General features: G+C 65.0%; 53 protein-coding genes (1 of these 53 only partly in view). 27 read left to right on the top strand and 26 right to left on the bottom strand.

Going from position 1 to position 55338, the window contains the following annotated elements; all coding sequences use genetic code 11:
• Nucleotides 1–395 carry the start of an alpha/beta hydrolase gene (locus UNPA324_RS16570; RefSeq protein WP_141935156.1) on the bottom strand. 541 nt of this gene lie to the left of the window's left edge, so only the first 395 of its 936 coding nucleotides appear in the window; it begins with the start codon at nucleotides 393–395; its stop codon lies off the left edge, out of view.
• A gap of 135 nt (nucleotides 396–530) precedes the next feature.
• On the opposite strand from UNPA324_RS16570, the gene UNPA324_RS16565 reads away from it, so the two are divergent.
• Entirely contained in the window at nucleotides 531–1418 is an 888-nt protein-coding gene (locus UNPA324_RS16565) for a branched-chain amino acid aminotransferase (RefSeq protein WP_128919085.1), read from the top strand.
• Between the two features lie 136 nt (nucleotides 1419–1554).
• On the opposite strand, the gene UNPA324_RS16560 is transcribed toward UNPA324_RS16565, so the two are convergent.
• Together UNPA324_RS16560 and phaR are read right to left on the bottom strand one after the other, a co-directional pair.
• A complete protein-coding gene (locus tag UNPA324_RS16560; RefSeq protein WP_141935155.1) occupies nucleotides 1555–2172 on the bottom strand; it encodes a class I SAM-dependent methyltransferase in 618 nt (205 codons plus the stop codon).
• Nucleotides 2173–2214: 42 nt separating this feature from the next.
• Complete coding sequence (gene phaR / locus UNPA324_RS16555) at nucleotides 2215–2805, bottom strand: polyhydroxyalkanoate synthesis repressor PhaR (RefSeq protein WP_141935154.1); 591 nt, start codon at nucleotides 2803–2805, stop codon at nucleotides 2215–2217.
• A gap of 316 nt (nucleotides 2806–3121) precedes the next feature.
• On the opposite strand from phaR, the gene UNPA324_RS16550 reads away from it, so the two are divergent.
• The 4 genes from UNPA324_RS16550 (at nucleotide 3122) to UNPA324_RS16535 (ending at nucleotide 6559) form a co-directional block, all read left to right on the top strand.
• Nucleotides 3122–4300: an acetyl-CoA C-acetyltransferase gene (locus UNPA324_RS16550; protein WP_128919088.1), complete on the top strand. Its 1179-nt coding sequence runs from the start codon at nucleotides 3122–3124 to the stop codon at nucleotides 4298–4300.
• A gap of 250 nt (nucleotides 4301–4550) precedes the next feature.
• Nucleotides 4551–5276 (top strand): acetoacetyl-CoA reductase, encoded by a 726-nt coding sequence (phbB, locus tag UNPA324_RS16545; protein ID WP_128919089.1) that lies wholly within the window; start codon nucleotides 4551–4553, stop codon nucleotides 5274–5276.
• Between the two features lie 141 nt (nucleotides 5277–5417).
• Nucleotides 5418–6287 carry an aromatic amino acid exporter YddG gene (yddG, locus tag UNPA324_RS16540; protein ID WP_128919091.1) on the top strand — a complete coding sequence of 290 codons (870 nt, stop codon included), beginning with the start codon at nucleotides 5418–5420 and terminating at the stop codon, nucleotides 6285–6287.
• Nucleotides 6284–6559 (top strand): hypothetical protein, encoded by a 276-nt coding sequence (locus tag UNPA324_RS16535; protein WP_128919092.1) that lies wholly within the window; start codon nucleotides 6284–6286, stop codon nucleotides 6557–6559. The genes yddG and UNPA324_RS16535 overlap by 4 nt, the downstream gene beginning before the upstream one ends.
• A 44-nt stretch (nucleotides 6560–6603) precedes the next feature.
• Here the strand turns inward: UNPA324_RS16535 and UNPA324_RS16530 are convergent, their stop codons facing one another.
• Both UNPA324_RS16530 and gloB read right to left on the bottom strand, forming a co-directional pair.
• Nucleotides 6604–7026, bottom strand: coding sequence for a cupin domain-containing protein (locus UNPA324_RS16530; protein WP_128919093.1), 423 nt, complete (start codon nucleotides 7024–7026; stop codon nucleotides 6604–6606).
• A 23-nt stretch (nucleotides 7027–7049) separates the two neighbouring features.
• A complete protein-coding gene (gene gloB / locus UNPA324_RS16525; protein ID WP_128919094.1) occupies nucleotides 7050–7817 on the bottom strand; it encodes a hydroxyacylglutathione hydrolase in 768 nt (255 codons plus the stop codon).
• Between the two features lie 108 nt (nucleotides 7818–7925).
• Here gloB and UNPA324_RS16520 point away from each other — a divergent pair, with 108 nt between their 5' ends.
• The gene (locus tag UNPA324_RS16520) at nucleotides 7926–8669 is read left to right on the top strand and encodes a methyltransferase domain-containing protein (protein WP_128919095.1); all 744 of its coding nucleotides are present in this window, start codon (nucleotides 7926–7928) and stop codon (nucleotides 8667–8669) included.
• Between the two features lie 56 nt (nucleotides 8670–8725).
• Here UNPA324_RS16520 and UNPA324_RS16515 read toward each other — a convergent pair whose 3' ends face one another.
• The 5 genes from UNPA324_RS16515 to UNPA324_RS16495 all read right to left on the bottom strand — a co-directional run bounded on the left by UNPA324_RS16515 (nucleotide 8726) and on the right by UNPA324_RS16495 (nucleotide 15801).
• Nucleotides 8726–9517: a DUF4167 domain-containing protein gene (locus UNPA324_RS16515; RefSeq protein ID WP_141935153.1), complete on the bottom strand. Its 792-nt coding sequence runs from the start codon at nucleotides 9515–9517 to the stop codon at nucleotides 8726–8728.
• Between the two features lie 463 nt (nucleotides 9518–9980).
• Complete coding sequence (prmC, locus tag UNPA324_RS16510; protein WP_141935152.1) at nucleotides 9981–10862, bottom strand: peptide chain release factor N(5)-glutamine methyltransferase; 882 nt, start codon at nucleotides 10860–10862, stop codon at nucleotides 9981–9983.
• 3 nt (nucleotides 10863–10865) lie between these two features.
• Nucleotides 10866–11951 (bottom strand): peptide chain release factor 1, encoded by a 1086-nt coding sequence (gene prfA / locus UNPA324_RS16505; RefSeq protein ID WP_141935151.1) that lies wholly within the window; start codon nucleotides 11949–11951, stop codon nucleotides 10866–10868.
• 57 nt (nucleotides 11952–12008) lie between these two features.
• Nucleotides 12009–14276: a phosphoenolpyruvate--protein phosphotransferase gene (gene ptsP, locus UNPA324_RS16500; RefSeq protein ID WP_128919099.1), complete on the bottom strand. Its 2268-nt coding sequence runs from the start codon at nucleotides 14274–14276 to the stop codon at nucleotides 12009–12011.
• Between the two features lie 268 nt (nucleotides 14277–14544).
• A complete protein-coding gene (locus UNPA324_RS16495) occupies nucleotides 14545–15801 on the bottom strand; it encodes an aspartate kinase (RefSeq protein ID WP_128919100.1) in 1257 nt (418 codons plus the stop codon).
• 163 nt (nucleotides 15802–15964) lie between these two features.
• Between UNPA324_RS16495 and UNPA324_RS16490 the strand changes: the two genes are divergently transcribed.
• The 3 genes from UNPA324_RS16490 to UNPA324_RS16480 all read left to right on the top strand — a co-directional run bounded on the left by UNPA324_RS16490 (nucleotide 15965) and on the right by UNPA324_RS16480 (nucleotide 18408).
• Nucleotides 15965–16432 (top strand): PH domain-containing protein, encoded by a 468-nt coding sequence (locus tag UNPA324_RS16490; protein WP_128919101.1) that lies wholly within the window; start codon nucleotides 15965–15967, stop codon nucleotides 16430–16432.
• 14 nt (nucleotides 16433–16446) lie between these two features.
• On the top strand, nucleotides 16447–17214 hold the full coding sequence (gene ubiG / locus UNPA324_RS16485) for a bifunctional 2-polyprenyl-6-hydroxyphenol methylase/3-demethylubiquinol 3-O-methyltransferase UbiG (RefSeq protein WP_181769416.1): 768 nt from the start codon (nucleotides 16447–16449) through the stop codon (nucleotides 17212–17214).
• Between the two features lie 294 nt (nucleotides 17215–17508).
• Entirely contained in the window at nucleotides 17509–18408 is a 900-nt protein-coding gene (locus tag UNPA324_RS16480) for an EamA family transporter (RefSeq protein ID WP_141935150.1), read from the top strand.
• Nucleotides 18409–18518: 110 nt separating this feature from the next.
• Here UNPA324_RS16480 and UNPA324_RS16475 read toward each other — a convergent pair whose 3' ends face one another.
• Genes UNPA324_RS16475 through UNPA324_RS16460 form a run of 4 tightly spaced genes read right to left on the bottom strand, consistent with a single transcriptional unit; the run spans nucleotide 18519 to nucleotide 20993 of the window.
• Nucleotides 18519–19001 carry a DUF1178 family protein gene (locus tag UNPA324_RS16475; RefSeq protein ID WP_141935149.1) on the bottom strand — a complete coding sequence of 161 codons (483 nt, stop codon included), beginning with the start codon at nucleotides 18999–19001 and terminating at the stop codon, nucleotides 18519–18521.
• The gene (locus UNPA324_RS16470) at nucleotides 18998–19876 is read right to left on the bottom strand and encodes a carbon-nitrogen hydrolase family protein (protein ID WP_128919104.1); all 879 of its coding nucleotides are present in this window, start codon (nucleotides 19874–19876) and stop codon (nucleotides 18998–19000) included. Before UNPA324_RS16470 ends, UNPA324_RS16475 begins: the two co-directional genes overlap by 4 nt.
• A complete protein-coding gene (gene grxC / locus UNPA324_RS16465; RefSeq protein WP_128919105.1) occupies nucleotides 19873–20148 on the bottom strand; it encodes a glutaredoxin 3 in 276 nt (91 codons plus the stop codon). The genes UNPA324_RS16470 and grxC overlap by 4 nt, the downstream gene beginning before the upstream one ends.
• A gap of 47 nt (nucleotides 20149–20195) precedes the next feature.
• Entirely contained in the window at nucleotides 20196–20993 is a 798-nt protein-coding gene (locus UNPA324_RS16460) for a ComF family protein (RefSeq protein WP_141935148.1), read from the bottom strand.
• 191 nt (nucleotides 20994–21184) lie between these two features.
• Here UNPA324_RS16460 and UNPA324_RS16455 point away from each other — a divergent pair, with 191 nt between their 5' ends.
• Nucleotides 21185–22063, top strand: a complete 879-nt coding sequence (locus UNPA324_RS16455; protein WP_141935147.1) for a methyltransferase domain-containing protein — start codon at nucleotides 21185–21187, stop codon at nucleotides 22061–22063.
• Nucleotides 22064–22192: 129 nt separating this feature from the next.
• Here the strand turns inward: UNPA324_RS16455 and UNPA324_RS16450 are convergent, their stop codons facing one another.
• The 3 genes from UNPA324_RS16450 to UNPA324_RS16440 all read right to left on the bottom strand — a co-directional run bounded on the left by UNPA324_RS16450 (nucleotide 22193) and on the right by UNPA324_RS16440 (nucleotide 24904).
• Nucleotides 22193–22603 carry a (deoxy)nucleoside triphosphate pyrophosphohydrolase gene (locus UNPA324_RS16450; protein WP_128919108.1) on the bottom strand — a complete coding sequence of 137 codons (411 nt, stop codon included), beginning with the start codon at nucleotides 22601–22603 and terminating at the stop codon, nucleotides 22193–22195.
• Nucleotides 22604–22611: 8 nt separating this feature from the next.
• Nucleotides 22612–23853 carry a bifunctional glutamate N-acetyltransferase/amino-acid acetyltransferase ArgJ gene (argJ, locus tag UNPA324_RS16445; RefSeq protein ID WP_141935146.1) on the bottom strand — a complete coding sequence of 414 codons (1242 nt, stop codon included), beginning with the start codon at nucleotides 23851–23853 and terminating at the stop codon, nucleotides 22612–22614.
• Between the two features lie 130 nt (nucleotides 23854–23983).
• Complete coding sequence (locus UNPA324_RS16440; protein ID WP_128919110.1) at nucleotides 23984–24904, bottom strand: peptidylprolyl isomerase; 921 nt, start codon at nucleotides 24902–24904, stop codon at nucleotides 23984–23986.
• A gap of 353 nt (nucleotides 24905–25257) precedes the next feature.
• On the opposite strand from UNPA324_RS16440, the gene secA reads away from it, so the two are divergent.
• Nucleotides 25258–28098, top strand: coding sequence for a preprotein translocase subunit SecA (secA, locus tag UNPA324_RS16435; protein ID WP_128919111.1), 2841 nt, complete (start codon nucleotides 25258–25260; stop codon nucleotides 28096–28098).
• 388 nt (nucleotides 28099–28486) lie between these two features.
• On the opposite strand, the gene UNPA324_RS16430 is transcribed toward secA, so the two are convergent.
• Nucleotides 28487–28930 (bottom strand): MarR family winged helix-turn-helix transcriptional regulator, encoded by a 444-nt coding sequence (locus UNPA324_RS16430; protein WP_141935145.1) that lies wholly within the window; start codon nucleotides 28928–28930, stop codon nucleotides 28487–28489.
• Nucleotides 28931–29109: 179 nt separating this feature from the next.
• Here UNPA324_RS16430 and UNPA324_RS16425 point away from each other — a divergent pair, with 179 nt between their 5' ends.
• The 8 genes from UNPA324_RS16425 to UNPA324_RS16390 all read left to right on the top strand — a co-directional run bounded on the left by UNPA324_RS16425 (nucleotide 29110) and on the right by UNPA324_RS16390 (nucleotide 37112).
• Nucleotides 29110–30294, top strand: a complete 1185-nt coding sequence (locus UNPA324_RS16425; RefSeq protein ID WP_181769415.1) for a substrate-binding domain-containing protein — start codon at nucleotides 29110–29112, stop codon at nucleotides 30292–30294.
• Between the two features lie 152 nt (nucleotides 30295–30446).
• On the top strand, nucleotides 30447–31961 hold the full coding sequence (locus UNPA324_RS16420; protein ID WP_141935143.1) for an amidase: 1515 nt from the start codon (nucleotides 30447–30449) through the stop codon (nucleotides 31959–31961).
• Between the two features lie 27 nt (nucleotides 31962–31988).
• Nucleotides 31989–32846: a branched-chain amino acid ABC transporter permease gene (locus UNPA324_RS16415; RefSeq protein ID WP_128919114.1), complete on the top strand. Its 858-nt coding sequence runs from the start codon at nucleotides 31989–31991 to the stop codon at nucleotides 32844–32846.
• Between the two features lie 2 nt (nucleotides 32847–32848).
• Nucleotides 32849–34066 carry a substrate-binding protein gene (locus tag UNPA324_RS16410; protein WP_128919115.1) on the top strand — a complete coding sequence of 406 codons (1218 nt, stop codon included), beginning with the start codon at nucleotides 32849–32851 and terminating at the stop codon, nucleotides 34064–34066.
• 19 nt (nucleotides 34067–34085) lie between these two features.
• Nucleotides 34086–35189, top strand: coding sequence for a branched-chain amino acid ABC transporter permease (locus tag UNPA324_RS16405; protein WP_128919116.1), 1104 nt, complete (start codon nucleotides 34086–34088; stop codon nucleotides 35187–35189).
• Complete coding sequence (locus tag UNPA324_RS16400) at nucleotides 35179–35910, top strand: ABC transporter ATP-binding protein (protein WP_128919117.1); 732 nt, start codon at nucleotides 35179–35181, stop codon at nucleotides 35908–35910. The genes UNPA324_RS16405 and UNPA324_RS16400 overlap by 11 nt, the downstream gene beginning before the upstream one ends.
• The gene (locus UNPA324_RS16395; protein ID WP_128919118.1) at nucleotides 35903–36604 is read left to right on the top strand and encodes an ABC transporter ATP-binding protein; all 702 of its coding nucleotides are present in this window, start codon (nucleotides 35903–35905) and stop codon (nucleotides 36602–36604) included. Before UNPA324_RS16400 ends, UNPA324_RS16395 begins: the two co-directional genes overlap by 8 nt.
• Nucleotides 36605–36917: 313 nt before the next feature.
• On the top strand, nucleotides 36918–37112 hold the full coding sequence (locus tag UNPA324_RS16390; RefSeq protein ID WP_128919119.1) for a hypothetical protein: 195 nt from the start codon (nucleotides 36918–36920) through the stop codon (nucleotides 37110–37112).
• A gap of 452 nt (nucleotides 37113–37564) precedes the next feature.
• Here the strand turns inward: UNPA324_RS16390 and UNPA324_RS16385 are convergent, their stop codons facing one another.
• From UNPA324_RS16385 to UNPA324_RS16370, 4 genes are all read right to left on the bottom strand, one after another.
• Nucleotides 37565–39067, bottom strand: coding sequence for a L,D-transpeptidase family protein (locus UNPA324_RS16385; RefSeq protein ID WP_181769414.1), 1503 nt, complete (start codon nucleotides 39065–39067; stop codon nucleotides 37565–37567).
• 529 nt (nucleotides 39068–39596) lie between these two features.
• Nucleotides 39597–40559 carry an acetyl-CoA carboxylase carboxyltransferase subunit alpha gene (locus UNPA324_RS16380; RefSeq protein WP_128919121.1) on the bottom strand — a complete coding sequence of 321 codons (963 nt, stop codon included), beginning with the start codon at nucleotides 40557–40559 and terminating at the stop codon, nucleotides 39597–39599.
• 318 nt (nucleotides 40560–40877) lie between these two features.
• Nucleotides 40878–41834: a site-specific tyrosine recombinase XerD gene (gene xerD / locus UNPA324_RS16375; RefSeq protein ID WP_141935142.1), complete on the bottom strand. Its 957-nt coding sequence runs from the start codon at nucleotides 41832–41834 to the stop codon at nucleotides 40878–40880.
• Nucleotides 41835–41851: 17 nt separating this feature from the next.
• Nucleotides 41852–41998 (bottom strand): hypothetical protein, encoded by a 147-nt coding sequence (locus UNPA324_RS16370; RefSeq protein WP_014439243.1) that lies wholly within the window; start codon nucleotides 41996–41998, stop codon nucleotides 41852–41854.
• Nucleotides 41999–42170: 172 nt separating this feature from the next.
• On the opposite strand from UNPA324_RS16370, the gene UNPA324_RS16365 reads away from it, so the two are divergent.
• From UNPA324_RS16365 to UNPA324_RS16355, 3 genes are all read left to right on the top strand, one after another.
• On the top strand, nucleotides 42171–42794 hold the full coding sequence (locus tag UNPA324_RS16365; RefSeq protein WP_141935141.1) for a shikimate kinase: 624 nt from the start codon (nucleotides 42171–42173) through the stop codon (nucleotides 42792–42794).
• The gene (gene aroB / locus UNPA324_RS16360) at nucleotides 42791–43939 is read left to right on the top strand and encodes a 3-dehydroquinate synthase (protein ID WP_141935140.1); all 1149 of its coding nucleotides are present in this window, start codon (nucleotides 42791–42793) and stop codon (nucleotides 43937–43939) included. The genes UNPA324_RS16365 and aroB overlap by 4 nt, the downstream gene beginning before the upstream one ends.
• Nucleotides 43940–44027: 88 nt before the next feature.
• Nucleotides 44028–45332 (top strand): HlyC/CorC family transporter, encoded by a 1305-nt coding sequence (locus UNPA324_RS16355; RefSeq protein ID WP_128919125.1) that lies wholly within the window; start codon nucleotides 44028–44030, stop codon nucleotides 45330–45332.
• Between the two features lie 165 nt (nucleotides 45333–45497).
• On the opposite strand, the gene UNPA324_RS16350 is transcribed toward UNPA324_RS16355, so the two are convergent.
• Nucleotides 45498–45767: a BolA family protein gene (locus UNPA324_RS16350; protein ID WP_128919126.1), complete on the bottom strand. Its 270-nt coding sequence runs from the start codon at nucleotides 45765–45767 to the stop codon at nucleotides 45498–45500.
• Nucleotides 45768–45874: 107 nt separating this feature from the next.
• Here UNPA324_RS16350 and UNPA324_RS16345 point away from each other — a divergent pair, with 107 nt between their 5' ends.
• The gene (locus UNPA324_RS16345) at nucleotides 45875–46507 is read left to right on the top strand and encodes a J domain-containing protein (RefSeq protein ID WP_128919127.1); all 633 of its coding nucleotides are present in this window, start codon (nucleotides 45875–45877) and stop codon (nucleotides 46505–46507) included.
• Nucleotides 46508–46509: 2 nt separating this feature from the next.
• Here the strand turns inward: UNPA324_RS16345 and UNPA324_RS16340 are convergent, their stop codons facing one another.
• Together UNPA324_RS16340 and UNPA324_RS16335 are read right to left on the bottom strand one after the other, a co-directional pair.
• Nucleotides 46510–47544, bottom strand: coding sequence for a sensor histidine kinase (locus UNPA324_RS16340; protein WP_128919128.1), 1035 nt, complete (start codon nucleotides 47542–47544; stop codon nucleotides 46510–46512).
• Between the two features lie 195 nt (nucleotides 47545–47739).
• Complete coding sequence (locus UNPA324_RS16335; protein WP_128919129.1) at nucleotides 47740–48834, bottom strand: citrate synthase/methylcitrate synthase; 1095 nt, start codon at nucleotides 48832–48834, stop codon at nucleotides 47740–47742.
• Between the two features lie 78 nt (nucleotides 48835–48912).
• Between UNPA324_RS16335 and UNPA324_RS16330 the strand changes: the two genes are divergently transcribed.
• Nucleotides 48913–50124 (top strand): citrate/2-methylcitrate synthase, encoded by a 1212-nt coding sequence (locus UNPA324_RS16330; RefSeq protein WP_141935139.1) that lies wholly within the window; start codon nucleotides 48913–48915, stop codon nucleotides 50122–50124.
• 174 nt (nucleotides 50125–50298) lie between these two features.
• Here the strand turns inward: UNPA324_RS16330 and UNPA324_RS16325 are convergent, their stop codons facing one another.
• Entirely contained in the window at nucleotides 50299–50958 is a 660-nt protein-coding gene (locus UNPA324_RS16325; RefSeq protein WP_141935138.1) for a DedA family protein, read from the bottom strand.
• A 293-nt stretch (nucleotides 50959–51251) separates the two neighbouring features.
• Between UNPA324_RS16325 and cobS the strand changes: the two genes are divergently transcribed.
• From cobS to UNPA324_RS16310, 3 genes are all read left to right on the top strand, one after another.
• The gene (cobS, locus tag UNPA324_RS16320) at nucleotides 51252–52250 is read left to right on the top strand and encodes a cobaltochelatase subunit CobS (RefSeq protein ID WP_128919133.1); all 999 of its coding nucleotides are present in this window, start codon (nucleotides 51252–51254) and stop codon (nucleotides 52248–52250) included.
• Between the two features lie 186 nt (nucleotides 52251–52436).
• Nucleotides 52437–54341, top strand: a complete 1905-nt coding sequence (gene cobT, locus UNPA324_RS16315) for a cobaltochelatase subunit CobT (protein ID WP_128919134.1) — start codon at nucleotides 52437–52439, stop codon at nucleotides 54339–54341.
• A partial coding sequence (locus tag UNPA324_RS16310) for an esterase-like activity of phytase family protein (protein ID WP_141938892.1) occupies nucleotides 54338–55338 on the top strand: 1001 nt, incomplete at its 3' end. The genes cobT and UNPA324_RS16310, both read left to right, overlap by 4 nt.

The following is a 55338-nucleotide window of genomic DNA, read 5'->3' as shown; positions in this document are numbered from 1 at the left end:
GCGATGGCGTCGTCGACGGCGGCCGGAAATCTGTGCTCCGGCGCGAGCCGGTAGTCGACCGAGATCAGGCGGCAACCAGTGGCATGCGCCAGCGCCGCCGCGATGCGATCATGCGTGGCGATGCCGCCGGCGACGAGGCCGCCGCCATGAAAGAACACGAAGCCCGGTGCAAGCTCATCGTCATTTGCAGGCGTGTAGAGGCGATAGGGCACCTCGCCGGCACGGCCGGGCAGCATGCCGTCGCGCGTCGTCACATCCGGCGCATCCGCGCGCGCGAACTGCATCAGCTTGGCCAGCGATTGCCGCCGCGCCTCTACGCTCGGCCGGCCTCTCGCCTGCGGCGCAGCCGCGGCCATCATGGTCAACAAGCGCTTTGCGAGTGGATCGAGCGGCATGGCAAACTCCCTATCATTTGCCCTCATTATAGCCTGTTTGGCCTGTTTTACCCTCCGGGGGAGGGTGCTAGTCCGGCAGCAAATCGTTTAGAAATTGGGACAATAGTGCCCGGATATTTCCAAGGGAGGCCTGATATGGCCGAGATCAAGAAGCCGATCGAATATTCGCCGAGCTGGACCTTCTTCGAAGGCAAATGGCACGACGGCAACGTGCCGATCATGGGCCCGCGCACGCACGCGGCCTGGCTCGGCTCGGTGGTGTTCGACGGTGCGCGCGCGTTCGAGGGCGTCGCGCCCGATCTCGATCGTCACGTCGCGCGCGCCAATCAATCCGCGATCAATTTCGGCTTGAAGCCGGTGGTCGATACCGGCACCTGGCTCGGGCTCGCAACCGAAGGCATTGCACGCTTTGCGGCCAATGCCGAGCTCTACGTCCGTCCGATGTATTGGGCGCAGAACGGCTCGGGCGGCGGCGTGCTGTTCGACCCTGAAACCACCAATTGGTGCCTGTGCATCTACGAGGCGCCGATGCCAAAGCCAGTCGGCAACGCCATCACCCTGTCGCCGTTCCGCCGGCCCACCGCCGAATGCGCACCGGTCGAGGCAAAGGCGGCCTGCCTCTATCCGAACAATTCGCGCGCCCTCGCAGAAGCCGCTTCGCGCGGCTTCCAGAACGCGCTGATGCTCGACATGCTCGGCAATGTCGCCGAGTTCGGCAATTCCAACGTATTCATGGCCAAGGACAGCGTGGTCTATACGCCGGCTCCCAACGGGACGTTCCTCAACGGGATCACGCGCCAGCGCGTCATCAACCTGCTTCGCGGCGACGGCATCAATGTGGTCGAGAAGACGTTGCGCTATGCCGATTTCCTTGCCGCCGACGAGATCTTTTCCACCGGCAATTTCGCCAAGGTCGCTCCGGTGATCCGCATCGACGAGCGCGAGCTGAAGCCGGGTCCGCTCTACACCAAGGCGCGAAAGCTCTATTGGGACTTTGCGCATGCGGTGAAGCTGGCGGCGTAGGCTCGCATACGCGCCAGGGACTCCGCTGTCATCGTCCGCGAAGGCGGACGATCCAGTATTCCAGAGGCAGCAGTGATTGACCCGATGGGCCGCGGCGTACTGGATGCCCGCCTGCGCGGGGCATGACACCGACTTTTTAGCCGCGCTTCCGAAACCGGCCGAACTGAAACGCCTGAGTCGAATCCCACGGCGTGTGGTGAACCTCGCTGCGCGTCTCGATCAGTTCGAACTCCGGCCCGAGCTCTGCCGCAAGGCTGGCGCTGTCATGGCGCTGCACCGGCAGGCCGCTGCATTTCTCCGGACCGTCGGGCGCAAACGTCGCGATGATGACGTGGCCGCCGGGCGCAACCGCAGACCGCAGGCGTGCGACGTAAGCCGCCCTGTCGCGCGGGTCAGTCAGGAAGTGAAACGCGGCGCGGTCGTGCCAGACCTCGTAGGTCTTCGCCGGCTGCCATGTGGTGGCGTCGGCAACGATCCAGTCGACCATCGAAGCGGCTCCGCCGAGTCGCTGCTTCGCCGCATCAAGCGCATTGGCAGAAAGATCCAGCACGGCGACGTCGCGATATCCCTGCTGCAAGAGAGCGTCGACCAGCCGTGACGCGCCGCCGCCGATATCGATGATGGCGGCGGCATGATCCCCCGTGGCCGCGCGGATCATCTCGAGCGAGATCGCCGGGCTGTCCTGAAACCAGCTGACTTCCGCCTCGCCCTTGGTGGCGTAGACATGCTCCCAATGGGTGCTTCGGTCGGACATCGCGTATCCTCCGGCGCCTGACGCCAGGGGCAAAAGGAGGACCTATTCGTCCTTCTTCGACATCCGCTCCAGGCGTTCCTGCATTTCCTTCATCTGCTGGCGCAGATCGTCGATGTTGCTGTCCTTCGGCGTCTCCGTGGTCGCGTCGGACTCGGGCTCAGCTGACGTCGCCGAGCGCGGCGGGACGAAGGGCTTGAACATCGAGAAGGTCTGCTGGAACAGCTCCATGTTCCGGCGGACTTGTTCTTCCAAAGGAGCAAAAGGAGTGCCGGACAGCGTGTTGGCGATCTGCTTGCGGAACTTCTCTTGCTCCTGGGTCAGGGTCGCGATCGACTGCTCCAGATATTTCGGCACCACCATCTGCATGCTGTCGCCGTAGAAGCGGATCAGCTGGCGCAGGAAGGTGGTCGGGAGCAGGTTCTGGCCGGCCTTGTTCTCCTGCTCGAAGATGATCTGGGCGAGCACCGAGCGGGTGATGTCGTCGCCGGACTTGGCGTCATAGACCAGGAAATCCTCGCCTTCCTTGACCATCGCGGCGAGGTCTTCCAGCGTCACATAGGTGCTCGTTCCGGTGTTATAGAGCCGGCGGTTCGCGTATTTCTTGATGGTGGTGGGTTGGTCTGATTTCGCCATGGGCTCTCACTTGCAAGCGCGGAGAACGGGAACCCGACGGGCAATGCCGCAGGGCGGGAAGAGTACGCAACGCAACAAAATAAGCATTTTCAAAGGGGTCACGCTACCGTTTTGTGCGGCACGGTTAATCGCGGAGCAAAATCTTGCTTGCGAAAGCGCCAAGAACGCTATTTTGAATGCGTTGCGGTATGAATTCGGTCGCCGGCCGATTGACATGCCTCAACGACGTTAACAGGATGGCTCACGAGACTGGCGAGCCTTTTCGTAAAGCCCCGCCCTGCCCCCTTTAAAGAACCTCAAGCCTCAGGAGATGCCCATGTCAGACGATGTCGTCATCGTCAGCGCCGCCCGCACCCCGGTCGGAAGCTTCAACGGAGCGTTCGCGACCCTTCCCGCCCACGATCTTGGCGCGATCGCCATCAAGGCCGCGCTGGAGCGCGGTGGCATCGAGCCTGGCCGGGTCTCGGAAGTCATCATGGGCCAGATCCTGACCGCTGCCCAGGGCCAGAACCCGGCTCGTCAGGCCTCGATCGCCGCCGGCATCCCGGTGGAGAGCCCGGCTTGGGGCGTGAACCAGCTTTGCGGCTCGGGCCTGCGCACGGTTGCACTCGGCTACCAGGCGCTACTCAACGGCGATTCCGAGATCGTGGTCGCCGGCGGCCAGGAATCCATGAGCATGGCCCCGCACGCCCAGTATCTGCGTGGCGGCGTCAAGATGGGGCCCGTCGAGTTCATCGACACCATGATCAAGGACGGTCTGTGGGATGCCTTCAACGGCTACCACATGGGCAACACCGCCGAGAACGTCGCGCGGCAGTGGCAGATCACCCGCGCCCAGCAGGACGAGTTCGCGGTCGCCTCGCAGCAGAAGGCCGAGGCGGCGCAGAAGGCCGGCAAGTTCAACGACGAGATCGTCCCCGTCACCATCAAGACCCGCAAGGGCGATGTCGTCGTCAGCGCCGACGAATATCCGCGTCATGGCGCTACCCTCGACGCGATGGCCAAGCTCCGACCCGCCTTCGAGAAGGAAGGCACGGTCACCGCAGGCTCTGCGTCCGGCATCAATGACGGCGCTGCCGCCGTGGTGCTGATGACCGCCAAGCAGGCGGCCAAGGAAGGCAAGAAGCCGCTCGCGCGAATCGTCTCCTGGGCGCAGGCCGGTGTCGATCCCAAGATCATGGGTTCCGGCCCGATCCCGGCTTCGCGCGCCGCGCTCAAGAAGGCCGGCTGGAATGTCGGCGATCTCGATCTGATCGAGGCCAACGAGGCCTTCGCGGCCCAGGCCTGTGCCGTCAACAAGGACCTCGGCTGGGACACCTCCAAAGTCAACGTCAATGGCGGCGCGATCGCGATCGGCCATCCGGTTGGTGCGTCCGGCGCACGCGTGCTGGTGACGCTGCTGCACGAAATGCAGAAGCGCGATTCGAAGAAGGGCCTCGCCACGCTGTGCATCGGTGGCGGCATGGGCATCGCGATGTGCATTGCGCGTGACTGACGATAGCTGACGTGTAGCTTACGCGCAGTTTGCGCGTGCGCTGCACACGTCAGTGAGTGCGTTGCACGCGACTAAAAAGGCAGCGGTTGCGAATCAAATATTCTTCGCAATCGCGCAGGCCTCGACTAAATACAAACGCCCGGCTCAACGCCGGGCGTTTTGTTCTTGATGTCCGTCAAACCAACCGCATAATCCAACGTTAAAAACGATCGCTTCAGAAACGTCCGAGAGTCCAAGGGAAGGATACGATATGGCACGTGTTGCATTGGTCACGGGTGGTACGCGGGGCATTGGTGCTGCGATCAGCAAGGCACTGAAGGCGGCCGGGTATAAGGTTGCGGCGAGCTATGCCGGCAACGACGCGGCGGCGGAGAAGTTCAAGACCGAGACCGGCATTGCCGTCTACAAATGGGACGTCAGCAGTTTCGACGCCTGCGCCGAAGGCGTGAAGAAGGTCGAGGCTGATCTCGGGCCGATCGAGGTGCTCGTCAACAATGCCGGCATCACCCGCGACACCGCCTTCCACAAGATGACGCTCGAGCAGTGGAACGCCGTCATCAACACCAATCTCGGTTCGCTGTTCAACATGACGCGCCAGGTCATCGAGGGCATGCGTGCGCGCAAGTTCGGCCGCATCATCTCGATCTCGTCGATCAACGGACAGAAGGGGCAGTTCGGTCAGGTCAACTATTCCGCGGCCAAAGCCGGCGATATCGGCTTCACCAAGGCGCTCGCGCTGGAGAATGCCAAGGGCGGCATCACCGTGAATGCGATCTGCCCCGGCTACATCAACACCGAAATGGTGCAGGCGGTGCCGAAAGACGTTCTGGAGAAAAACGTGATCCCGCAGATCCCGGCCAACCGGCTCGGCGAGCCCGAAGAGATCGCGCGTGCGGTCGTGTTCCTCGCCGCCGACGAATCCGGTTTCATCACCGGCTCGACGCTGACGGTCAACGGCGGCCAGTACATGGTGTGATGCGATCGCATCACGCGGGCTGATATTTCCCACATCGTCATGCCCGGGCTTGTCCCGGGCATCCACGGCCTTACAACAGCCGTCGCCACGAAGAACGTGGATGGCCGGGACAAGCCCGGCCATGACGGAAACATTGGGCCGATGACTCCCCGTACCGCCACACTGATCGGATTGACCGCGATCCTGATGTGGTCGCTGCTTTCGGTCATGACGGTGGCAACCGGAAAGATCCCGGCGTTTCAGCTCGCCGCAATGACGTTCGCGATCGGCGGCTTGGTCGGCCTGCTCACCTGGATCGGCCGCGGCGATGCGGCGAAAAGCCTGCGTCAGCCGCTCGTCGTCTGGGTCGTGGGCGTCGGCGGCCTGTTCGGCTATCACGCGCTGTATTTCCTCGCACTCCGCTTCGCGCCGCCGGCCGAGGCCGGCCTTCTGAACTACATGTGGCCGCTCTTGATCGTGCTGTTCTCGTCGTTCCTGCCCGGCGAGCGCCTCGCCTTGCATCACATCGTCGGCGCCGTGCTCGGCCTCGTCGGCACTGTGCTGCTGTTCGCCGGCAACACGAGCGGGTTTGCGCCGGGGGCGGTACCGGGATTGATCGCAGCCTTCATCGCCGCGTTCGTCTGGGCAACCTATTCGGTGCTGTCGCGCCGGCTGAAGGCGGTGCCGACGGATGCCGTTGCGGGCTTCTGCCTTGCCACCGCCGTGCTGGCCGCGCTGATGCATGGCCTTCTTGAAATCACGGTGTGGCCGGAGACCACGCTGCAATGGCTCTCCGTGACCGCGCTCGGCATCGGCCCCGTCGGTGCCGCATTCTACGCCTGGGACATCGGCATGAAGCGCGGCGACATCCGCGTGCTCGGCGCCGCCTCCTATGCCACGCCGCTGCTCTCGACCGGCTTCCTCATCGCCGCCGGCTTTGCCAAGGCCAGCGCCAACATCGCGATTGCCGCGATCCTGATTGCCGGCGGTGGCCTGATCGCGGCCAAGGACATGGTGCTGAGGAAGCGATGATGCGCTCGATCGCGGTCCCGCTGACGGTGTTGGTCGGACTCGTCTGCGCGAGCGCTTCGGCGCAAGTCGGCGCATCCCCTGAGATCTTTACGGGCATGCATCGGAACGAGAGCATCGTTGGCCGTCCCGAGACGGCGACGATAACCGACGGAAAATCCTTCATCCAACTGACGGAAGAGCAGTATCGAGCCGGTAATTATCGGCCGGCTTACGAAACGCTTCCGACCAGGATTGTTCGTCGACTGCCCGTGCGGAAAGACAGCAAGGAATAGGTTGCCGATGGCGCGAGAGTGGCGGTCGATGGGTCTGGTTTGAGCTACGGCTCCCAGCCCTGCGGTGCGAGCTCGAAGCCTGCGAACTCGAACGCGGGCGCGACGGTGCAACCGACCAGCGTCCACTCGCCCGTGGTTTGCGCCATCTGCCATGCATGGGCCGGCACGATGGCCTGCGGCCGCTCGCCGCCGGCGAGGTCGGTGCCGAGCCGCACCTCGTGCTGGGAGCAGCCGTCATGGGCGATGCGCAGCATCAAGGGGCTGCCGGCATAATAATGCCAGGTCTCGACCGCATCGACGCGATGCCAGTGCGAGCGTTCGCCGCGTGCGAGCAGGAAGTAGATCAGGGTCGAGCGCGAACGGCCGTTGGCGTCCGTCATCTGGTCGCGAAACGTCTCGCGATAATGGCCGCCCTCGGGATGCGGCCGCAGTTCAAGGCGAGCGATGATCTCGGCTGCGGTCGGCATCGAACCCCGTCAGGACTTGTGTGTCAGGATTTATTCTTGCGCTCGCGCAGCTCGCCGAACACGGCAGCGGCATCCGCGCCCTTCATGTGCAGCCTGGCTGCGATCTGTGGCTCGTCGGCCCGCAGGAACACGTTGGCCCGCTTCTCGTCGCCAAGCAGGGTGGGGATGGTCGCCTTGTTCTCGGCCCGGAGCTTCGCCACCTCCGCCGCGCGCGCTTGGAGCGCCGCATTGTCGGGATCGACGGTCAGCGCGAACTTGACGTTGGAGGCCGTGTATTCGTGGCCGCAATAGAGCTTGAAGTCGTCGGGCAGGGCGCGCAGCTTCAGGAGAGAATCCCACATCATCGGGTAGGTGCCCTCGAACACGCGCCCGCAACCGATCGAGAACAGCGTGTCGGCCGCGAACACCGTCTTCTCGGTGTCGAACACGTAGGAGACATGGTCGAGCGTGTGGCCGGGCGTCTCCAGGACGCGCGCCAGCAGATTGCCGATCTTGACCACGTCGGCGTTGGCGACGCGCAGGTCGACGTTCGCGATCCCGGTGGTCTTGTCGTGCGGCGCGACGACGCGGCAATTGTATTTCCGCTTGAGTTCAGCGACCCCGCCGACATGATCGCCGTGATGATGGGTGATCAGGATGTCGGTGAGCTGCCAACCCTCGCGCTCCAGCGCCTTCATAATGGGGCCGGCCTCGGGCGCGTCGACCGACGCCGTCGCCTTGGTTTCCACATCGTGGATCAGATAACCGAAATTGTCGTTTAAACAGGTGAAAGTACGAATTTCGGCGGCCATGTCATCTCCATCGGGCTCAGCCCCGCCAGACAAATATGGCGTTAACGTTGCGCAGGCAATGCAATATTCCGCGCGCAGGCCAAGCCTTACGCATGTTACATTCCGGTCATGACCATCGACGTCGTCGACCTCCGCGAGTTCTATTCCCGTCGCCTCGGGATTGTGGCGCGACAAATGATCAATCGCGGCATCAGGGAGCGCTGGCCGGGCGCGCAGGGCCAGCGCGTGCTCGGCCTCGGCTATCCAACGCCCTATCTGGGGTTGTTCCGCGAAGATGCCGAGCGATGCATCGCCTTCATGCCGGCGGCCCAGGGCGTCCTGAAATGGCCGACGGGGCGACCGGCGCTGGCCTCGCTGGTCGACGAATTCTCGCTGCCGCTTCCCGACGCCGCGGTCGACCGCATCCTGCTGGTCCACGCGCTGGAGATGTCGGACGATCCGGCCGCGCTGCTGCGCGAGGTGTGGCGCGTGCTGTCGCCCTCGGGCCGCGTGATCGCGGTGATCCCGAACCGGCGTGGGGTGTGGACCCGCACCGACAGCACGCCGTTCGGTCACGGCCGGCCCTATTCGCGCTCGCAGATCACCGATCTCTTGCGCCAGACCTGGTTCACGCCGACCGCATGGGGCGAGGCGTTGTTCATGCCGCCCTATGCCGGTGGCTGGGTGCTGAAATCGGCACAGATGTGGGAGCGCGCCGGTGCGGCGCTGTCGCTGCCTTTTGCCGGCGTGCACATCGTCGAGGCCACCAAGCAGGTCTATCGTGCGATTCCCGCCAAGCGCGAACGGGCGCGGCTCATTCCCTCGCTGGCCAAGCCCGTGCTGGTGCCGTCCTCGACGGTGACGCGCGGCTGAAAACGAATCGTCCCGGCGAGACCGGGACGATTGCAGTTCACAAAGTCAGAAAAAGCCTATTCGCCGGGGGTGACTTCATCGCTGGAGGCGGCCGGAGCTGCCTCGCGCTCGGGGCGCGGACCATGCGGCCGGCGCCGCCGGCGCGGAAACCGTTCGCCACCGCCGCCGCCGCCACCTTCGAAGCCGGGCTGGCCGCCACTTGCGCCGACATTCACTTGCGGCTGCGGGCCGGTGATGAAGGACGGCAGGCGATCGACGCTGCCGGTATCGGCGATGACGGGCTGCGGCTGGTTCGCCGGCAGCGGCTGCGGCTGATATTGCGGCTGCGGACGATGATCGCGTTCGCGGTGCTCGCGCGGCTGCTGGTCGCGCTGATAGGGCTGCTGCTGGTTGTCGCGTTGCTGATGATCACGCTGGTGATGATCGCGCTGGCCGTCGCGGTCGCGCACGAAAGGCTGCTGCGGCGGCTGCGGGACGAAGCCCGGCTCCTGGCCGAAATTCGAGAAATTCTCGCCGTCGTCTTCGCCGTCGTCGCCATGGCTGCTGATAGGCTCGTCGCCGCGCGGCTGCTGGTTCTGGCGGAATTGCTCCTGGGCCGCCGCGATCAGGCGGAAATAATGCTCGGCATGCTGGTAGTAGTTCTCCGCCGCAACGGGGTCGCCGGAGGAGCGCGCGTCGCGCGCAAGTTGAAGATACTTTTCGGCGATGTGCGAGGCGGTGCCGCGGATCTTGATATCGGGTCCGTTGGACTCGTAGACCCGGGTCATCGGGTTCTGGCTGCGCCGGTTGTTGTTGTTGTTATTATTGTTGCGGTTGCGCATCCGCTGCTTGTTCTGACCGTTTCTCATGTCCTGCCTTTAATTCCAGCCCTAAAGGTTGCACGCATTACTGATTGCTAGGAGTGACCTGGTGACAGCGGTTTCACGTCGCACGCGCGCACCGCGCGCAAGAGCGGATCAAACCCTGCCGATGTTCGTCGACCGTCGCGCTCAACAAGGACGCGTTCCCCACCCGCCAGCATTGATCGCCAGCGAATCCATTCATTTTGCTTGCCGAAACAAGCCCAGCGGTGTTGCGTAAGTCTTCAAGCGCAATATCAGGCTTTCGTTCACGTTGCGGTCGGAGAGCAGCGCAGCTCCACTGGCTATCGCGCTTCACAGGACCTGCGGCTTGGAACCTGTAATCAGTAAAGCCCTCGCCCGAGAGCCCGGCTTTCACCCGCAAGTCTGCGGGGCCGGCACCGATGTGTTGATCGGAACGTAGTCGTTCCCAAGGGATATTCCAAGAGCTTTTTGCAAGCCAATCCGGCTTTTATGGGGGCATTTTTCGGGCCGAAACGGCCCGCGGAATGCCCGCCAGGTCGGCCTTGGGTGGCCTGTCCATCGTTAACGCCGCTGTCGCCATAAGGGTTTCAATATTTCTCGCCTGGCCCTGTCCGGCCTCGACGATCAGCGCGCCGCCGGGAGCGAGGCGCTCGCTCGCCTGCGGGATCAGGGCGCGGTAGGCGTCGTATCCGTCATTGCCGCCATCGAGCGCCAGATGCGGATCGTGCTCGCGCACCTCGACGCTCAGTGTCGGAATTTCGGCCGAGGGGATATAGGGCGGGTTCGACACGATGAGGTCGAACGGGCCGCGCAGCGCTGACGCATAGGAGCAAGCGACGAAAGCCGCGCGGCCGCCGAGGCCGAGAGCGGCGGCATTGTCACGCGCCGTGTTGAGCGCAGTCAGGCTGACATCGGTGCCGATGCCGAACGCATCGGGAATTTCGTGCAGCAGCGCGAGCAGGATCGCGCCCGATCCGGTGCCGATGTCGGCGATGCGCGGAGGCTGTGCCGCTTTCCGCTCGCGGAGGATCTCGAGCGCAAGCTCGACCACGGTCTCGGTATCGGGGCGGGGGACCAGGGTTGCTTCCGACAGACGAAACGGCAGGCCCCAGAATTCACGTGTGCCGAGAATGCGCGCCACCGGCTCGCCGGCGATGCGGCGCTGTGCATGCTGGGTGAGCCGCGACGCCTCGGCTTCCGTGAGCGGCCGGGCGGCTTGCGCAATCAGGCCGGTCAGATCGAGGCCGAGGACCGCGCCGAGCAGGATGCGGGCGTCAAGCTCGGCCTCTTCGACGTGTGCCGATCTCAATTGCGCGGCCAGCGCGCGCCGCGCGCTTTCGATGGATTGTCCGGAGAAGGAGTTGCCCACGCGCTACGCCGCCGCGCCTTGTGCGGCGAGCTGCGCGGCCTGGTGCTCGGTGGTCAGCGCGTCGATCAATTCGCCGAGCGCTTCGCCCGCGATCACCTGCGGCAGCTTGTAGAGCGTCAGATTGATGCGGTGGTCGGTGACGCGGCCTTGCGGAAAATTGTAGGTGCGGATGCGCTCGGAGCGGTCGCCGGAGCCGACCTTCTCCTTGCGTTCGGCCGACCGCGCGGCGTCGACGCGCTGCCGCTCGGCGTCGTAGATGCGTGAGCGCAGGATGTTCATGGCCGAGGCGCGGTTCTTGTGCTGCGAGCGGCTGTCCTGCATCATCACCACGATGCCGGTCGGGATGTGGGTGATGCGGATCGCCGATTCGGTCTTGTTGACGTGCTGGCCGCCCGCGCCTTGCGCGCGCATGGTCTCGATGCGCAGATCGTCGTTCTTGATGTCGACGTCGACGTCCTCGACCTCCGGCAGCACCGCGACCGTCGCCGCAGACGTGTGGATGCGTCCCTGCGTCTCGGTGTCGGGCACGCGCTGGACGCGATGCACGCCGGATTCGAACTTCAGCTTGGAGAACGCGCCGCGGCCCTGCACCTCAGCGATGATTTCCTTGTAGCCGCCGACGGTGCCTTCGCTGGCCGAGATCACCTCGACCTTCCAGCCCTGCAAGCTGGCGAAGCGTTCGTACATCCGGAACAGGTCACCGGCAAACAGCGAGGCCTCGTCGCCGCCGGTGCCGGCACGGATTTCCAGCACCACGTTGCGATCGTCCATGGCGTCCTTGGGCAGGAGCGCGACGCGGATCTTCTGGACCAGCTCCTCGATCTTCGGTGCGAGCTCGTCGCGTTCGGCTTCCGCCATGCCGCGCATCTCGGCGTCGGTTGCGGGATCGGCGATCAGCGCCTCGGTGTCGGCGAGCTCCTTGACGGCGGAACGATAGGCCTTCACCGCTTCGATCAGCGGCGTGATCTCGGCGAGCTCGCGCGTGATCTGCACGTAGCGTTCGGAGGCGAGCTGCCCCAGCGATTCGGCCTCGAGCGAGGCATGATGTGCGAGCAGCACGTCCAGTTTGGCTTCGGGGAGTGACGACATCGGTTCAGTCTCAAATGGCGGAAGGAGGCGAGGCGGCAGGAAGCGGCGACAGGCCCGCTACAAGGCCAGGCCTTCGGCCTCGGCGAATTCCGTCAGCTTCTGCCGGATCGAGACGCTGCCTGCCGGGGCGTCCAGCAGGGGACCGAGCATGGCTTCGGCCTTCTTCGCGTCGAGATCGATCACCATGGCCTTGACCGGGCCGAGTGCGGTCGCCGACAGCGACAGCGAGCGGTAGCCCAGCGCAATCAGCGCCAGCGCCCCGATCGGCTTGGATGCCATCTCGCCGCAGAGCGAGAGCGACTTCTTCGCCGCATGGCATTTTTGCGAGATCTGGCGCAGCGCGCGCAGGATCGGCGCCGACATGGTGTCGAAGCGCTCGGAGACCTTGGCATTGCCGCGATCGACCGCGAACAGGAACTGGAACAGATCGTTGGAGCCGACCGAGATGAAGTCGACTTTCCGCAAGAGCTCGTCGAGCTGATAGAGCAGGGCTGGCACCTCGACCATGGTGCCGATGTCGATTCGTTCAGGCAGCGTGTGGCCGTGCTGGCGCAGATAGGTGAGCTCGCGCTCGACCAGTGCCTTGGCCGCATCGAATTCGGCGACCTCCGAGATCATCGGGAACATGATGCGTAGCGCGCGGCCGCCGCCGGCGCGCAGCAGCGCGCGAATCTGGCCGCGCAACAGGCCTGGGCGATCGAGCCCGAGCCTGATCGCGCGCCAGCCGAGCGCGGGATTTTCCTCGATCACGGCTTCCATATAGGGCAGCGCCTTGTCGCCGCCGATGTCGAGGGTGCGGAAGGTGACGGGCTTGGTGCCGGCGGCATCCAGCACAGTGCGATAGAGCGCCAGCTGGTCGCTGGTGCGCGGCAGGCTCTGGCCCACCATGAATTGCAGCTCAGTGCGGAACAGGCCGATGCCGGCGCTGCCGGTGTCCTCGATATGCGGCAGGTCGATGGCGAGGCCAGCGTTGATCATCAGCTCGACCTTCTGGCCGTCCTTGGTGACGCAGGGCAGGTCGCGCAGCGCCAGATATTGCGCCTGGCGGCGGGCGCGGAAGCGCACGCGCTCGGCGAAGGCCGCCTCGACCTCCTGAGAGGGCCGCACATAGATCGAGCCGGAGGTGCCGTCGACGATGATGGCGTCGCCGGGATCGGCGATGCCGGGCGCGTTTGGCACCTCGCCGACCGCGGGAATGCCGAGCGCGCGCGCCACGATCGAGACGTGGGAGTTGGCGGTGCCTTCCTCCAGCACGATGCCGCGCAGGCGCTTGCGGTCGTAGTCGAGCAGCGCCGCCGGGCCCATTGCGCGCGCGATGACGATCGCGTTATCGGGCAGCTGCTCGCGCGAGGGGGCGTGGTCCTGGCCGACCAGCTGCCGCATCAGGCGGTAGCCGAGATCCTCGAGATCGTGCAGCCGGTCGCGCAAGTAAGGGTCGGTCGAGCGCAGCATGCGCGCGCGGGTGTCGGACTGCACGCGCTCGACCGCGGCTTCCGCGGTGAGGCCGGTGGCGACCGCCTCGTGCAGCTTGTGCGACCAGCCCTGGTCGTTGGCGAACATGCGGTAGGCTTCCAGCACCTCGCGATGCTCGCCGCCCTCGGCGACGTCGCCGCGCTCCAGCATGCGGTCGAGATCGGCGCGCAGCTTGGCGAGCGCGGTGTCGAGCCGCTTGATCTCCTTCGGCAGGTCCTCGGCGATGTAGTCCTTGATGACGACGCGCGGCTCGTGCAGCACGACATGGCCGAGTGCGATACCCTCCGACAGGATGGCGCCGACCTTCTGCGCGGAATGGCGCGCCGCCGGTTCCTGGCCCGGCTGGGCCAGCGCCGAGAGCTCGCCGGAGGCGATCAGCTCCGCCAGCACCATCGCGGTGGTCTGCAGCGCCTCGAGCTCTTCCTCGACGTAATTGCGCTTGGCGCGGTTCTGCACCACCAGCACGCCGAGCGTGTTGCCGGCGCGCAGGATCGGCACGCCGAGGAACGAGTGGTAGATTTCCTCGCCGGTCTCGGGGCGGAACGAGAAGGCCGGATGGCTCTGCGCATCGTTCAAATTGAGCGGCGTCGCCTCGCTGGCGACGAGACCGACCAGGCCCTCATGGGCGCTCAGCACGGTGTGGTGCACTGCCTCGCGGTTGAGACCTTCGGTGGCGTAGAGCTCCAGGGTGTTGTCGATGCGTAGCACATAGACCGAGCACACCTCGGCCACCATGTTGGCGGCGATCAGCACCACGATCTTGTCCAGCCGCTCCTGGGCCGAGACCTGCTCCGCCATGGTCTCGCGGAGCCGTCTCAACAAGACGCGGGGACCTCCCGACGCGCTCCGCATGTACCGTCAATCTCCTCCGTCTGCCGGGGCCGAAAGGGGCCGCGGCTGCTCGCCCAGTATCCAGAAAAACAACAAGTTTGCTCGTCCGGCGCCGGCTCAGGCGGTTGCCTGAGCCGAATCAGCACCGCCTGAACTGGGGCACAGTTTCTGGCAGCCCACCCTGTTCGCCGTATAGCGAATTGGGGCTTGTTTTGCCAAGCAAAACGCCTGCCAAACGCGAAAGTGTGGACACCTCAGCGTTTGCTGCGGCCGCTAAGAGAAAATTCGTCTAGGCCTGATCGAGACCGTAGAGCGTGTGTAGCGTGCGCACCGCAAGCTCGGTATAGGCGGTGTCGATCAAAACCGAGAATTTGATCTCGGAGGTTGTAATGGCCCGGATGTTGATATTCCGTCCCGCGAGGGCCGAGAACGCCTGGGCAGCGACGCCGGCGTGGCTGCGCATGCCGCTGCCGATCACCGAGATCTTGGCGACGTCGGTGGCGGTATCGAGCCGCGCATAACCGATTTTGCCCTTGGCGGCGGTAATCGTGTCCTTGGCGCGGGTATAATCGGCCGCCGGCACCGTGAAGGTGAGGTCGGTGGTCTTGCCGTCCTCGGAGACGTTCTGCACGATCATGTCGACGTTGATGTTGGCATCCGCCAGCGGGCCGAAGATCGACGCCGCAACGCCCGGCTTGTCCTCGATCTGGCGCACCGAGATCTGGGCCTCGTCCTTGGAGAAAGCGATACCGGTGACGACGTGGCTTTCCATGATCTCCTCCTCGCTGCAGATCAGCGTGCCGGGCGGCTGGTTGGCATGCGGGTCGATATCCTCGGGCTTGTCGAAGCTCGAACGGACGAAGATCGGCATGTTGTGGACCATGCCGAGTTCCACGGAGCGGACCTGGAGCACCTTGGCGCCCTGGGAGGCCAGTTCCAGCATGTCTTCGAACGCGATCTTGTCGAGCCTCTTGGCCTTCGGCACGATTCGCGGGTCGGTCGTGTAGACGCCGTCGACGTCGGTATAGATATCGCAGCGATCGGCCTTGACGGCGGCGGCAATTGCCACGGCCGAGGTATCGGAGCCGCCGCGGCCGAGCGTGGTGATGCGGTTGGTCTTGGGCTCGATGCCCTGGAAGCCGGCGATGACCGCGACCTCCTTGCGCTCCCTGAAGCGCTTGATGATCTCGCTGCCGTCGATGTCCTCGATCCGGGCCGAGGCGTGGGCGTCGCTGGTCTTGATCGGGATTTGCCAGCCCTGCCAGGAGCGGGCCTGGATGCCCATGCCCTGGAGCACGATGGCAAGCAGGCCGGACGTCACCTGCTCGCCTGAGGCGACCACGGCGTCGTATTCGCGCGCGTCGTGCATCGGCGAGGCCTCGGTGCACCAGGCCACCAGCTCGTTGGTCTTGCCGGACATCGCCGAGACCACCACGGCCACTTCATGGCCGGCGTCGACCTCACGTTTCACATGGCGTGCGACGTTGCGGATACGTTCGATGTTGGCGACGGATGTGCCGCCGAATTTCATCACGAGGCGGCTCATGACGACGCGTGCATTCCCTCATAAGGATCAGTATGGTGAGCCGCATCGGACTGGGCCTCGCGACACCGACCGCGCGTATACAGAGCGGCGGGGCCGGGGGCAAGCGGGTTCCTGCGGGGGCGGGCTCGATGTCTGGCTTGGGGGTAATGGGTTAACCGGGATCATGGCGCGTTATATCGACGAGATTCTTCAGCCCGGCGAGAAGGTGCTGTATTCGACCAATGCGCACTGGATCTTCTATTTTCCGGCCATTGTGGCCTGGATCGTGGCTCTGGCTCTGTTCGTCCTGTCCCGGCAAACCGTGGTCGAAGGGCTCGTCCTGCTCTGCCTTGTCGGCTCCGGCCTCGTGGCTTTGGCGGCCCTCTATTGGACCGTGAAGGGCTGGTTCCATCGCTTCACCACCGAGACCGACGTCACCAACCTCAGGGTCGTGCACAAGACCGGCTTCATCAAGCGCCGCACCTTCGAGATGGCGCTGGACAAGGTCGAGAGCGTCGACGTCGATCAGACGATTCTTGGACGTATTCTCAACTACGGCGACGTGACGATTCGCGGCGTCGGGGAGGGGATCGAGACGATCAAGACGATCGCCTCGCCGCTCGCTTTCCGTAGTTCGATCACCACGCGGTAGGACCGCGCGTAACCATGAGCATGCAGCAAGATACTTCCCCAACCGCCCAGCCGGGCTCGACCGTCGACGCCGCCGAGATCGCGAAATTCTCAAAACTCTCGGCGGAGTGGTGGGACCCCAACGGCAAGATGGCGCCGCTGCACCGGATCAACCCGCTGCGGCTCGGCTATATCCGCGATGCCGCCTGCCGCAAGTTCGAGCGCAACGTGCGCAGCCTCAACTGTCTCGCCGGCTTGCGCGTGCTCGACATCGGCTGCGGCGCCGGCCTCTTGTGCGAGCCGCTGTCGCGTCTCGGCGCGCAGGTTATCGGCGTCGACCCTTCCGCGAGCAACATCGCCGCGGCGAAGCTGCACGCCGACAAGGGCCATCTCGCCATCGACTACCGCTGCACCACGGTGGAGGAGATCGATCCGCGCGAGCGTTTCGACATCGTGCTGGCGATGGAAGTGGTCGAGCACGTCGTCGATGTCGGCGTCTTCCTGAAACGCTGCGCCGCGATGCTGAAGCCGAACGGCCTCATGGTGGTCTCGACGCTGAACCGCAACTGGAAGAGCTTTGCGCTCGCCATCGTCGGCGCCGAATACGTCCTGCGCTGGCTGCCGCGCGGCACCCACGAGTGGAACAAGTTCGTCACCCCCGACGAACTGACGAAATACCTGCTCGACAACCGCCTCGTCATCACCGAGCAGACCGGTGTCGTCTACAGCCCCTTCGCCGACAAATGGACCCTCTCGTCGGACATGGACGTCAACTACATGGTGGTGGCCGAAGCGATGGTGTGAGCGCGGCGTGACTGAGCGAGTTCTCACTTCCCGGGCGGTGTCGTCCCTGCGAAAGCAGGGACCCATACCGCGGAAGCTATCGGTGAATAGACGGTGTGAGATGCTCGGGGCGGCAGTGTCCGCAAAACTGCTCCCTGGGGTAATGGGTCCCTGCGTTCGTGCGCAATTGCGCACTAGGCAGGGACGACAGCGGAGTTTGTTGCGAGAGCATCGCACCCATGACATCCGCGTGATTGACCTGCTTGAGCGCTAGCGGCACGTTGGCCCAAGATCCCTTCCTAATCCACATTTCCCATGTTCACTGTCGCCAGCCTCTGGATTCCCTTCACCATCATCGCTGCGCTCGGGCAGGTCGCGCGCAATGCGATGCAGCGGTCGTTGACGAAGCCGCTGGGGACGTGGGGTGCGACCAATATCCGCTTCCTGTTCGGCTTCCCGTTTTCGGTGCTGTTTCTCGGCGTGGTGCTGATCGCGACCGGCGACCGTCTCGGCATGCCGCCGGCCGTGTTCTGGCCGTGGCTGCTGCTGGGGGCGCTCAGCCAGATCGTCGCGACGGGTCTGATGCTGCTCGCCATGAACGACCGCTCCTTCGTGGTGACGACGGCGTACCTCAAAACCGAAGCGATCCAGACCGCGATCTTTGGTTTCGTCTTCCTCGGCGATCACCTCACCTGGCTGAAGGTGCTGGCGATCGTGATTGCGACGATCGGCGTCGTCATCACCGCGCTCCGCCCTGGCGGCGAGAAGAGCTTTGCGGAGCTGAAGCCCACCATCACCGGCCTCGTTGCGGCGGCGGCCTTCGCGCTCTCCGCGGTCGGTTTTCGCGGCGCCATCATCAATGTGCCAGGCGTGTCCTTCGTGACCGCGGCGTCGGTCACGCTGGTGCTCGGCCTGTTCGTGCAGACGCTGGTGCTGACGGTCTATCTGCTCTGGCACGCGCCGAAGGTGCTGCAGGGTATCCTCGCGATGTGGCGGCCGTCGATGCTGGCCGGCTTCACGGGCGCCTTCGCCTCGCAATTCTGGTTTCTGGCCTTCGCGCTGACGGCTGCCGCCAATGTCCGGACGCTTGCGCTGATCGAGGTGCTGTTCGCGCAAGGCGTCGCCTACTACTCGTTCAAGCAGCCGATCGCGCCGCGCGAGATTTTTGGTATCGCGCTGATCGTGGTCGGGGTGGCGGTGCTGGTGGGAGTCTAGTCGTCATTCCGGGGCGATGCGAAGCATCGAACCCGGAATCTCGAGGTTCTCAGGTGCGCAATTGCGCATCAGAGTTCGCGCTAACGCGCGCCCCGGAACGACAGCAATCGTTAATTCCGGTCTTCCGGCAATGTCGGCAGCGGCGACACCTCGATGCCTTCGTCGATCAGCGACTTCGCCTCCTCGGGCGAGGCCTCGCCGTAGATCGGGCGGTGCTCCTTGTCGCCGTAATGCATCGCGCGGGCTTCGTTGGCGAAGCGCTCGCCGACATTGTCGGCGTTCTTGACGATATGATCGCGCAGCTCCTTCAGCTTGGCGCGCAGCTCTTTCTCCTGCGCCATCAGCAGCGAGGTCGGACCTGACGGCGCGGCTTCGGGCGTCGGAGCAGTCGTCGCTTCCGGCGGTGGCGTCGCACGCCCGCGGCCCTTCTTGCCGACGATGCGCGGGGCCATGATCGCCTTCTCGACCTTGGCCGAGCCGCAGATCGGGCAGGTCACGAGCTTGCGCTTGACCTGGGAATCGTAGGCCGACGAGCTCTGAAACCAGCTCTCGAAATCGTGGTCCCGGTCGCAGCGCAGTGCGTAGCGGATCATGCCGATCCCCGTACGAGGTGCAGATGATCCGGCCCCGCCTTGGGGTCGGACACGCCGAAACGGCGGCCGTGCTGGAGCGAGGGAATCGCGCGGCGCGCGGTCTCGACCTTGGACGGATCGATTTTTGCCATGATGATGCCGGGCTCGACGTCGCCCTCGGCGAGGATCTCGCCCCAGGGATCGATGATCAGCGAATGGCCGTAGGTCTCGCGTTTGTTCTCGTGCAGTCCGGCCTGGGCCGCCGCGAAGATGAAGCAGCCGGTCTCGATCGCACGCGCACGCAGCAGCACATGCCAATGCGCTTCGCCGGTCTTGCGGGTGAAGGCGGAGGGCACGGTGATGAAATAGGCGCCGCTCTCGGCGAGGGCACGGTAAAGCGCGGGGAAGCGCACGTCGTAGCAGATCGTCAAGCCCACGCGGCCCCAGGGCAGGTCGGAGATCACCGCGGTCTCGCCCGGCTGGTAATTGGCGGATTCGCGATAGCTCTCGCCGTCCGGCAGCTCGATGTCGAACATGTGGATCTTGTCGTAGCTCGCGAGCACGTTGCCCTCGGGCCCGATCAGGAAAGAGCGGTTGACCGCCTTCTCCGGTGAAAAGCGCAGCGCCAACGAGCCGACATGGAGATGGATCTTCAGCTCCGCCGCGAGCGCCTGGTAGGCCTTCAGCGAGGTGTCGTCTTCCTCGCTCTGCAGATGCTCGAACAGCGCCTTGCGGTTCAGCTGCATCATGTTGCTGACCTCGGGCGTCTGCACGTAGTCGGCGCCATTGGCTGCCGCCTGCCGGATCAGCTTCGTGGCCTGCTCGAGGCTCGGTCCCGGCATCAGGCCGGTGCGCATCTGCACCATCGCGGCGGTGAACGTGCGGTTCTCGCTCATGAGTTGGCCTTCACGCTTTCGAGCATGCCGTCGAGCTTGCCTTCGCGATCGAGTGCATAGAGGTCGTCGCAACCGCCGACATGAGTTCCGCCGATCCAGATCTGCGGGAAGGTCGAGCCTTGGCCGGCGCGATCATACATCTCGGCCCGCCAGGACGAGTTCTTGGCGACGTCGAATTCCGTGAAGGCCGCCTTCTTGCGGGTCAGCAGCGACTTGGCGGCGGAACAATAGCCGCAGCCGGGCCGGGTGTAGATCTCGACAGCAGCGTTCATCTCGTCTGGCGCTCTCATGTCATGAATTCATTGAATTATATGGGACTTTACCTGACCTCCACAACCCGGGCGAAGACCAGCACGTCGACCTGGGCGGCCTTGGCACGCAGCAGGGCCCTCGCGCAAGCATCCAGCGTTGCGCCCGAGGTCAGGACATCGTCGATCAGGACAATGCACCGGCCGTGGACCTCGGCCTGACGGTCGGGGGATACCTGGAATGCGCCCTGCACATTGGTGGCGCGCTGGGCCCGCGACAGGCCGATCTGCTGCTCGGTGGCGCGCACTCGGCGCAGCACTTCGCCCCGCACCTTCACCCCGCTCTGCCGCTCGATGATTCGCGCCAGCGCCCCGGACTGATTGTAGCGGCGGCGCCAGGCCCGCCGCCAGTGCAGGGGCACCGGCACCAGCATGTCGGCGCCGGTCAGCAGCTCGCCGCCCGCCCGTGCCATCCAGCGTCCCATGGCGGGCGCCAGATCGGTGCGGTCCTGGTATTTCAGCGCATGCACCAGCGTGCGGGCGACGTCGTCATAGCGCACCGCCGCGCGGGCGCGCTGGTAGGCCGGCGGGCTCGCGATCGCCTCCATCGACAGCATGTCGGGGCCGGGGTCGTAGACGAAGGGAATGCCCAGCCGCGGGCAATAGGGCCGCTCGATGAACGACAGCCGGGCCCAGCACGAGGCGCAAACGCCCTCGCCATCGACCGGCTCGCGGCAGGACACGCACAGCGTCGGCAGCGCGATGTCGAGCGCGAGCCGTGCCGCGCGCGACAGCACGTGGCGGCCAGCGGTCCATGCGGCGCGCAGCGGTGCGGCGATGGAGCGGGTAGGGGCGGTGTCGGCTTCCATGCGGGGAGGCTAGCGTTCCGCGTCTGTTGGCTCAAGCCGCTCTCGTGCCCGGGACGCAGCGCAGCGCGGAGCGGTGCGCTGCTGAGCCGGGGCCCATCTCTCGGCATCTTGCGGTGTTGCTTTCTGGGTCCCGGCTCTGCGCAGCAGCGCCATAAGCGCTGCAGCGCGTCCGGGACACGAGAGAGATTGCAATGACCCGCACGATCAGCGTAACCAGCGGCATGGCTCAGCCTCCGCAAACTCCTCCCGCCCTGTTTGATCGTGCCTTGCTGCATGCGCGGCAGCGGCGCGCACAGGCGCAGGGCGCCGTGAGCTTCCTGCTCGATCGTGTTGCCGAGGACATGTCCGACCGGCTGGCCGCGGTGATGCGCGAGTTTCACGCGCCGATCGATCTTTGGACGCCAGGCGAAGGTCTCGCGACCCTGCGTGCGCGGCTTCCGTCCAGCGCGCACATCGCGCTCGATGCGGCGGGTGCAGAAGAGCTGCCCTTTGCGCCGGAAAGCCTCGATCTCGTTGTCTCGGCGCTGGCGCTGCAATTCGTCAACGACCTGCCGGGCGTGCTGGCGCAAATCCGTCGCGCGCTGAAGCCGGACGGGCTGCTGCTCGCCGCGATGATCGGCGGCGACAGTCTGACCGAACTGCGGCAAGCTTTCGCCGCGGCCGAGGCCGAATGCGAGGGCGGCGTCTCGCCGCGCGTGGCGCCGTTTGCGGACTTGCGTGACATCGGAGCGCTGTTGCAGCGGACGGGCTTTGCGCTGCCGGTCACCGATGTCGATCGCGTCGTGGTGCGTTACGCCAATGCGTTCGCCTTGATGCAGGATCTTCGTCGCATGGGCGCCGCCAACGTGCTGATCGAACGGCGGCGCTCACCGTCGCGGCGCGCAACGCTGCTGCGGATGGCAGAAATCTACACTGAGCGCTTTGCCGATGCCGATGGCCGCATCCCTGCGACGTTCGACATCATCTGGCTCTCCGGCTGGGCCCCGCATGCGAGCCAGCAGCAGCCGCTGAAGCCGGGATCGGCGAAAGCGAGTCTCGCGGAAGCGGTGAAGAAGGCGGGAGAGAAGTGACGTGTGACCCGGACGCGCTGCAGCGTTCTTACGCTGCTGCGCAGAACCGGGATCCAGTCTGCGGTGAGCATGGGCCCCGGCTCAGCAGCGCACCGCAAGGGCGCTGCGCTGCGTCCGGGGCACGGCAACTCACATCAGCAAATCGATCAGATGCGGGATCAGCGGAATGTCCGCAGGCGGCATCGGGTAGTCGCGCAGCTTGTTGGCGCGGACCCAGGCCAGGGTCTGGCCCTCGCGCGCGGCCACCATCCCTTCCCAGCGCCGGCAGATGTAGAGCGGCATCAGCAGATGGAACGTCTCGTAGGCGTAGCTCGCGAAGGTCAGCGGCGCGAGGCACGGCTCGGCGACAATGATGCCGAGCTCCTCGTGCAGCTCGCGGATCAGGCTCTGCTCCGGCCGCTCGCCGGGCTCACACTTGCCGCCGGGAAATTCCCAGAGGCCGGCCAGCGCCTTGCCCTCCGGGCGCTGCGCGATCAGAACGCGCTTGTCGGCATCTACAAGCGCGCAGGCCACCACCAGTGTCAGTTTGAGATCGGCCATGCCTGAGCTTACGACCTGTAGTCCCCGTTGATCGCGACATATTCCTTGGTGAGATCGCAAGTCAGCACGCGGTCGCGGCCTTTGCCGAGGCCGAGCGAGACCAGAATCGCGATCTCCGGCGCCTTCATCGCTTCCGACACCTGGGCCTCGTCATAGGACGGATCGCGTGCACCGCTCTTGGCGACGCGGATGCCGTTGAACGAGATCGAGAGCTTGTCGCGATCGGCCGGCTCGCCGGCCTTGCCCACCGCCATCACCACGCGGCCCCAATTGGCGTCCTCGCCGGCGATCGCGGTCTTGACCAGCGGCGAGTTGGCGATCGACATCGCGATCTTGCGCGCCGAGGCCTTGGTCTTGGCGCCCTCGACCGTGATTTCGACCAGCTTGCGCGCGCCTTCGCCGTCGCGGGCGACCTGTTCGGAGAGGTTGGCGAGCACCTGATTGAAGGCCTTGACGAAGGCTTTCAGGCGCGGATCGCTGGCGCGGCTGATCTTTGGTGCGCCGTGCTCGGCGGCAGCGCCGGTCGCGAAGGCCAGCAGCGTGTCAGAGGTCGAGGTATCGCCGTCGATCGTCACCGCGTTGAAGGTGTCCTCGACGCCGCTCTTGAGCAGTGCCTGCAAGGCCGCGGGCGCGATCGGCGCGTCGGTGAAGATGAAGGACAGCATCGTCGCCATGTCGGGGGCGATCATGCCGGCGCCCTTGGCCATGCCGTTGATGGTGACCTTGGCCTTGCCGAGCTTGACGGTCGCGGTCGCGACCTTGGGGAAGGTATCGGTGGTCATGATCGCCTTGGCAGCAGTGAGATAATCGCCGGGCGCGGCGGTCTCGGCGAGGCGGCCGAGCACGCCGTCGAACTTGGTCGCATCCAGCGGCTCGCCGATCACGCCGGTCGAGGCCAGGAAGATTTCACCCTCGCTGCAGCCGACCGCCTTGGCCGCGATCTTGGCGGTCAGCGCGGTGGAGGCGCGGCCAGTCTTGCCGGTGAAGGCATTGGCATTGCCGGAATTGACGACGAGGGCGCGCGCCTTGCCGCCCTTCAGCTTGGCGCGGCACCATTCCACCGGTGCGGAGGGGCATTTCGATTTGGTGAAGACGCCGGCGACCGCAGTGCCCTTGTCCATCACCGCCAGCAGCACATCGGTGCGGTTCTTGTAGCGGATGCCGGCCTCCGCCGTCGCCAGGCGGACGCCCGCGATCACGGGCATATCGGGAACGTGCTTCGGGGCGAGCGGGGAGACGGTTGAGGACATCGCGGGGCGCCTTGATGGGTTCTGAATATGCAGATGGCCGGACCATCAAGTGCGAAAACGTGTTTCGCACTTTTGGCCCGGCCATTGCGACGTTAGATACTATCGGCGTCCGTGAAGTGACAGCGAATTCTTACTTCTTCGCCGGCGGCGCCATCTTGCTGTCGGACGGCTTGGCCGCGTCGGCCGGCTTCGCATCCTTCGACGCGTCCGCCGCTGGCTGGTCCAGCCGCTCGACCTTGGCCTCGGCGCGCAGCTTGGCGACGTATTCGGCCTGGGCCTTGCGGGTGACGTAGCTCTCGATCTGGGGCTTGACCTGCTCGAAATCCGGCGCCTTGCGGTTGCGCTTCTCCTCGACCTTGATGACGTGCCAGCCGAACTGCGACTTCACGGGGTCGGAGATCTTGCCGGGATCCAGCGTGAAGGCGACCGCCGAGAATTCCGGCACCATCTGCTCCTTGGTGAAGAAGCCGAGGTCGCCGCCGTCGGCCGAGCCCGGATCCTTGGACTTCTTCTTGGCGAGCTCGGCGAAATCGGCGCCCTTGTCGAGCTCGGCCTTGACCGCCTTGGCCTCGTCCTCGGTCTCGACCAGGATATGACGGGCGCGCACCTCCTGCTCGCCGGTGATCTGCTTGGAGGCCTCCTCATAGACCTTCTTCATGGCATCAGGGGTGGTGGCCGCCTTGCCCTCGCCTGCGAGCAGGCTGTCCATCAGCAGGCGGTTGCGGGCGAAGGCCAGGCGCTTCTTGAACTCCTCGCTGTCGGCGACCTTCTTGTCTTCGGCAGCCTTGCTGACGATTTTCATGTCGATCAGGAACGACAGGACGTTCTCGTCCTTGGTCGCCGGGTCCATCTGGGCGAGGCTCGGCCCGAGTTCCTCCTCGGCCATGGCAACGTCGCTCTTCTTGATTTCAGCGCCATTGACCTTCGCCAGCACCGGATCGTCGGCAGCCCGGCCGGGACCTGCGATCAGCGCCAGCGCAAGGCAGCCCACGAGGGCGGTGGCGAGGCCAAAGCGCAGGCCGGTTCTGGTTACCGGGAACGAGGTGGTCATGGAAAATCCTTATGTTGAAGCAGGGGGCTGCTCGAGCGGGGCGGACACTCGCCCAATTCAGGGGGGCTTGGCAACGCGAAAAGTCTGTCAAAATGATGAATTAGCCGCAATGCGCCCGCCGTTGACAAGGCCCTGACCGGGCCATATCTCTGCCCGGTCGCGACCATGGCGATGGCGTTTATTTTGCTGCGTTTTTGGCCGTTGAACCCAGACTTGCCCAATTCCCACCCATATGGCGGACGACCCCCGCAGTCCGGGCTCTGACGCCACGAGGCGTCACGGTGAGTTGATAGGCAGGCGGGGGACAACTTCTTGGGCCCAACGCGGTTGAATCGCGAACACAGGAACTAGGCATGATCGGCGCGCTCGCCCGCAAGTTTTTCGGCTCCGCCAACGACCGGCGGGTGAAGGGATATCAGTCCCGCGTCAACGCGATCAACGCGCTGGAGCCCGAGGTTTCCAAACTTTCCGACGAGGCGCTCAAGGCCCGCACCGCCGAGTTCAGGAAGCAGCTTGCCGAGGGCAAGACCCTCGACGACCTCCTTGTGCCCGCCTTCGCCACCGTGCGCGAAGCCGCCAAGCGCACGCTCGGCCAGCGCCATTTCGACGTCCAGCTGATCGGCGGCATGGTGCTGCACGAGGGCGATATCGCCGAGATGAAGACCGGCGAAGGCAAGACGCTGGTCGCCACGCTTGCAGTGTACCTCAACGCGCTCGCCGGCAAGGGCGTCCACGTCGTCACCGTCAACGACTACCTCGCCCGCCGCGACTCCGGCTGGATGGGCCAGATCTACGGCTTCCTCGGCATGACCACCGGCGTCATCGTGCACGGTCTCGACGATGCCGAGCGCAAGGCGGCCTATGCCTGCGACATCACCTACGGCACCAACAACGAATACGGCTTCGACTATCTTCGCGACAACATGAAGTACCGGCTCGAGGACATGGTCCAGCGGCCGCACTTCTTCGCCATCGTCGACGAGGTCGACTCCATCCTGATCGACGAAGCGCGCACGCCGCTGATCATCTCCGGCCCGCTCGACGACCGCTCCGACTTCTACAACACCATCGACGGCTTCCTGCCCAAGCTCGACAAGTCCGATTACGAGGTCGACGAGAAGCAGCGCACGGTGACGCTGACCGAAGCCGGCATGGAGAAGATCGAGACGCTGCTGCGCGATGCCGGCCAGCTCAAGGGCGAGTCGCTCTACGACGTCGAGAACGTCTCCGTCGTGCACCACATCAACCAGGCGCTGCGCGCCCACACGCTGTTCACCCGCGACAAGGACTACATCGTCCGCGACGACGAGGTCGTCATCATCGACGAGTTCACCGGCCGCATGATGCCGGGCCGCCGCTATTCGGAAGGCCTGCACCAGGCTCTGGAGGCCAAGGAGCACGTCCAGGTCCAGCCCGAGAACCAGACGCTGGCCTCGATCACCTTCCAGAACTACTTCCGCATGTACGAGAAGCTTGCCGGCATGACCGGCACGGCCGCGACCGAAGCGGACGAGCTGTTCGACATCTACAAGCTCGAGGTCGTGGAGATCCCGACCAATCTGTCGATCGCGCGCCTCGACGAGGACGATGAGGTCTATCGCACCCAGAAGGAAAAATACCAGGCGATCCTCGCCGAGATCGAACGCGCCAATTCACGGCTACAGCCGGTTCTGGTCGGCACGGCCTCGATCGAAAAGTCGGAAGTGCTCGCCGAATTCCTCAAATCGAACGGTTACAAGCAGATCGACTTCGGCAAGGAGCACGCCCTCGACAAGCTCTATGCGGCGGCCCGCGCCGGCAAGCCGGCCAAGCTGTTCGCCGTGCTGAACGCGCGCTTCCACGAGCAGGAAGCCTATATCGTCGCGGAAGCCGGCGTGCCCGGCGCGATCACGATCGCGACCAACATGGCCGGCCGCGGTACCGACATCAAGCTCGGCGGCTCGCTGGAAATGCGCATCCAGCAGGAGACGGTCGGTATCGAGGACGAGGCCGAGAAGGCCAAGAAGATCGAGCAGATCAAGGCCGACATCGAGACCTTCCGCAATATCGTGCTGAAGGCCGAGGAGACCGTCGAGATCGAGCCGGCGAAGGGGAGCAAGCCCGCCAAGACCGTGAAGAAGCCGGGTGGTCTCTACATCATCGGCTCCGAGCGTCACGAATCCCGCCGCATCGACAACCAGCTGCGCGGCCGCTCCGGCCGTCAGGGCGACCCCGGCCGCTCGAAGTTCTTCCTCTCGCTGGAAGACGATCTGATGCGCATCTTCGGCTCGGATCGGCTCGACAGCATGCTGCAGCGTCTCGGCCTGCAAGAGGGTGAGGCCATCATCCATCCCTGGATCAACAAGGCGCTGGAGAAGGCGCAGCAGAAGGTCGAGGCGCGCAACTTCGACATCCGCAAGAACCTGCTCAAGTTCGACAACGTCCAGAACGATCAGCGCAAGGTGATCTTCGACCAGCGCGTCGAGTTGATGAAGGACGAGAGCGTCGCCGAGACCGTCGCCGACATGCGCCACGCCTTCATCGACGACCTCGTCGCCAAGCACGTGCCCGAGCATGCCTATGCCGAGCAGTGGGACACGGCCGGCCTGAAGGAAGAGCTGAAGCGCGTGCTCGATCTCGACCTGCCGGTCGACGAATGGGCCAAGGAAGAGGGCATCGCCGACGAGGAGTTGCTCAATCGCATCGAGACCAGGGCCGACGAGCACATGGCGGCCAAGGTGGCGCAATGGGGTCCCGACGTGATGCGTTACGTCGAGAAGACCATCCTCTTGCAGACCCTCGACCATCTCTGGCGCGAGCATCTGATCATGCTCGACCATCTGCGCCAGGTCATCGGCCTGCGCGGTTACGGCCAGCGTGATCCCTTGCAGGAGTACAAGACCGAGGCCTTCAATCTCTTCCAGGAGATGAGCGCTCACTTGCGCGAGGCCGTCACGGCTCAGCTGATGCGCGTCGAGATCGTCCCGCCGGAGCAGGAAGCTCCCGTCCTGCCGCCGATGGAAGCGCACAAGTTCGATCCGAACACCGGCGAGGACGAGATGGCGCTCGCGAGCGTCACGCTCGGCGCCCAGGCCACCGACGCCGCGCTGCGCGACCCGAAGAACCCGACAAGCTGGGGCAAGGTCGGCCGCAACGAGGATTGTCCCTGCGGCTCGGGCAAGAAGTACAAGCACTGCCACGGGCGGTATGCGTAGCGGCTAGTTTCGGGCTTCATCCGCGCGTGAGGCGTGATGCTCGCGCCTCGTTCTCGACTGTCGTCGCCCGGCTTGACCGGGCGACCCAGTACGCCGCGGCCTCTCGATTCCATCACAACCGTCTCTGGAATACTGGATCGCCCGATTGAATCGGGCGATGACAGTTGAGAGTGAGGCGGGCAATGCCCCCGCGCCGTCGTCCCTGCGAACGCAGGGACCCATACCGCGGAATCTATCGGCGGCGCGCAGTCGTCGTACTGCGCGAGACACCCGCAACTACTGGTCTTTGAAACAACCACGTCCTGTGGTTATGGGTCCCGGCGTTCGCCGGGACGACAGTCTTTGTTGGGTTGGCTGTATCGCGCCCCTCGTGAAACGCGCCACCCCCTCAATTCGAGCTGTCGATCAAGCTCTCCAGCAGCCGCTTCAATTCGCTGGTCGACTTGTCGCCATAGCTCTCCAGGATGTGCTCCTCCTGGTCGACCGCGAGTGAGTTGAGCCTCTTGCTCAACATCTTGCCGCGGTCGGAGATGAACATCAGGACCTTGCGGCGGTCGTTCGGGTCCTGCACGCGGTAGACCAGCGTGTCCGAGACCATGCGGTCGATCATCTTGGTCAGCGTCGGATGATTGAGCAGCACGGCCTCTGCGAGCTCGCCCATCGAATGGCCGTTGCCATCCGACAGCACTTTCAGGATACGCCATTGCTCGACGGGAACCCCTTCCTTGCTCAACCGCAGTTCGAGCTGCCGGTTGATCTCCCGGTTGGCTTGCGCGAGCAGGTAGGCGAGGTGTTCGGTGATCGGGATGTTTGCTTTGGTCGGTTTTGCCACGGCTAAGACTTCGTCTTGACCCAATTGAGTGAATGTCTTGCAATCAATGCTGCATCTATATGCACTTCAATTGTTGAATATTCAATATTTTCAAAATAGGATCATTGCCCAACAAAGGGGCGGAAGCCGCGGCCGCCCGCAGAATGTGCTTTCAGGTCTGGTCCCAGACAGGAGTTGGCGTGCGCGCGACGGTGAACTTCCCGGCTCACGGCGGCTCGGCGTTGCCGCCGTCTTTGCTGTTCAGGAATCTGTCGTCATCGGCAGCTGGCGGTGCGTTGTCGCCGAACGATCACGCCTTGTTCAAGCGGCGCGGCGCCAACAAGCTCCGTATCGGCGGCTTCATCTGCTGCACCGGCTCGCCCGGCGTCTGGGGTCCCTGCGCCACCAACAGCGCGCAGCTCGCGGTTGCCGAGATCAACAAGCGCGGCGGCATCCTCGGCCGCGAGATCGAGCTGTCCATCTACGACGCCGGCGGGCCGCTGGATGAGGTCCTGGACCGCGCCGAGCAGGCAATCGCGTTCGACGAGGTCGATCTCATCGTCGGCTTGCACACCAGCGCGGTTCGCGTCGGCTTGCGCGACGTCACCACGCGCCATCGCATCCCCTACATCTATACGCCGGTCTACGAAGGCGGCGAGCGCACCCCTGGCGTGATGGCGATCGGCGAGACGCCGCGCTGGCAGAGCCGCCCCGCCATCCACTGGCTCGCCGACGTCAAGAAGGCCAAGCGCTGGTACCTGATCGGCAGCGACTATGTCTGGCCCTGGCAATCGCACCGCGCGGTCAAGAACTACATCAGGGAAACCGGCGGCCACGTCGTCGGCGAAGAATTCGTTCCCCTCGGCGAGGACAATCACGAGCCGCATCTGGCGCGAATCCACGCCGCAAGGCCCGACGTCGTGCTGATCTCGCTGATCGGCACCGACAGCATCACCTTCAACCGCGCCTTCGGTGAATGCGGGCTTGGCGCCACGACACTGCGGCTCGCAGGCGCGATGGACGAGACGGTGCTGCTCGGCATCGGCGCCGACAACAGCGAGAACATGTTCTGCGCCTCGGGCTATTTCACCGGCACCGGCGCGCGCGCCAACGACGACTTCCAGAGCCGCTATCACGCGATGTTCGGGCCGAATGCGCCGCCGATCGGCTCGGTCGGACAGTCCAGCTACGAAGGCCTGCGGTTTCTCGAAGCCGTCGCGAACAAGGCCGGCTCGCTCTCGATGCGGCCGATGCTCGCGGCCGGCCGCAACATCGTCTACAGCGGCGCGCGCGGTCCGGTCGCCATCCGCAACGGGCACGCGCGGATGCCGATGCATCTCGCCGAGGCCGACGGTCTCGATTTCAAGCTGATCAAGCCGCTCTGACCTCGCCGCGGCCACCCATGCGGGCGGAGGTGCAAAATAATACTTGAAAAGGAAAATATTTCCGTTTTGAATGTTTCGGCCGGGCCGATGCGCTCGTGGCGCAAAACGCGGCCGCACGCCCAAAGGACTGATCCAAACTCCAGGAGAGCGCCGTGACAGTTGTCCTTCCCACGCCAGCCCAACTTCGCAGTGTCGCCGAGCAGTGCGGCCTTTCGCTCAGCGATGAGGACGTCGCCTCATTCCGCGGCCTGATGCAGGGCTCGATCGAGGCCTACAATCTCGTTGCCGCGATGCCGGACGAGGTGCCCGAGGTGAAATATCCGCGCACGCCGGGCCACCGGCCCTCGGCCGAAGAGAACCCGCGCAACGCCTGGTATCGCAAGTCGACCGTGAAAGGCGCCGCCAGCGGCAAGCTCAAGGGCAAGACCGTCGCGCTGAAGGACAACATCATGCTGGCCGGCGTTGCCATGACCAACGGCTCGTCGACGCTGGAAGGCTTTGTACCCGATTTCGACGCCACCATCGTCACGCGCATGCTGGATGCCGGCGCCGAGATCAAGGGCAAGGTGCATTGCGAGCACTTCTGCCTGTCCGGCGGCAGCCACACCGGCTCCTACGGGCCGGTGCACAATCCGCACAAGATGGGCTACTCGGCCGGCGGCTCGTCGTCAGGCTCGGGCGTCGTGGTCTCGCTCGGCGAGGTCGACATGGCGATCGGCGGCGATCAGGGCGGATCTATCCGCATGCCCTCCTCGTTTTGCGGCGTCTACGGCATGAAGCCGACCTGGGGCCTCGTCCCCTATACCGGCATCATGCCGATCGAGATCTATGTCGACCATACCGGCCCGATGACGGCGACAGTCGCCGACAACGCGCTGCTGCTCGAAGTGCTCGCCGGCGACGACGGCTACGATCCGCGCATCAAGGCGCCGAAGGTCGAGGAGTACACCAAGGCGCTCGGCCAGGGTGTCAAGGGCATGAAGATCGGCATCCTCAAGGAAGGTTTTGAGCAGCCGGTCGCAGAGGCTGCTGTGAATGAAAGCGTGCGCGAGGCCGCAAAGCGCTTCAGGGATCTCGGCGCCACCGTCGAAACCGTCTCGATTCCGATGCACCTGTTGGGCGGCGCGATCTGGACCCCGATCGGCACCGAAGGCCTGACCCAGACCATGATGTTCGGCGACGGCTACGGCCTCAGCCGCGGCGATCTCTATTCGACCTCGCTGATGGATTTCCATCGCGGCTGGCGCCGGCAGGCGGATTCGCTGTCCGAGACCACGAAGCTCTTCATGATGCTCGGCACCTACATCAACAACAATTTCGGCCCGCGCTTCTACGGCAAGGCACTCAACATCTCGCGCCGCCTGACCGCCGCCTACGACAAGGCGTTCAGCGATTACGATCTGCTGTTGATGCCGACCACGCCGATGAAGGCGACGAAGCTGCCTGAGCCCAATGCCAGCCGCGAGGAATACGTCGCCCGCGCGCTGGAGATGATCTCCAACACCGCGCCGTTCGACATCACCCATCACCCCGCGATGTCGCTGCCCTGCGGCATGGTCGATGGCCTGCCAGTCGGCCTGATGCTGGTCGGCCGCATGTTCGAGGAATCCACCATCTACCGCGCCGCGCATGCTTTCGAGCAGATCGGCGACTGGAAGAAGATGTGAGCGGGGCGTTGATGCAGGCTCTAACGCATGGCTAACGCGTTCGTCGCAGCGTTCGAGATCCTGAGCTTCGGCGCGATCATCGTCCTGATCGTGCTGGGGCTCGGGATCATCGCCAGCATGATGGGCATCTTCAATTTCGCGCAGGGCGAGTTCGTCCTGCTCGGGGCCTACGTCACCTATCTCGCCTACGCCAAGGGCCTGCCGATTTGGGCCGGCATGGTCGCCGCGCCCTTCCTGGTCGGCGGGCTCGGTTTCGTGCTGGAGGCCCTGATCATCCGCCGCTTCTACGCCGCGCCGATCGTCGCCATGCTCGGCACCTATGCGCTCGGCCTCATCATCCGCGAATCCGTGCGCGGGCTGATCGGCGGCTTCTATCTCACCGTGCCCGAGCCGATCGGCGGCTCCATCGACATCGGCGCCATGCACATCTCGGCCTGGCGCTTCACCATCATCGTCATCACGCTCTTGGTGATGGGTGGCTGCTATCTGCTGCTGTCGCGCACCAGCTTCGGCCTGCGTGTGAGGGCGACGCTGGAGAATCCATCGCTCGCCCGCGCCTCGGGCATCTCCACGCCGCTGATCTACGGCGCCACCTTCGCCTTCGGCGCGGCGCTCGCTGGCCTTGCCGGCGCGCTGATCGTGCCGGTCTTCAGCCTGTTTGCCGATCTCGGCCTGCGCTTCCTGATCCAGGGCTTCGTTGCGGTCATGGTCGGCGGTGTCGGCTCCTTCATCGGGCCGGTCGCGGGCGCCGGCGTCATCGGCACGCTCAGCGCGGCGCTGCCATGGGTGATGGCGCCCGTCGTCGCCGACGTCCTCGTCTTCGTGCTCGCCATTGTCTTCATCAAATTCCGCCCGCAGGGTCTCATCGCTGGAAAAGGGGTTTAGTCATGTTCGATCGCACTCAGCTCTCACGCCGCCGCTTTCTTTCCAATTTCGCCTTCGCGTCCGGTGCGGTCGCAACCGGTGTCGGCAGCTGGGTGATCCCCGCGCCCTGGGCCAACGCGGCCGAGGCTCCGATCAAGGTCGGCATCGCCACCGACCTCACCGGCCCGATCGCCTATGCCGGCAATGCCGACGCCAATGTCGCCAAGATGGTGATCAAGGAGATCAACGCCTCAGGCGGTCTGCTCGGCCGTCCGCTCGAGCTCTACATCGAGGATACCGCCTCGAACGAATCCGTCGCCGTCGGCAATGTCCGCAAGCTGATCCAGCGCGACAAGGTCGACATGGTGCTCGGCGGCATCACCTCGTCGATGCGCAACGCGATCAAGGATCCGATCGTGGCGCGCGGCAAGACGCTCTACATCTATCCGCAGCTCTACGAGGGCAAGGAGTGCACGCCCTATCTGTTCTGCACCGGGCCGACCCCGGCTCAGCAATGCGATGAGTTCATCCCCTGGCTGATCAAGAACGGCGGCAAGAGGTTCGCGCTGCCCAGCGCCAATTACGTCTGGCCGCACACGCTCAACGTCTATGCCCGCAAGGTGATCGAGGCGAACGGCGGCGAGGTCGTGTTCGAGGAATACTATCCGCTCGACCAGGTCGACTTCTCCGCGACGGTCAACCGCATCATCTCCAACAAGGTCGATGTCGTCTTCAACACCGTCATCCCGCCGGGCGTCGGTCCGTTCTTCAAGCAGCTCTATGAAGCCGGCTTCCTCAAGAACGGCGGGCGCCTCGCCTGCGTCTACTATGACGAGAACACGCTCAACATCAATCAGGCCGCGGAAATCGAGGGTCTTGCCAGCTGCCTCGACTATTTCAAGGTGCTGACCAAGGAGAACCCGTTCGACGCAAAAATCCAGGCGGCCTACGAGAAGGACTTTCCGGGTAACTTCCTGTTCGCCGCCGGCAGCGCTGCGACCGGCACCTATCGCGGTCTGAAGCTATGGGAGGCCGCGGTGAAGGAAGCCGGCAAGATCGACCGCGAATCGGTTGCCGCCGCGCTCGACCACGCCAAGATCGCCGAAGGTCCCGGCGGACCGGCCGAGATGGTGCCGGGCAAGCGGCACTGCAAGATGAAGATGTACACCGCCGTCGCCAAGGGCGGGAACTACGAGATCGTCGCGCGCAGCGAGGGTCTGGTCGATCCCAAGGAATGCTGAAATGGAATGCTGAGGCGGAATGTTGAAGCCGATGAGTGTGGTACGACAGGCCATCGTCGCCGATGCAGGCGACGAAATGGACGGTGCGATGGCTGAAGGCGCGGCGGCGGGACCAGCCAAGGACCGCGTCAAGGCAGGGCGAAAAGTCCTGCCGATCGTGGAGGGCGTCGTGCTCGTCGCGGCGCTGCTCGCGCCGCTGGTGCTGCAGGACTATCTCACGGTGTTCGCAACGCGCGTGATCATCCTGGCGCTGTTCGCGCTGTCGTTCGACCTGGTCTGGGGCTATGCCGGCATCATGAGCTTCGGCCAGGCCCTGTTCTTCGGCTCGGCCGGCTATGGCGTGGCGCTGCTCGCGCGCGATCTCGACATCACCAACATCTTGCTGGTGCTGCCGGCGGGAACGCTGATCGGCCTCACCTTTGCGCTGCTGCTGGGCGGCTTCCTGCTGCTGGGCCGGCATCCCTCCAGCGTGATCTTCGTCTCGCTCGGTACGCTCACCGGTTCCTACGCCGCCGATCGGCTGGCGCGCGGCTGGTATTATCTCGGCGGCCAGAACGGCATCCCCTCGATCGCGCCGATGACGCTCGGCGGTTACGAGTTCACGGAAGGGCCGGCGTTCTATTATCTCGTGCTCGGCATTCTCGTCGTCGTCTACCTGCTCTGCCGCTTCCTGGTGCGCTCGCAGTTCGGTCTCGCGCTCGCGGGCTTGCGCGAAAACGAGCAGCGCATCGCCTTCTTCGGCTACAAGGCGCAGCACCTGAAAGCGATCATCTTCACCGTCGGCGGCGGCGTCGCCGGGCTTGCCGGCAGCCTCTATGCCTTCCACGAAGGTTTCGTCTGGCCCAATATGGTCGGCGTCGTCGTCTCGACGCAAGTGGTGCTCTACGTGTTGTTCGGCGGCTCCGGCACGCTGATCGGCGCCGTCATCGGCGCCGTGATCGTCGAGGGCGTCAGCTTCTGGCTGTCGGACAATTACCGCGACATCTGGCCGATCATTTTGGGATTGCTGCTGCTGCTTGTGATTCTGTTCCGGCCGCTCGGTCTCATCAGCTTCGTGCTGGGCGAACGCGAGCGGGTCGGCAGCTTCGGTGCCGGGCAAAAGGAGACGCGCGATGCTCCTTGAAGCCGCCGGCATCAAGAAGATCTTCGGCAAGCTCACCGCGCTCGACGATGCCGCGCTCAGCGTCGGCGAGAACGAGTTTCACGGCCTGATCGGCCCGAACGGCTCCGGCAAGAGTACGTTGATGAAATGCATCGCCGGCGCCGAAGTGCCGACGCAGGGCAAAGTCGCCTTCGTCAACACCGACATCACCGCGTTCACACCGACCGAGCGCGCGCGGGCCGGCATGAGCCTGAAATTCCAGATCACATCCGTGCTGCCGTCGTTGACGCTGTACGACAACATCCTGCTGGCGTTGCAGGCCCATTGCTCGCTGTTCGACCTGGTGTTCTCGCGCACGCGGGACGCGCTGCACGACCAGGTCATGGACATGCTGAGGCAGTTCCGCCTGGCCGACCGCGCCTTCGATGCGGCGGCGGCGCTGTCGCACGGCCAGCAGCAATGGCTGGAGATCGCGATGGCGCTCGCGGGCAAGCCGAAATTGCTGCTGCTGGACGAGCCGACCGGCGGCATGAGCCTGGAGGAGCGCCGCGTCACCGGCGAGCTGCTCCAGCCGATCAAGCAGCACTGCTCCCTGGTCATCGTCGAGCACGACCTCGATTTCATCCGAGACATCTGCGACCGCCTCACCGTGCTCGACCAGGGCAGGGTGCTGGCGTCAGGCACCGTGTCGGAGATCCAGGCCAACACGTCCGTCCAGGAGATCTATCTGCGCCGTGCCTGAGCAACAATTTCTCAACATCAGCCATCTCGATGCCGGCTATGGCCGCAGCCAGGTGCTGTTCGACGTCAACCTCGGCATTCCCTGGCGCGGCGGCGTCGCTGTGCTCGGCCGCAACGGCGCCGGCAAGACCACGCTGATGAAGACCATCGTCGGCGAGCTGCCGGCGTGGAAGGGCGAGGTCGCCTTCGACGGCCGCGACATCAGCCGCCGCGCCACCCAGGAGCGCGTCCGCGCCGGGATCGGCTACGTGCCGCAGGAGCATTCGGTGTTCGCGCGCCTGTCGGTGCGCGACAATCTCGCGGTCGGCTCGCTCGCGAACAAGGATGCCTCCGCGGTCGACCGCGTGCTGACCATCTTCCCGAAACTCGGCCAGCGCCTCGACCAGTCCGCCGGCACGCTCTCCGGCGGCGAACGCAAGATGCTGGCGATCGGCCGCGCCATGCTGGGCGATCCCAAGCTGCTGCTGCTGGACGAGCCGACCGAAGGCGTCTGGATCGGCGTGATCGAGGAGATCACCGAGCGCCTGATCGAGCTCGCCAAGACCATCGCCGTCATCATCGTCGAGCAGCACCTCGACCTCGCCTTGCGCGTTGCCGATTACGCCTACGTGCTCGATCGCGGCCGCGTCGCGCTGCAGGGGGAGGCGGGCGAGGTGAGGGGCAATCCGGAGCTGATGCGATATCTGGCACCGTAACTCGAGCTTTCGTAGCCTGCATGAGCGAAGCGACATGCGGGGCGCTCGCGACATTCCCGGATATCGCTGCGCTCATCCGGGTTACGGGCTGTCGGTCATTTCACCCACTCGCAAACTTTGGCCGCGCATCCGCGCCGCGCCTGCCCGCACTCAGCCCACATTAACTTTCGGCGAAAGCAACATAGGATTCACAAATGTAAGTGCCGGAACAACGCCGGCGGGACTTCAGTCGCGATTGCATCATTTTCCCGATTGGCCAACGGCGGCCATGATCTAAGTTTTGGTTCAAAACTTGGTTGGGGGCTTACACGACATGCACGAACATCCCGGTCGAGCGGTTGACGCCGCTGTGCAGCTGCACGAGCATTTAGAACAGCTCTCCTCTCAATTGTCCGAATTGGAAAGCCTTCGCGCCCGCGTGCTTGAGGCGGAGCGGCGCGCACTCATCACTGAGGAGCGCGTTGCGGTCCATGGCTTCTCGCACCGCGAGGCGGGTGCGGCCGGCTGATCTGCGTTAGGGAAGAGCAAATCAGGCCCGGCAGTCGCAACCCTAGAAGACCACCGGGCCTGAGCGCTAGCCAATATCATCACGGCATTGAAACCCGGTCAGTTTTGCTGACACAGGGGCTCGGGTCTGTTCGCTTCCCGACGCTTGCCCGATCGGGAAAACACGGGTGCGTGCGGAACTGCGGCGGTGAGGTCTATGGATGCAAAAACTCTTTGGTGCGCCAGATCGCGACACGGTGGGCGACACACTGACCCCATAATATTGATTTAGTTCGACTTTTCGTCCTTGGCCCGTCTCTGCGCAGTGGTTTGACGGCTTTTGTCGCGCTCTTGTCGCGATTTCTGGCATCCCGCTCGGCAAGGTTGGGCTTGCTAGTGCAGCGGCGAGCCCATCTGCGAGGAAGGGCAATCACGCTGTTATGCTTGGCTTACTCCGGAAGCCGGGCGCCGCTCCTACTTCATCGCCCCAAAGCGGCTGTCGAACGAGTTCGACGACACCACCGGCGCCGCACCCGCCATCTGGCCGCTGTCAGCGGCACCATCCGACACCAACGGCTTCAGCCCCGGCCGCGTTGCGGCGAGGCGTGTGTCGGGCTTTGCCGGCTCGGCGGGCTTGGCGGCAGCAACGGCCGGCTTCGGCGCATCCTTCGCCGTATCCTTGGACTTGTCGTGCCCCGGCACGAACCGGGTCACGGCGGCTTTCAGCCTCGACGCCGCGGTCGTGGGTGTCGGGGTCGTGGCGGCCGGAGCGACGGACGCCGTGGCTTGCGGCGGCGGTGTGGTCGCCGTGGTGTCGGCGGTGCCCATGCCCATCTTGCGGCCGAGACTCGAGAAGAACCCGCTGGACTTTTCGGCAGGCTGGGCCGACGCGACGCGGGTGCTAGCCGCGGGCACGGCGACCACAGGCTCTTCCTGCGGCGCAGGCGCGGACGCCACCGCATCGAGATTCGGCTTCGGCGGATTGACGTGGCCCGGGATCGTGCCGGGCGCCTTGGCCATCGCCAGCATCTGCAGTGTGGTGCCTTCGGCACCCTCGGACAGGCCGGTCGAGCCTTCCGGAATCTTCGCGGCGAAGATCTTGTTCATGCCGCCGTCGATGCCGGTGTTCATGCGCGCCACCGGCGTGCCCTTGGCGACCAGCTTGGCGTATTCCGCCTCGTCCTTGGCTTGCTTCCCCCGCACGGCGGCGACGACGTCCTCGGGAATCACATAGGCCGGGCATTTTGCCGAGGCGTCGAACACCGGATCGCGCTTGGCATCCGCGGGCTTGGCCGCGTCGAAGACGTACTTCTTCTCGCAGAAATCGACCTTCGGCTCCTGCCGCGTCACCTCGAAATGATCATAGCCTTCCTTGATCATCTTCCAGAACGGCATGTTCGGATTGTTCCGGTGCTTGGCCATGTTCACCGGTGTCATCTTGAACGGATAGGCCTGCAGCTGGAACGCCTTCTGGCCGCCGAAGAAGGATTCGCGGCCCAAGGAATAGATCTCCGCGATCTGCTCGTCGGTCATCGCGTAGCAGCCGCGGGAGGAACAGTCGCCATGCACCATCAGCTGCGAGCCGGTGCGGCCCAGCGCCTTGTCGAACGCGTTCGGGTAGCCGGTGTTGAACGACAGGTAATAGGCCGACTGCGGATTCATCTGGCCCGGGTTGATCGAGTAGAATCCCTCCGGCGCCTGGCGGTCGCCTTCGCGCACCTTCGGTCCGAGGTCGCCCGACCAGCGGCAGATCGGATAGGTCTTGAGCAGCGCGAACTGGCCCGAGCGGGTTTGCTTCCAGACCTCGAGCTCCGCCTCCTGCTTGAACAGGCGGACCAGGATCGGCGATTGCAGATCCATATCCTTCTCGGCCATCGCGGCGAGTAGCTTCGGCGGCACCGGCTGATTGGCCTTGGCGTTGGTCGCGAGCGAGACCTGGTCGGTGTCGCAGCCGGCCAGCAGAACGCTGGCCGTCATCAGCGCAACCGAAGCCAAGAGCGCGCGAGCAAGCGAACGAGAAATCAAGATGGACCCCACACCGTGCCGGGCAGATAGCGCGAACCCCAATTCGTTTGGCGCATGATCCGACCGGACAACCGGACCCGTCGTGACGGGTTTTTTCAGCTCACGCCCCAGCGCTTATGCCCTGAAGCCATTGATTAAAATTCTAACCTCTGGGTCATGTGGTCGCAACCCGAGCGGGGATCACGAGGCCGTTGGCCCATCGGCATGGTCAACGAAGACTGAATGGACGCGACTTTGGACGGAACTTGGGACGGAACTTGGGCCTTTTGGGCCCATGGGGACAGAGATCGCCGATTTGGGCAAAAAAAGGGTTAATGCGGGGTTAGCGGAGGCCCACCTGGGAGATCTCGTAGGGTGGATTAGCCGAAGGCGTAATCCACCATTGTTGGCGTCCGCGGGGCAAAAGTGGTGGGTTACGCCGGCGCCTGCGCTTCGCGCAGACGCCGTCTAACCCACCCTACGAGACCAAAATCCGCCCGAATCAGCCCAGTTTCCGGCCGATATCGAGGAATTTCTGCCGCCGCTGCTTGCGGATGGCGTCGCCGTCCAGGCCCCGCAGCTCGTCGAAGGCTGTTGCGATGGCCTCGCCCGTGGTGGCGATCATCGCGGCGGGGTCGCGGTGGGCGCCGCCGACCGGCTCTTTCAGGATCTGGTCGATCACCCCGAAGCGGAGCATGTCCTGGGCGGTGATCTTCATGTTGTTGGCCGCTTCCTGCGCCTTGGTGCCGTCGCGCCAGAGGATCGAGGAGGCAGCTTCCGGCGAGATCACGCTATAGATCGCGTGCTCCAGCATCAGCACCTTGTTGGCGGTGGTGATCGCGATAGCGCCGCCCGACATGCCCTCGCCGGTAATGATCGCAACGTTGGGCACGGTCAGCGCAAGGCAGGCGTCGGTCGAGCGGGCGATGGCTTCGGCCTGGCCGCGCTCCTCGGCGCCGATGCCGGGATAGGCGCCGGCGGAATCGGCCAGCGACAGCACCGGCAGGCCGAACCGCTCGGCCATTTCCATCAGCCGCACGCATTTGCGATAGCCTTCGGGCCGCGCCATGCCGAAATTGTGCCGGATCCGGCTCTCGGTGGAATCGCCCTTCTCCTGGCCCATCACGCAGATCGGCTCGCCGCGGAAGCGGCCGAAGCCGGCGACCAGCGCCTCGTCCTCGCCGAACTTGCGGTCGCCGGCGAGCGGGGTGAATTCGGTGATCAGGCCCTTGATGAAGTCGTTGAAGTGCGGCCGCTGCGGATGCCGCGCCACCAGCATCTTCTGCCACGGTGACAGGTTCTGATAGAGGTCGGCCAGCGCCTGCGCCGCCTTGTCCTCGATCCGTCCGATCTCGTCAGAGATATCCGTGCCGGAGGCCGCGAGCGTCCTGAGCTCGTCGACCTTGGAGTCGAGCTCGGCGACGGGCTTTTCAAAGTCGAGATAGCTGCGCATCTGGTCTTGCATCAACTCAATATAGGGGGACGGGGCTTGAGAGCGAAGCGAGGTCGGGGCCGCGGAAGGAAGTGTAGCGTCTTCAATGGTTTGGCTTGTGCGCTCCTGGCAGGGAGCCAAATCATGCGGAAGGCCACGGCTCTTTCTGCGGAGATGTGGCCGAAGTCAAGGCGGTTTCGGCCTGCGCCGTCGGTCCCCGCGGACGCAGGGACCCATAACCACAGGGAGCAGTTAGGCGAAGACTGGCGGTGAAAGGACTTCCGCGGTACTCGCGGCGGCTGCCACAGATAGATCGCGCGGTATGGGTCCCTGCTTTCGCAGGGACGACAATTACTTCTCCGCCAGCGGGTGCAGGTCGCGCACCAGGCTCTTCAGCCGCTCCTCGACCACATGGGTGTAGATCTGGGTCGTGGAAATATCGGTATGGCCGAGCAGGGTCTGCACGATGCGCAAATCGGCACCATTGTGCAGGAGGTGGCTGGCAAAGGCGTGGCGCAGCACGTGCGGGGAAACCAGCCGGGCCTGCAGGCCCGAGGCGACTGCGAGCTCCTTGAGGTCGCGGGCGAAGTGCTGCCGCGTCAGATGTCCGCTCTCGCCGAACGAGGGGAACAGCCATTTCGAGGCGGCCACGCTGCTCTTCTTGTCGGCCTTGGCAGCTTCGGTCGCTGCGAGATAATCCGCCATCGCCTGCCGCGAGGCCTCGTTCAGCGGCACCAGGCGTTCCTTGTTGCCCTTGCCGCGCACCACGATCATGCGGGCATCGCGCTTTGCCGCCGAGCGCGGCAGCGCCACCAGCTCGGAGACGCGCAAGCCGGTGGCGTAGAGCACTTCGAGCAGGCAATAGAGCCTTAAAGAGCGCAGCCGCTTCGCGGGCGAGGCATCGTCCGCCTCGCTCAATTCCTTGGCACGGCGCAGCATGCGGTCGACGTCGGCGATCGACAGCACTTTCGGCAGGCCGCGGCCGCGCTTGGGGCCGGACAGGATCGCGGCGGGATCCTCGCTGCGGATGCGCTCATTCAGCAGGAAGCGATAGAGATGCCGCATCGCCGACAGCCGCCGCGCGACGCTGGTGGATTTGAAGCCGCGGCTGTCGAGATCGGCGAGATAGTCGCGCAGCGTTTGCGTCTCGGCGTCCGCAAAACTGTGGCCGGAGCGGCCCAGAAACTCCGAGAAATCAGTGAGGTCGCGGCGATAGGCGTCGAGCGTATTGGGCCCGGCGCCCTGTTCCGCCGCGAGCATGTCGAGGAACAGGCCGGTGAGCTTGGCGTCGGAGGGCGGGTTGCGCATGCCCTGAAGCCTAGCTCCTATTTCTTGAGAAATTTGTCAGGCGGGATCGTCACCGTCATTTCCCGCGACTTGGGACTGACGAAATTGGCCAGTGCGAAGACCACGCCATAGACGATGCCGGCGATCACGGCGACGACCGTCAGGAAGCGGAACAGGCTGGGCATCGGGCAAGGTCTCGGGAGAAGGTCCAGACGGGCAAATTAATCAATGAAATCATCCAACATGTTCGCCGTTTCGTGGCAAGAGTCCTCTGGCGAGGCCCCTTCCGGGGTCGTATAGGTGGCCAAAGCGTGCCGCCTTGGGCGGCAGATCGAGCGAGATCCAATCGAGCGAGACATGTCCGACGCCGCGTTGCCGATACCAGCTTCGCCCGAAGCCGACATCCTGTCGGCGCTCGGGACACGCTCGATCGTGCTCGTCGGTATGATGGGGGTGGGCAAATCCACCATCGGCCGTCGCATGGCTCTCAGGCTCAAGTTGCCCTTCGTCGATGCCGACACCGAGATCGAGACCTCGGCCCAGATGAGTATTCTGGAGATCTTCGAGCGCCACGGCGAGCCGTATTTCCGTGACGGCGAGGCGCGGGTGATCGCGCGGCTGCTCGACAGCGGCCCGATGGTGCTGGCGACCGGCGGCGGCGCCTTCATGCGCGAGGAGACGCGCGCGCGCATCGCGGCAAAGGCGGTGTCGATCTGGCTCAAGGCCGACCACGACGTCATCATGCGCCGCGTGCGCCGTCGCGCCGACCGTCCGCTGCTGCGGACCGCCGATCCGGAAGGGACGGTGACGCGCCTGCTCACCGAGCGCGAGCCGGTCTATGGCCATGCCGACCTCACCATCGCCTCGCGCGACGTGCCGCACGACAGAATCGTCGAGGAATGCATCGAGGCGCTGCGCGCCCATCTTTGCGGCGACCGGGCCGCTCCACCATCTGCCGACGTTGCGAGTGCGTTAAGATGACTGCGCCGTTGAAACATTCCGATCCCATCAATGTCGAGGTCGCGCTGGAGAATCGCGCCTACGACATCGTCATCGGCCGCGGCGTGCTCGGCTCGCTCGGCGAGCGCGTGGCGCGTTTGCGTCCCGGCGTGCGCACAGCGATCGTGACGGATCGCAACGTGGCAAAGCACTGGCTCGAGCCGACTGAGGCTTCGCTCGCGGCGAGCGGCATCCCGACCTCGCACATCGTGGTCGAGGAAGGCGAGATCTCCAAGACTTATGCCGGCCTGGAAAAGGTCAGCGAAGCCCTGATCGCCGCCAAGATCGAGCGCAACGATCTCGTCATCGCGCTCGGCGGCGGCGTGGTCGGCGATCTCGCCGGCTTTGCCGCTTCGATCCTGCGCCGCGGCGTCGATTTCGTGCAGGTGCCGACCTCGCTGCTGGCCCAGGTCGATTCATCTGTCGGCGGCAAGACCGGCATCAACTCGCCGCAGGGCAAGAATTTGCTCGGCGCCTTCCACCAGCCGGTGCTGGTCATCGCCGACACCGCCGTGCTCGACACGCTGTCGCCGCGCCAGTTTCGCGCCGGCTATGCCGAGGTCGCCAAATATGGCGTGCTCGGCGACGAGGCCTTCTTCTCCTGGCTGGAAAAGAACCATTCGGACATCGTCAAGGGCGGCGCGGCGCGCGAGCACGCGATCGCGACTTCCTGCCGCGCCAAGGCAGGCGTGGTGTCACGCGACGAGCGCGAGACCGGCGAGCGCGCGCTGCTCAATCTCGGCCACACCTTTGGCCACGCGCTGGAAGCGGCGACCGGCTTTTCCGACCGCTTGTTCCATGGCGAGGGCGTCGCGATCGGCATGACGCTTGCGGCGCAGTTCTCGGCAAAGCTCGGCATGATCGGAGAATCAGATGCCGCACGCATCGAGCGGCATCTGATTGAAGCCGGCCTGCCGACCCGCCTGCAGGATATCGCCGGCTTCGCGCAGGAAGGGCTTGCCGATGCCGACGCGCTGATGGCTCTGATGGCGCAGGACAAGAAGGTCAAGCGCGGCAAGCTCACCTTCATCCTGCTGGAAGCCGTCGGGCGCGCGGTGATCGCTAGGGATGTCGATCCGGTCCCGGTGCGCGACTTCCTCAAGGAGAAGCTTGCGCAGAAGGCTTGATGCGCGGCTGATGATTGCCAAAGCGTTTTGAGCGAAGTGGATACCGGTTCGCGTCAGGAAAACGCGTCAAAAGAAACTTGAGTGGTGCATGGACTGGCTCGGATTCACCATCGTCGTCCTCTGCCTGCTGGTTTCGGCGTTCTTCGCCGCCAGCGAAACGGCGCTGACCGGCGCCTCGCGCGCTAGCATGCTCCGCCTCTCCAAGCAGGGTAATCGCGACGCCGACGTCGTCTCGGACCTGCTCGACATGCGCGAGCGCCTGATCGGGGCGCTGCTGCTCGGCAACAACATCGCCAATATCGGCTCCTCGGCGATCGCGACCGCCATTTTCACGGCCTGGTTCGGCGATGTCGGCGTGCTCTATGCCACCGGCGTGATGACCGCGCTGGTCGTGATCTTCGCGGAAGTGCTGCCCAAGACCATCGCGATCAACGCGCCCGATCGTGTCGCGCTCGCGGTCGCGCGCCCGATGCGGCTCACCATGTACGTGCTGGGTCCGTTGCTGCGCATCGTCGAAGTCATCGTGCGCCTATTGCTGCGCCTGTTCGGCCTCGCCGGCGAGCACCAGGCGATCCTGTCGCCGACCGAGCGTCTGCGCGGCGCGGTCGATCTCTTGCATCACGAGGGCAAGTTCGAAAAGCAGGATCGCGACATGCTCGGCGGTCTCCTGGACTTGCGCGAGCTCCAGGTCTCCGACGTCATGATCCATCGCACCGAGATGATGATGATCAACGCCGACCTGCCCCCGGAAGAGCTGGTGCGCGAGGTGCTGGCGACCGAATACACCCGCATCCCGCTGTGGCGTGAGAAGCCGGAGAACATCATCGGCGTGCTCCACGCCAAGGATCTCTTGCGCGCGATCCGCGCGTCCGACGGCGATACCTCGCGCATCGACGTCTCCACGATCGCGCTGCCGCCCTGGTTCGTGCCGGAGATGCGGCCCGTGTCCGAGCAGCTCAAGGCCTTCCGCCGGCGAAAAACCCATTTCGCGCTTGTTGTCGACGAGTACGGCGAAGTCGAAGGCCTGGTGACGCTGGAAGACATTCTGGAAGAGATCGTCGGCGACATCTCCGACGAGCACGACGTCGTGGTCGCCGGCGTGCGCGCCCAGCCGGATGGCTCGGTCGTGGTCGACGGCTCGGTGCCGATCCGCGACCTCAACCGCGCCATGGACTGGCATCTGCCCGATGAAGAGGCAACGACGGTCGCCGGCCTCGTCATTCACGAGGCGCGCTCGATCCCCGACCGCGGCCAGAGCTTCACCTTCCACGGCTTCCGTTTCCGCGTTCTCCGCCGCGAACGCAACCGCATCACCGCGCTCCGTATTTCGCCGGTGCCGCGCGAGGCGGAGCTGGAAGAGGCCAAGCCGAGACGGGCGGGGACGTCGTTTTAATGGGGCAGTTTGGAGGCTCTGAGGCTTCCACATCGTCATGGCCGGGCTTGACCCGGCCATCCACGTCTTTCCGGTCGCACCAAGAACGTGGATGGCCGGGACAAGCCCGGGCATGACGACCTCGTGTGTTTACGTGCGAAGCCTCCGCGGGAGGCTGAGGCGAAGTTACCCTTCCCCCGGCGCCTTTGCCTGGATCGCCAGTGCGTGGACGCGGCCAGCGAGTTCCGCGGTCAGCGCCGAATTTATCATGCGGTGGCGCTCGACCCGGCTCTTCCCTTTGAAGGCATCAGACACGATATAGACGCGGAAGTGTGTCTCACCGCCGGGCCGATGGCCGGCGTGGCCCTCATGCAAATGTGACTCGTCCACGACTTGCAGGTTTTCCGGGGTGAAAGCTTCCTGCAACTTGTTGCTGATAGTGTCGCGCATAGCCATGTGTGTGCCATTCGGGTGCAGAGATCACGCCCCGTTAATTGCCGGGTTCGCAGCTAATTGCAATGTCAAGACTTGAAGGTTTTTGCATTGCGTAGTCAAAGTCAGCCATGCCGATCGATTCATCAAAATTCTTCGACTCCATCCGGGTCAAGCCGCGGGGCAAGCAGCCGGAAGTGAAGCCGCGCGACGCCGCCGTCGGCTGCGAGTGGGCCGGATGCCAGAACAAGGGCGCGCATCGCGCCCCGAAGGGCCGTGAGAACCAGCGCGAGTACTGGCACTTCTGCCTGAACCATGTGCGCGAGTACAACCAGAACTACAATTTCTTCTCCGGCATGAACGCCGACGCCGTCGCGCGCTACCAGAAGGATGCGCTGACCGGTCACCGCCCGACCTGGAAGATGGGCGCCAATGGCGGCAAGAAGGGTGCGGAAGCCGAGATCGATATGGCGTCCGATCCGTTCAGCATGTTCTCCGAGATCAACGGCCGCGCCAGCTGGCGCAAGGGCCCCGAAGCCGCGCCCCAGGCCGAGACGCGCAAGGTGATGAACGCCGAGCGCAAGGCGCTCCAGGTCATGGGCCTCGGCCCCAGCGCCACGCTGGCCGACGTCAAGACCAAGTACAAGGCGCTGGTGAAGCAGCATCACCCCGACGCCAATGGCGGCGACCGCTCCACCGAAGACCGCCTGATCGAGATCATCAAGGCGTATAATTATCTGAAGACGGTGGTGCGCGAGGCCTAAGGCTACGCCTCCGGGAAGGACAATTCGCAAACCAGTCCTTCCGGCCTCCACTGCCGGGTAATCCGTCCCTGCAAGGTCCGGATGATCCCGTCGACGGCGCCGATCCCGAAGCCTTTGCGCGTCGGCTCCTTGACCTCCGGACCGCCGTGCTCCGACCAGCGCAGCACGAGAGGCTCTGCGCCTCCCGTCTCCCAGCGGATCTCCAGCCTGCCCGAGGGCGTCGACAGTGCTCCGTATTTGGCGGCGTTGGTCGCAAGCTCGTGCACGGCGACTGCGATCGATTGGGCGAGCGTTGCCGGCAGGCGGATGTCCTCTCCAGCGATGCGGATGCGTTCGCCGTCTCCGCTTCCGTATGGCCGGAGTTCCTCTTCGACGATGGTCTTCAGACTCGCGCCGGTCCAGCGCGATGCCGAGAACAGCCTCTGCACGTTCGCCAGCGCGCTTAGCCGACCCTGAAACGCGGCCTGGAATTCTGCCGCGGTCTCGGCCTTCGTCAGCCGCAACATCGCCTGGGTCACGGCGAGCAGATTGTTCGAACGATGATCGACCTCGTAGGCGAGGAGCATCATCCGCTGCTCCGCCTGCTTGCGTGCCGTGATGTCGACCAGCATGTTCACCGCGCCAACCAGTCGGCCGTGCTCGTCGCGCAGCGGTGTCGGATATGGCACGAAACAGATCCGGGAGCCGTCCGGCCGTTCGGCAACGGCCTCGACATCGCGCACGGGGCGGTTCTGCTTGAGCGCGACGGCCATCGGACACTCATCGTGGAGAAGCGGAGTGCCGTCGGGGAGAAAAAGCTTCCAGGTCACGCACCACATCTCGCCGATCTCGGGCGTGCGTCCGGCAAAATCGATGCAGGCCTGATTGAAGAAGGTGATGCGGCCCTTTGCGTCGGTCGTGTAGATCGCGGTGGGCAGTGCCTCGAGCAAGTCCCGGAATCGCCTTTCAGAATCCGTCCCGGCAGCACTCCTGCTCATTGCCTGCCTGGCGATCTCGCCGATCCTGGCCTCGTCCGAATGTCCAAACAAGTCCAGCATTGCATTCCTCTACGGGGCCAGATCAGCTAATCCGCCCGGCCCACGTATGTTCCCAAGTGATGCCTGGAATCTCTTCGATGGGGTTTTTGAAGAACGAAGGGCATCACGCCGAGACCCGCAATTGATCTCCAGGCTGTGGCGCAGTTGCCGATGGGTCGGCGCTTGACGCCGACCCACCGGTCCGTCCAGGCGGCTTCAATCTTTCGGCATTGGTCCGACGTAGGATGAACTCGGCCGGATCAGCCGTCCGGTGCGCTGCTGCTCGCGCGCATGCGCGGTCCAGCCTGCGCTGCGCGCCACCGCGAAGATCGGTGTGAAGGCCTGGCGTGGAATAGCGAGCGCGTCGAGCAGGATCGCGGTGAAGAACTCCACATTGGTCTCCAGCGGCCGCTCCGGATTCTTCTTGCGCAGTGCGCTGCGGATATAGGCCTCGACCTCGCCGGCGAAGGGCAGGTCGGCGCCGTTCGACGCCAGTGCCTCGACCGCGGTCTTGAGCACGTCTGCGCGTGGATCGCGCACGCGATAGACGCGGTGGCCGAAACCCATCATACGTTCGCCACGCGCGAGCGCAGCGTCGACCCATGGCTGGATGCGCTCGCGCGAGCCGATCGCGTCCAACATTTCCAGCACCGGCTCCGGCGCGCCGCCATGCAGCGGACCCGTGAGCGCGCAATAGCCTGCGGTCACCGCGGCGAACAGATCGGCTTGTGTCGAGGCCACCACCCGCGCGGTGAAGGTCGAGGCATTCATGCCGTGGTCGCTGGCGGTGACGAGATAGGCGTCGAGCGCGGTGACTTCGCGCGCGGCGGGCGCGCGTCCGTGCAACATGCGCAGCGTGTCTGCGGCGTGACTCAGCGTTGGATCGGGCGCGACCGGCTCGAGCCCCTTGGCGCGGCGCACCAGCGCGCCCGCAATCACCGGAAACGCGCCGACGATCGTGGCTTCATGCTCGAGGCCGTGTTCGGCGCGAAGTCCGGCGACGGCCGCACGAAACCCGTCGATGACCCCCATGCCGCGTGTCGCCGGCAAGAGGTCCGGCAGGCGCGCGAAGGCGCGCTCGCGCCCCGCGCCCAGGCTCGCCCGCACGTTGGCTTCGCTCAAGGTCGTCTTGCTGGCGCCGTTCCAGAGCCGGGCGGTGACGCCCTCGAAGCTCGACTGGCTCGCCAGCCGGCCGACATGTTCCCCGGCAATGATCAGCTCGCCGCGCTCGCCATCGACATGGCTCAGCACGGTCTCGGCCGCGGGAACGCCGTCTAGCCCGATCTGGCTCTTGGTGAGGTGGATGTTCATGGCCCAAATCTCCTGTTCAGGGAGAACATAAGGTCGGGCCTCTCGACGCATTGATCAATCTTGATTATATCAATCAATATGAAAAATTCTGATGGGCTCTATTTGTCCGCCCGAGAGGCCGCGGCCGAGCTCGCGATCTCGCCGGCCACGCTCTACGCCTATGTCAGCCGCGGCCTGATCCGCTCCGAGCCGACGCCGGACTCGCGGAAGAACCGCTACCGGGCCGAGGACGTCCGGGCGCTGAAAGAGCGCCGGGTGCCGTCGCCGGAGCCGCGGGGCTTGCGCAGCTTCGACGCCGACCTGCCGGTCATGGACACGGAGATCTCGACCATCACGGAAGAGGGCGCGATCTATCGCGGCGTCAATTGCGTCGATCTTTCCGAGAACGACACGCTGGAGCACACGGCGACGCTGCTCTGGGATGTCTCCGACGTCGATCCTTTCGGCCCCGATAACCAGCCTGAGTTCTCCGAGGAGATGCGCGCGATCGCGCAAGTCGCACGCCGGGCGGCGCCGATCGACCGCGCCATCGCCGTGCTCGCGCTCGCCGCCAGCGCCGATCCCCGCGCCTTCACCCGGGCGCCCGACGGCCGCGCCATGGTCGGTGGCCGCATCGTCCGTCTGCTGGTTGCGACCATGCTCAATGCCGAGCCGTCGCCCTCACCGTTGCATCAACAGATCGCGGCGGCCTGGGCCGCGGACAACCAGCACGCACCCGACCTGATCCGCCGCGCGCTGGTGCTGCTCGCCGATCACGAATTGAACGCCTCGACTTTCACCGCGCGCTGCGCGGCCTCGACCGGTCTCAACCTGTACGACGCCGTCATCGCCGGCCTTGCCGCACTGAAGGGCCCGAAGCATGGCGGCGCCGGCGTGCTGGCCTCGCAGCTCGTGAAGACATTGATCGACCGTGACGTCGCCCCTGTTGTGCGCGAGCGCGTCGCGCTCGGCGAGCGCTTTGCCGGCTTCGGCCACGGCGTCTACAAGCGCGGCGATCCCCGCGCGCAATCCCTGCTCAACGCGCTCTCGCGCGCCGGCGCGCCGCGGAAATTCACCCGCGAAGTGCCCGAGCGCATCGCGGAAGCCACCGGCGAATTCGTCAACATCGACTATGCCCTCGCCGTCCTCGTGCACGCGCTGCGCCTGCCTGCGGGCAGCGAGCTCGCCTTGTTCGCGATGGCCCGCAGCGTCGGCTGGATCGCCCATGCCAGCGAGCAATTGCAGTTCGGGAAGTTGATCCGGCCAAGGGCCAGGTATGTGGGGCCGGCGCCGGGAAGGCGGGCCGGTTAGGATCTCTGCTAGGCCGTGTTATTCCGCTGTCGTCCCTGCGAACGCGGGACCCATAACCCCAGGGAGCAGTTTGGCGACGACTGGTTGTTCGGTACTCCCGCCGGTCGCAATTGGTAGATCACGCGGTATGGGTCCCTGCGTTCGCAGGGACGACGCCTTTGGTGTGGCGGCAGCCTAACCCCGTGGCTTGGTCGTTGCGATGACGCCGTTCTGCCGCCGGCGATAGATCCACACCGTCACCCCCAGCACGATCGCGACCCCAACCACCGTCAAGATCCAGATGTGCTTGCCGACATGGCCGTGATGATGCAGCCCGGCATATTCGTGCAAGGCCGACACCGCCAGCACGCCCGGCAGCACATGGGCGGGGGCCCAGACCAGGATCGCCGGGATGTTCACCGCGTAGAATTTTGCGGGCGCCATTCCCAGCGCGCCCGCTGTCACCGGCACGAAGGCGCGGATCGGCGGCACGAAGCGGGCGAAGAACACGGCCCAGGTGCCGAAGCGGTGGAAGAAGCTCTCGCTCTCGGCGACCACGCGCGGATAATTGGTCAGCGGCCAGGTGTTGAGGATCTCGCGCTGCTGCCGGTGTCCGATCCAATAAGCCGAGCCGTCGCCCAGCAAGGCACCCGCGGCGGCGGCGAGCAGCACCCACGGCAGCATCAGCTCGCCGCCCGGAATCAGCGCGCTGAGCGCCAGGATGATGGTCGAGCCGGGAATCACCGATCCCACCACCGGGACGGCCTCAAGCAGCGCTGCCAGGAACAGGGTCAGATAGGCCAGCCACGGATGCGCCGAAACGAAGGATATGAGGGGATCGAGAAAGGACGTCACATCGTCTCTGGCGGGCTGGAGCACGGGGGCTTTGGACCCTACATAAGTAACTGCATACGGCCAAAGTGCCATTCGCACGGAACGGGCGTGATCCGCCCGAATTTGGGCGTGATTCGCAAGGCAGCCCTCCAAAAACTGCGTTCCTTGCCTATCTAAATGAAAAGACAACGGAACTTTGATCGGAGGGCGGGCTTCTGCCAGCCACTTGTCTCTGATAGGTTGAGTTTCAGCACCCAGCCGCAGCCAACGTGCGAATAACCGGTTTCGGGACCGCCCGGGACCTCGGAGGATTGATGACGACCGCCGCCCTGTCCAAAGTTGAGGAAGTTTCCGGTCTGCCCGACATGAAGGTGTCGGTGCGCCAGGTGTTCGGGATCGACAGCGATCTCGAAGTCCCCGCCTATTCCGAAGTCGATCCTCACGTGCCCGAAGTCGATTCCGACTACCGCTTCGACCGCGCCACCACGCTCGCCATTCTCGCCGGCTTCGCCCGCAATCGCCGCGTGATGGTGACCGGCTATCACGGCACCGGCAAATCCACCCATATCGAGCAGGTCGCGGCACGCCTGAACTGGCCCTGCGTACGCGTCAACCTCGACAGCCACATCAGCCGTATCGACCTCGTCGGCAAGGACTCCATCGTGGTCCGTGACGGCAAGCAGGTCACCGAATTCCGCGACGGCATCCTGCCCTGGGCGCTGCAGCACAACGTCGCGCTGGTGTTCGACGAATACGACGCCGGCCGCCCGGACGTGATGTTCGTGATCCAGCGCGTGCTCGAAGTCTCCGGACGCCTGACGCTCTTGGACCAGAACAAGGTGATCAAGCCGCATCCGGCGTTCCGCCTGTTCGCCACGGCGAATACGGTCGGCCTCGGCGACACATCGGGCCTCTATCACGGCACCCAGCAGATCAACCAGGGCCAGATGGACCGCTGGTCGATCGTCACCACGCTGAACTATCTCAGCCATGACGAGGAAGTGGAGATCGTGCTGGCCAAGGCCAAGCACTATCGCACCAGCGAAGGCCGCGACATCGTCAACAAGATGGTGCGCCTTGCCGATCTCACCCGCAACGCCTTCGCCAACGGCGACCTGTCGACGGTGATGAGCCCGCGCACGGTGATCACCTGGGCGGAAAACGCCGACATCTTCGGCGATATCGGCTTCGCCTTCCGCGTCACCTTCCTCAACAAGTGCGACGAGCTCGAGCGTCCCCTGGTCGCCGAGTTCTACCAGCGCTGCTTCAACGCGGAGCTGCCGGAATCGGCGGTCAACGTGGCGCTCAGCTGAGGTGTGGGATGTCGTCCCGGACAAGCGCAGCTCTTGGCAACGCGAGGCGTTGTCGAGAGCGAAGTGCAGATCCGGGACCCATAACCACAGGCCGTGGTTTTGCGAAGATCGGGCCATCAGTGTGCTCACTAACTGCTCCCTGTGGCTATGGGTCCCCGCGTTCGCGGGGACGACGGTGAGATCGAGATGAGCACCACCTCCAACTCCAAATTCCGCAGCAACAAGGAAGCGCCGACCGAGCCGTTCAAGCGCTCGGTCGCCTCCTGCCTGAAGGCGATCGCCAAGACGCCGGAGCTTGACGTCTCCTTCGCGGCCGAGCGGCCGGGCCTCGCGCCCGGCAAAGCCCGCTTGCCCGAGCCCGCGCGAAAAATGACCAAGCGCGATGCGGCGATCGTGCGCGGCCACGCCGATTCCATCGCGCTCAAGCTCGCCTGTCATGATGCCAAGCTGCATCGCAAGCTGATGCCGGGCAATCCGCAGGCGCGCGGGGTGTTCGAGGCGGTGGAGCAGGCGCGGGTCGAGGCGATCGGCGCGCGCCGCATGGCGGGCGTTGCGAAGAACCTCACCGCGATGCTCGACGACCATTTCCACCGCGGCAAGTTCGACGAGATCACCGACCGCGCCGATGCGCCGCTGGCGGACGCGCTGGCGATGCTGGTGCGCGAGCGCCTGACCGGCATGGCGCCGCCGACGGCTGCGAAGAAGATGGTCGACCTCTGGCGTCCGATTCTCGAAGACAAGATCGGCAAGCGGCTCGACCGCCTCGATGGCCTGGTCGAGGACCAGACCCGGTTCGGCGATGCCGTGCACGACCTCTTGACCGCGCTCGAGCTCGGCGACGAGCGCAACGCCGACAGCGAGGACGATGACGATAACGACGAGAACCAGGACGGCGACAACGACCAGTCCGGCGCCGAGGGGTCGCCCGATTCCGACGCCGCGCAGGAGATGAGCGCCGACCAGGCGCAGGCTTCATCGGAAGAGATGAGCGAGAGCGCGATGGAAAGCGCGCAGGCCTCGACCTCCGACACCTTCGACGACGGCGAGCTCGGCGACGACGAGACGCCGGGCGAAGCGACCCGTCCGAACCAGCATGGCAAGAACGAGCCGCGCGGGCCGGAATATCACGCCTTCGCGCCGAAATTCGACGAGATCATCGCTGCCGAAGACCTCTGCGACCATGACGAGCTGGAACGCCTGCGCGCCTATCTCGACAAGCAGCTCGCGCATCTGCAAGGCATCGTCGCCCGCCTCGCCAACCGCCTGCAGCGCCGCCTGATGGCGCAGCAGAACCGGGCCTGGGAGTTCGATCTCGAAGAGGGCATCCTGGACCCTGCGCGCCTGTCGCGCGTCGTCACCGATCCCTATCACCCGCTGTCCTTCATGCACGAGAAGGAGGCGACGTTCCGCGACACCGTGGTGACGCTGCTGCTCGACAATTCCGGCTCGATGCGCGGCCGGCCCATCACGGTCGCCGCGACCTGCGCCGACATCCTGGCGCGCACGCTGGAGCGGTGCGGCGTCAAGGTCGAGATCCTCGGCTTCACCACGCGCGCCTGGAAGGGCGGCCAATCGCGCGAGGCGTGGCTTGCCGCCGGCAAGCCGGCCAATCCGGGCCGCCTCAACGATCTCCGCCACATCATCTACAAGTCGGCGGATGCCCCCTGGCGTCGTGCGCGAAAGAATCTCGGCCTGATGATGCGCGAGGGGCTGCTGAAGGAGAACATCGACGGCGAGGCGCTGGACTGGGCGCACAAGCGTCTGCTCGGTCGGCCCGAGCAGCGCAAGATCCTGATGATGATCTCGGACGGCGCGCCGGTCGACGATTCCACGCTGTCGGTCAATCCCGGCAATTATCTCGAGCGGCACCTGCGCCACATCATCGAGGAGATCGAGACCCGCTCGCCGGTCGAGCTGATCGCGATCGGCATCGGCCATGACGTGACGCGCTATTACCGCCGCGCGGTGACGATCGTGGACGCCGAAGAGCTCGGCGGCGCCATCACCGAGAAGCTCGCCGAGCTGTTCAGCGAGACCAACACGGCGCCCACGCAAGCACCCGCTCGCCCGCGACGCAAATTGCATTCGTGAGCACGCATCAATCCCGCCGCAGCATTCTCGGCTTTGCAGCGGCGGGATTCTCCACTTTCGCAGCCTCCCGCATCGCGCTGGCGCAAGCCGCGAGCGAGCCGCCGCCGCGCGCGCTTCAAGTCGAGCGTGCCGTCACAGGGCCCGTCAGCATCGAGGTCAATGCGCGCGCCATTCCCCATTTCGAGCCGCGTGACCGCGCGCGCACGCGCTTCGGCTCGCTCGACTATCGCAGCGGCCTGGTGCTGACCTCGCCCTATCGTGGCTTCGGCGGATTGTCCGCCATCCGGGTGGACGCCAAGGGCGAGCGCTTCCTCGCGGTCTCCGACCAGGGCGGCTGGTTCACCGGGACCATCCGCTACGCCAATGGCAAGATGGTTGGACTCGACGACGTCGAGGCCGCGCCGCTGCTCGGCGCCGAGGGCCGGCCGATCACGGAAAAGCGGCTGTGGTGGGATTCGGAATCGATCGCGCGCGACGGCAATATCGTCTATGTCGGGCTCGAACGCGTCAACCAGATCCTGCGCTATGATTTTTCCAAGGGCGGCACACGCGCCCGCGGCGAAGTGGTGCCGGTGCCGGCGGGCGTGCGCAGACTGCCCTCCAACAAGGGGCTGGAGGCGCTGGTCGTCGTGCCCAGGGACACGCAGAAGGCCCAGCCGCTCGCGGGCACCCTGATCGCCTTTTCCGAGCGCGGGCTCGACGCGGACGGCAATCTCACAGCCTTCCTGATCGGCGGCCCCACGCCCGGCCAGTTCAGCGTGCGCCGCACCGAGAAATACGACATCAGCGACGCCGTGCTGCTGCCGTCCGGGGAGCTCTTGATCCTCGAGCGCAAATTCTCCTGGTTCACCGGCGTCAACATCCGCATCCGGTCGATCCCGCTGAAGTCGGTCGCACCCGGCGCGCTGGTCGACGGCCCCGCGCTGTTCGTCGCCGATCTCGGCCACGAGATCGACAACATGGAAGGCATCGACGCCCACGTCACGCCCGAGGGCGA

The sequence above is a fragment of the Bradyrhizobium sp. UNPA324 genome, from assembly GCF_006658635.1.
Classification (GTDB): Bacteria; Pseudomonadota; Alphaproteobacteria; order Rhizobiales; family Xanthobacteraceae; genus Bradyrhizobium; species Bradyrhizobium nanningense.
The sequence above is the reverse complement of the archived record's forward strand: the minus strand, read 5'-3'. Positions and strand labels throughout refer to the sequence as shown.

What these genes read in the sequence shown, in the direction of transcription:
- UNPA324_RS16530 (WP_128919093.1), bottom strand. Translation starts at nt 7,026, where the DNA reads ATGCCGACCGCAGCCGAGATCATCGCTCGCCTTGAACTGCGGCCGCAT.
- UNPA324_RS16380 (WP_128919121.1), bottom strand. Translation starts at nt 40,559, where the DNA reads ATGCAAGACCAGATGCGCAGCTATCTCGACTTTGAAAAGCCCGTCGCC.
- UNPA324_RS16440 (WP_128919110.1), bottom strand. Translation starts at nt 24,904, where the DNA reads ATGACCACCTCGTTCCCGGTAACCAGAACCGGCCTGCGCTTTGGCCTC.
- UNPA324_RS16495 (WP_128919100.1), bottom strand. Translation starts at nt 15,801, where the DNA reads ATGAGCCGCCTCGTGATGAAATTCGGCGGCACATCCGTCGCCAACATC.
- UNPA324_RS16400 (WP_128919117.1), top strand. Translation starts at nt 35,179, where the DNA reads ATGCTCCTTGAAGCCGCCGGCATCAAGAAGATCTTCGGCAAGCTCACC.
- UNPA324_RS16340 (WP_128919128.1), bottom strand. Translation starts at nt 47,544, where the DNA reads ATGCTGGACTTGTTTGGACATTCGGACGAGGCCAGGATCGGCGAGATC.
- xerD (WP_141935142.1), bottom strand. Translation starts at nt 41,834, where the DNA reads ATGCGCAACCCGCCCTCCGACGCCAAGCTCACCGGCCTGTTCCTCGAC.
- phbB (WP_128919089.1), top strand. Translation starts at nt 4,551, where the DNA reads ATGGCACGTGTTGCATTGGTCACGGGTGGTACGCGGGGCATTGGTGCT.
- UNPA324_RS16460 (WP_141935148.1), bottom strand. Translation starts at nt 20,993, where the DNA reads ATGGAAGCCGACACCGCCCCTACCCGCTCCATCGCCGCACCGCTGCGC.
- ubiG (WP_181769416.1), top strand. Translation starts at nt 16,447, where the DNA reads ATGAGCATGCAGCAAGATACTTCCCCAACCGCCCAGCCGGGCTCGACC.
- UNPA324_RS16560 (WP_141935155.1), bottom strand. Translation starts at nt 2,172, where the DNA reads ATGTCCGACCGAAGCACCCATTGGGAGCATGTCTACGCCACCAAGGGC.
- UNPA324_RS16470 (WP_128919104.1), bottom strand. Translation starts at nt 19,876, where the DNA reads ATGAGCGAGAACCGCACGTTCACCGCCGCGATGGTGCAGATGCGCACC.
- yddG (WP_128919091.1), top strand. Translation starts at nt 5,418, where the DNA reads ATGACTCCCCGTACCGCCACACTGATCGGATTGACCGCGATCCTGATG.
- UNPA324_RS16365 (WP_141935141.1), top strand. Translation starts at nt 42,171, where the DNA reads ATGTCCGACGCCGCGTTGCCGATACCAGCTTCGCCCGAAGCCGACATC.
- cobS (WP_128919133.1), top strand. Translation starts at nt 51,252, where the DNA reads ATGACGACCGCCGCCCTGTCCAAAGTTGAGGAAGTTTCCGGTCTGCCC.
- UNPA324_RS16355 (WP_128919125.1), top strand. Translation starts at nt 44,028, where the DNA reads ATGGACTGGCTCGGATTCACCATCGTCGTCCTCTGCCTGCTGGTTTCG.
- ptsP (WP_128919099.1), bottom strand. Translation starts at nt 14,276, where the DNA reads ATGCGGAGCGCGTCGGGAGGTCCCCGCGTCTTGTTGAGACGGCTCCGC.
- UNPA324_RS16515 (WP_141935153.1), bottom strand. Translation starts at nt 9,517, where the DNA reads ATGAGAAACGGTCAGAACAAGCAGCGGATGCGCAACCGCAACAATAAT.
- UNPA324_RS16490 (WP_128919101.1), top strand. Translation starts at nt 15,965, where the DNA reads ATGGCGCGTTATATCGACGAGATTCTTCAGCCCGGCGAGAAGGTGCTG.
- cobT (WP_128919134.1), top strand. Translation starts at nt 52,437, where the DNA reads ATGAGCACCACCTCCAACTCCAAATTCCGCAGCAACAAGGAAGCGCCG.
- UNPA324_RS16455 (WP_141935147.1), top strand. Translation starts at nt 21,185, where the DNA reads ATGACCCGCACGATCAGCGTAACCAGCGGCATGGCTCAGCCTCCGCAA.
- prfA (WP_141935151.1), bottom strand. Translation starts at nt 11,951, where the DNA reads ATGTCGTCACTCCCCGAAGCCAAACTGGACGTGCTGCTCGCACATCAT.
- UNPA324_RS16535 (WP_128919092.1), top strand. Translation starts at nt 6,284, where the DNA reads ATGATGCGCTCGATCGCGGTCCCGCTGACGGTGTTGGTCGGACTCGTC.
- UNPA324_RS16480 (WP_141935150.1), top strand. Translation starts at nt 17,509, where the DNA reads ATGTTCACTGTCGCCAGCCTCTGGATTCCCTTCACCATCATCGCTGCG.
- UNPA324_RS16550 (WP_128919088.1), top strand. Translation starts at nt 3,122, where the DNA reads ATGTCAGACGATGTCGTCATCGTCAGCGCCGCCCGCACCCCGGTCGGA.
- UNPA324_RS16370 (WP_014439243.1), bottom strand. Translation starts at nt 41,998, where the DNA reads ATGCCCAGCCTGTTCCGCTTCCTGACGGTCGTCGCCGTGATCGCCGGC.
- UNPA324_RS16450 (WP_128919108.1), bottom strand. Translation starts at nt 22,603, where the DNA reads ATGGCCGATCTCAAACTGACACTGGTGGTGGCCTGCGCGCTTGTAGAT.
- UNPA324_RS16415 (WP_128919114.1), top strand. Translation starts at nt 31,989, where the DNA reads ATGGCTAACGCGTTCGTCGCAGCGTTCGAGATCCTGAGCTTCGGCGCG.
- UNPA324_RS16390 (WP_128919119.1), top strand. Translation starts at nt 36,918, where the DNA reads ATGCACGAACATCCCGGTCGAGCGGTTGACGCCGCTGTGCAGCTGCAC.
- aroB (WP_141935140.1), top strand. Translation starts at nt 42,791, where the DNA reads ATGACTGCGCCGTTGAAACATTCCGATCCCATCAATGTCGAGGTCGCG.
- UNPA324_RS16345 (WP_128919127.1), top strand. Translation starts at nt 45,875, where the DNA reads ATGCCGATCGATTCATCAAAATTCTTCGACTCCATCCGGGTCAAGCCG.
- UNPA324_RS16335 (WP_128919129.1), bottom strand. Translation starts at nt 48,834, where the DNA reads ATGAACATCCACCTCACCAAGAGCCAGATCGGGCTAGACGGCGTTCCC.
- UNPA324_RS16330 (WP_141935139.1), top strand. Translation starts at nt 48,913, where the DNA reads ATGAAAAATTCTGATGGGCTCTATTTGTCCGCCCGAGAGGCCGCGGCC.
- secA (WP_128919111.1), top strand. Translation starts at nt 25,258, where the DNA reads ATGATCGGCGCGCTCGCCCGCAAGTTTTTCGGCTCCGCCAACGACCGG.
- grxC (WP_128919105.1), bottom strand. Translation starts at nt 20,148, where the DNA reads ATGAACGCTGCTGTCGAGATCTACACCCGGCCCGGCTGCGGCTATTGT.
- UNPA324_RS16475 (WP_141935149.1), bottom strand. Translation starts at nt 19,001, where the DNA reads ATGATCCGCTACGCACTGCGCTGCGACCGGGACCACGATTTCGAGAGC.
- UNPA324_RS16350 (WP_128919126.1), bottom strand. Translation starts at nt 45,767, where the DNA reads ATGGCTATGCGCGACACTATCAGCAACAAGTTGCAGGAAGCTTTCACC.
- UNPA324_RS16520 (WP_128919095.1), top strand. Translation starts at nt 7,926, where the DNA reads ATGACCATCGACGTCGTCGACCTCCGCGAGTTCTATTCCCGTCGCCTC.
- UNPA324_RS16405 (WP_128919116.1), top strand. Translation starts at nt 34,086, where the DNA reads ATGTTGAAGCCGATGAGTGTGGTACGACAGGCCATCGTCGCCGATGCA.
- UNPA324_RS16385 (WP_181769414.1), bottom strand. Translation starts at nt 39,067, where the DNA reads ATGACGGCCAGCGTTCTGCTGGCCGGCTGCGACACCGACCAGGTCTCG.
- gloB (WP_128919094.1), bottom strand. Translation starts at nt 7,817, where the DNA reads ATGGCCGCCGAAATTCGTACTTTCACCTGTTTAAACGACAATTTCGGT.
- argJ (WP_141935146.1), bottom strand. Translation starts at nt 23,853, where the DNA reads ATGTCCTCAACCGTCTCCCCGCTCGCCCCGAAGCACGTTCCCGATATG.
- UNPA324_RS16565 (WP_128919085.1), top strand. Translation starts at nt 531, where the DNA reads ATGGCCGAGATCAAGAAGCCGATCGAATATTCGCCGAGCTGGACCTTC.
- phaR (WP_141935154.1), bottom strand. Translation starts at nt 2,805, where the DNA reads ATGGCGAAATCAGACCAACCCACCACCATCAAGAAATACGCGAACCGC.
- UNPA324_RS16410 (WP_128919115.1), top strand. Translation starts at nt 32,849, where the DNA reads ATGTTCGATCGCACTCAGCTCTCACGCCGCCGCTTTCTTTCCAATTTC.